The organism is Peribacillus sp. Bi134, assembly GCF_918698065.1.
Taxonomy (GTDB): domain Bacteria; phylum Bacillota; class Bacilli; order Bacillales; family DSM-1321; genus Peribacillus.
In genome coordinates this window covers 461,372-519,042 of sequence record NZ_CAKKLN010000004.1, presented here as the reverse complement: position 1 = coordinate 519,042, position 57,671 = coordinate 461,372, and the positions used below count along the sequence as shown (strand labels likewise).

Annotated in this window: 55 protein-coding genes, 1 other RNA gene and 2 other annotated features (2 of these 58 running past the window's edge); of the genes, 7 read left to right on the top strand and 49 right to left on the bottom strand. The window is 43.9% G+C overall.

All coding sequences use genetic code 11. From position 1 onward, the window contains the following. From LQ188_RS11115 to LQ188_RS11075, 9 genes are all read right to left on the bottom strand, one after another. Positions 1–580 carry the 5' portion of a branched-chain amino acid ABC transporter permease gene (locus LQ188_RS11115; protein WP_101222754.1) on the bottom strand. It extends 299 nt beyond the left edge of the window, so 580 of the gene's 879 nt are visible here — the first part of the coding sequence; its start codon is at positions 578–580; the stop codon falls past the left edge of the window. A gap of 76 nt (positions 581–656) precedes the next feature. Further along, positions 657–1,847, bottom strand: a complete 1,191-nt coding sequence (locus tag LQ188_RS11110) for an ABC transporter substrate-binding protein (RefSeq protein WP_137020398.1) — start codon at positions 1,845–1,847, stop codon at positions 657–659. Positions 1,848–2,037: 190 nt separating this feature from the next. Next, positions 2,038–2,799, bottom strand: coding sequence for a tRNA threonylcarbamoyladenosine dehydratase (locus LQ188_RS11105; protein WP_101222756.1), 762 nt, complete (start codon positions 2,797–2,799; stop codon positions 2,038–2,040). A 111-nt stretch (positions 2,800–2,910) separates the two neighbouring features. Beyond that, positions 2,911–4,059 (bottom strand): M20 family metallopeptidase, encoded by a 1,149-nt coding sequence (locus LQ188_RS11100; RefSeq protein WP_353616219.1) that lies wholly within the window; start codon positions 4,057–4,059, stop codon positions 2,911–2,913. A 196-nt stretch (positions 4,060–4,255) separates the two neighbouring features. After that, positions 4,256–5,272, bottom strand: coding sequence for an NERD domain-containing protein (locus tag LQ188_RS11095; protein WP_230176813.1), 1,017 nt, complete (start codon positions 5,270–5,272; stop codon positions 4,256–4,258). Between the two features lie 454 nt (positions 5,273–5,726). Next, positions 5,727–5,912, bottom strand: a non-coding RNA gene (ssrS, locus tag LQ188_RS11090) — 6S RNA. An 86-nt stretch (positions 5,913–5,998) separates the two neighbouring features. Next, positions 5,999–7,768, bottom strand: coding sequence for an aspartate--tRNA ligase (aspS, locus tag LQ188_RS11085; protein ID WP_230176812.1), 1,770 nt, complete (start codon positions 7,766–7,768; stop codon positions 5,999–6,001). A gap of 12 nt (positions 7,769–7,780) precedes the next feature. Continuing rightward, positions 7,781–9,052, bottom strand: coding sequence for a histidine--tRNA ligase (gene hisS / locus LQ188_RS11080; RefSeq protein ID WP_101222759.1), 1,272 nt, complete (start codon positions 9,050–9,052; stop codon positions 7,781–7,783). Between the two features lie 99 nt (positions 9,053–9,151). After that, positions 9,152–9,388 (bottom strand) — a binding site (T-box leader). A 78-nt stretch (positions 9,389–9,466) separates the two neighbouring features. After that, complete coding sequence (locus tag LQ188_RS11075) at positions 9,467–9,640, bottom strand: hypothetical protein (protein ID WP_034308777.1); 174 nt, start codon at positions 9,638–9,640, stop codon at positions 9,467–9,469. Between the two features lie 129 nt (positions 9,641–9,769). On the opposite strand from LQ188_RS11075, the gene LQ188_RS11070 reads away from it, so the two are divergent. Continuing rightward, positions 9,770–11,539: an SH3 domain-containing protein gene (locus LQ188_RS11070; RefSeq protein ID WP_230176811.1), complete on the top strand. Its 1,770-nt coding sequence runs from the start codon at positions 9,770–9,772 to the stop codon at positions 11,537–11,539. A gap of 64 nt (positions 11,540–11,603) precedes the next feature. On the opposite strand, the gene dtd is transcribed toward LQ188_RS11070, so the two are convergent. From dtd to LQ188_RS11040, 6 genes are all read right to left on the bottom strand, one after another. Next, complete coding sequence (gene dtd, locus LQ188_RS11065; protein ID WP_137020406.1) at positions 11,604–12,047, bottom strand: D-aminoacyl-tRNA deacylase; 444 nt, start codon at positions 12,045–12,047, stop codon at positions 11,604–11,606. A gap of 15 nt (positions 12,048–12,062) precedes the next feature. Next, positions 12,063–14,261 (bottom strand): bifunctional (p)ppGpp synthetase/guanosine-3',5'-bis(diphosphate) 3'-pyrophosphohydrolase, encoded by a 2,199-nt coding sequence (locus LQ188_RS11060; protein WP_101222762.1) that lies wholly within the window; start codon positions 14,259–14,261, stop codon positions 12,063–12,065. A 317-nt stretch (positions 14,262–14,578) separates the two neighbouring features. Continuing rightward, positions 14,579–15,091, bottom strand: a complete 513-nt coding sequence (locus LQ188_RS11055; protein WP_034308789.1) for an adenine phosphoribosyltransferase — start codon at positions 15,089–15,091, stop codon at positions 14,579–14,581. Beyond that, positions 15,082–17,457 (bottom strand): single-stranded-DNA-specific exonuclease RecJ, encoded by a 2,376-nt coding sequence (recJ, locus tag LQ188_RS11050; protein ID WP_101222763.1) that lies wholly within the window; start codon positions 17,455–17,457, stop codon positions 15,082–15,084. Before recJ ends, LQ188_RS11055 begins: the two co-directional genes overlap by 10 nt. Before the next feature lie 146 nt (positions 17,458–17,603). After that, positions 17,604–19,865, bottom strand: coding sequence for a protein translocase subunit SecDF (gene secDF / locus LQ188_RS11045; RefSeq protein WP_230176810.1), 2,262 nt, complete (start codon positions 19,863–19,865; stop codon positions 17,604–17,606). Between the two features lie 196 nt (positions 19,866–20,061). Further along, positions 20,062–20,367 carry a post-transcriptional regulator gene (locus tag LQ188_RS11040; RefSeq protein WP_157831013.1) on the bottom strand — a complete coding sequence of 102 codons (306 nt, stop codon included), beginning with the start codon at positions 20,365–20,367 and terminating at the stop codon, positions 20,062–20,064. A 171-nt stretch (positions 20,368–20,538) separates the two neighbouring features. Between LQ188_RS11040 and spoVB the strand changes: the two genes are divergently transcribed. Continuing rightward, entirely contained in the window at positions 20,539–22,101 is a 1,563-nt protein-coding gene (gene spoVB / locus LQ188_RS11035) for a stage V sporulation protein B (RefSeq protein ID WP_101222766.1), read from the top strand. Between the two features lie 28 nt (positions 22,102–22,129). On the opposite strand, the gene LQ188_RS11030 is transcribed toward spoVB, so the two are convergent. Then, the gene (locus LQ188_RS11030) at positions 22,130–22,810 is read right to left on the bottom strand and encodes a DUF421 domain-containing protein (RefSeq protein ID WP_230176809.1); all 681 of its coding nucleotides are present in this window, start codon (positions 22,808–22,810) and stop codon (positions 22,130–22,132) included. A gap of 169 nt (positions 22,811–22,979) precedes the next feature. On the opposite strand from LQ188_RS11030, the gene LQ188_RS11025 reads away from it, so the two are divergent. After that, on the top strand, positions 22,980–23,351 hold the full coding sequence (locus LQ188_RS11025; RefSeq protein ID WP_174524159.1) for a TIGR04086 family membrane protein: 372 nt from the start codon (positions 22,980–22,982) through the stop codon (positions 23,349–23,351). A gap of 46 nt (positions 23,352–23,397) precedes the next feature. Here LQ188_RS11025 and yajC read toward each other — a convergent pair whose 3' ends face one another. The 10 genes from yajC to safA all read right to left on the bottom strand — a co-directional run bounded on the left by yajC (position 23,398) and on the right by safA (position 32,595). Further along, entirely contained in the window at positions 23,398–23,682 is a 285-nt protein-coding gene (gene yajC / locus LQ188_RS11020) for a preprotein translocase subunit YajC (RefSeq protein ID WP_076365002.1), read from the bottom strand. Positions 23,683–23,724: 42 nt separating this feature from the next. Further along, complete coding sequence (gene tgt / locus LQ188_RS11015; protein WP_101222768.1) at positions 23,725–24,864, bottom strand: tRNA guanosine(34) transglycosylase Tgt; 1,140 nt, start codon at positions 24,862–24,864, stop codon at positions 23,725–23,727. A 36-nt stretch (positions 24,865–24,900) separates the two neighbouring features. Beyond that, positions 24,901–25,929 (bottom strand): tRNA preQ1(34) S-adenosylmethionine ribosyltransferase-isomerase QueA, encoded by a 1,029-nt coding sequence (gene queA / locus LQ188_RS11010; RefSeq protein ID WP_230176808.1) that lies wholly within the window; start codon positions 25,927–25,929, stop codon positions 24,901–24,903. Positions 25,930–25,967: 38 nt separating this feature from the next. Further along, positions 25,968–26,174 (bottom strand): DUF2905 domain-containing protein, encoded by a 207-nt coding sequence (locus LQ188_RS11005; protein WP_137020415.1) that lies wholly within the window; start codon positions 26,172–26,174, stop codon positions 25,968–25,970. Continuing rightward, entirely contained in the window at positions 26,171–27,169 is a 999-nt protein-coding gene (gene ruvB, locus LQ188_RS11000) for a Holliday junction branch migration DNA helicase RuvB (protein ID WP_230176807.1), read from the bottom strand. Before ruvB ends, LQ188_RS11005 begins: the two co-directional genes overlap by 4 nt. Positions 27,170–27,180: 11 nt before the next feature. Beyond that, the gene (gene ruvA / locus LQ188_RS10995; RefSeq protein WP_101222771.1) at positions 27,181–27,795 is read right to left on the bottom strand and encodes a Holliday junction branch migration protein RuvA; all 615 of its coding nucleotides are present in this window, start codon (positions 27,793–27,795) and stop codon (positions 27,181–27,183) included. A 343-nt stretch (positions 27,796–28,138) separates the two neighbouring features. Continuing rightward, on the bottom strand, positions 28,139–28,639 hold the full coding sequence (locus LQ188_RS10990) for an intercompartmental signaling factor BofC (RefSeq protein ID WP_230176806.1): 501 nt from the start codon (positions 28,637–28,639) through the stop codon (positions 28,139–28,141). Between the two features lie 109 nt (positions 28,640–28,748). After that, positions 28,749–29,348 (bottom strand): YhcN/YlaJ family sporulation lipoprotein, encoded by a 600-nt coding sequence (locus LQ188_RS10985; protein ID WP_157831014.1) that lies wholly within the window; start codon positions 29,346–29,348, stop codon positions 28,749–28,751. 102 nt (positions 29,349–29,450) lie between these two features. Further along, complete coding sequence (locus LQ188_RS10980) at positions 29,451–30,398, bottom strand: phosphotransferase (protein WP_230176805.1); 948 nt, start codon at positions 30,396–30,398, stop codon at positions 29,451–29,453. After that, positions 30,388–32,595 (bottom strand): SafA/ExsA family spore coat assembly protein, encoded by a 2,208-nt coding sequence (gene safA, locus LQ188_RS10975; protein ID WP_230176804.1) that lies wholly within the window; start codon positions 32,593–32,595, stop codon positions 30,388–30,390. The genes LQ188_RS10980 and safA overlap by 11 nt, the downstream gene beginning before the upstream one ends. 367 nt (positions 32,596–32,962) lie before the next feature. On the opposite strand from safA, the gene LQ188_RS10970 reads away from it, so the two are divergent. Beyond that, on the top strand, positions 32,963–33,808 hold the full coding sequence (locus LQ188_RS10970; RefSeq protein WP_230176803.1) for a neutral zinc metallopeptidase: 846 nt from the start codon (positions 32,963–32,965) through the stop codon (positions 33,806–33,808). Between the two features lie 313 nt (positions 33,809–34,121). On the opposite strand, the gene nadA is transcribed toward LQ188_RS10970, so the two are convergent. The 3 genes from nadA to nadB are packed head-to-tail and all read right to left on the bottom strand — an operon-like array spanning position 34,122 to position 37,640. Then, positions 34,122–35,228, bottom strand: coding sequence for a quinolinate synthase NadA (gene nadA, locus LQ188_RS10965; RefSeq protein ID WP_101222776.1), 1,107 nt, complete (start codon positions 35,226–35,228; stop codon positions 34,122–34,124). Further along, the gene (nadC, locus tag LQ188_RS10960; protein ID WP_230176802.1) at positions 35,225–36,076 is read right to left on the bottom strand and encodes a carboxylating nicotinate-nucleotide diphosphorylase; all 852 of its coding nucleotides are present in this window, start codon (positions 36,074–36,076) and stop codon (positions 35,225–35,227) included. Before nadC ends, nadA begins: the two co-directional genes overlap by 4 nt. Beyond that, a complete protein-coding gene (nadB, locus tag LQ188_RS10955) occupies positions 36,057–37,640 on the bottom strand; it encodes an L-aspartate oxidase (protein WP_101222778.1) in 1,584 nt (527 codons plus the stop codon). The genes nadC and nadB overlap by 20 nt, the downstream gene beginning before the upstream one ends. Positions 37,641–37,744: 104 nt before the next feature. On the opposite strand from nadB, the gene LQ188_RS10950 reads away from it, so the two are divergent. Further along, complete coding sequence (locus tag LQ188_RS10950) at positions 37,745–38,872, top strand: IscS subfamily cysteine desulfurase (RefSeq protein WP_230176801.1); 1,128 nt, start codon at positions 37,745–37,747, stop codon at positions 38,870–38,872. 49 nt (positions 38,873–38,921) lie between these two features. Continuing rightward, the gene (locus LQ188_RS10945; RefSeq protein ID WP_101222780.1) at positions 38,922–39,452 is read left to right on the top strand and encodes a transcription repressor NadR; all 531 of its coding nucleotides are present in this window, start codon (positions 38,922–38,924) and stop codon (positions 39,450–39,452) included. A gap of 57 nt (positions 39,453–39,509) precedes the next feature. On the opposite strand, the gene LQ188_RS10940 is transcribed toward LQ188_RS10945, so the two are convergent. The 11 genes from LQ188_RS10940 to LQ188_RS10890 all read right to left on the bottom strand — a co-directional run bounded on the left by LQ188_RS10940 (position 39,510) and on the right by LQ188_RS10890 (position 49,195). Continuing rightward, entirely contained in the window at positions 39,510–40,202 is a 693-nt protein-coding gene (locus tag LQ188_RS10940; protein WP_230176800.1) for a hypothetical protein, read from the bottom strand. A 333-nt stretch (positions 40,203–40,535) separates the two neighbouring features. Then, on the bottom strand, positions 40,536–41,411 hold the full coding sequence (pheA, locus tag LQ188_RS10935; protein ID WP_230176799.1) for a prephenate dehydratase: 876 nt from the start codon (positions 41,409–41,411) through the stop codon (positions 40,536–40,538). A 622-nt stretch (positions 41,412–42,033) separates the two neighbouring features. Beyond that, on the bottom strand, positions 42,034–42,483 hold the full coding sequence (locus tag LQ188_RS10930) for an ACT domain-containing protein (protein WP_034308837.1): 450 nt from the start codon (positions 42,481–42,483) through the stop codon (positions 42,034–42,036). 40 nt (positions 42,484–42,523) lie between these two features. Further along, the gene (obgE, locus tag LQ188_RS10925; RefSeq protein ID WP_101222782.1) at positions 42,524–43,813 is read right to left on the bottom strand and encodes a GTPase ObgE; all 1,290 of its coding nucleotides are present in this window, start codon (positions 43,811–43,813) and stop codon (positions 42,524–42,526) included. A gap of 48 nt (positions 43,814–43,861) precedes the next feature. Continuing rightward, on the bottom strand, positions 43,862–44,401 hold the full coding sequence (locus LQ188_RS10920) for a Spo0B domain-containing protein (protein ID WP_101222783.1): 540 nt from the start codon (positions 44,399–44,401) through the stop codon (positions 43,862–43,864). Between the two features lie 540 nt (positions 44,402–44,941). Further along, a complete protein-coding gene (gene rpmA / locus LQ188_RS10915) occupies positions 44,942–45,232 on the bottom strand; it encodes a 50S ribosomal protein L27 (protein WP_048688955.1) in 291 nt (96 codons plus the stop codon). 12 nt (positions 45,233–45,244) lie between these two features. Continuing rightward, positions 45,245–45,577: a ribosomal-processing cysteine protease Prp gene (locus LQ188_RS10910; RefSeq protein WP_101222784.1), complete on the bottom strand. Its 333-nt coding sequence runs from the start codon at positions 45,575–45,577 to the stop codon at positions 45,245–45,247. Between the two features lie 13 nt (positions 45,578–45,590). After that, entirely contained in the window at positions 45,591–45,899 is a 309-nt protein-coding gene (gene rplU, locus LQ188_RS10905) for a 50S ribosomal protein L21 (RefSeq protein WP_034308849.1), read from the bottom strand. A 13-nt stretch (positions 45,900–45,912) separates the two neighbouring features. After that, positions 45,913–45,996, bottom strand: a sequence feature (ribosomal protein L21 leader region). A 75-nt stretch (positions 45,997–46,071) separates the two neighbouring features. Further along, complete coding sequence (locus LQ188_RS10900; RefSeq protein WP_230176859.1) at positions 46,072–47,544, bottom strand: Rne/Rng family ribonuclease; 1,473 nt, start codon at positions 47,542–47,544, stop codon at positions 46,072–46,074. Positions 47,545–47,586: 42 nt separating this feature from the next. Beyond that, positions 47,587–48,453 (bottom strand): M50 family metallopeptidase, encoded by an 867-nt coding sequence (locus LQ188_RS10895; RefSeq protein WP_101222786.1) that lies wholly within the window; start codon positions 48,451–48,453, stop codon positions 47,587–47,589. Next, positions 48,446–49,195, bottom strand: coding sequence for a M23 family metallopeptidase (locus LQ188_RS10890; RefSeq protein WP_230176798.1), 750 nt, complete (start codon positions 49,193–49,195; stop codon positions 48,446–48,448). Before LQ188_RS10890 ends, LQ188_RS10895 begins: the two co-directional genes overlap by 8 nt. Positions 49,196–49,435: 240 nt before the next feature. Between LQ188_RS10890 and LQ188_RS10885 the strand changes: the two genes are divergently transcribed. Continuing rightward, positions 49,436–49,879: a S1 domain-containing RNA-binding protein gene (locus tag LQ188_RS10885; protein ID WP_034308861.1), complete on the top strand. Its 444-nt coding sequence runs from the start codon at positions 49,436–49,438 to the stop codon at positions 49,877–49,879. A 126-nt stretch (positions 49,880–50,005) separates the two neighbouring features. Here the strand turns inward: LQ188_RS10885 and minD are convergent, their stop codons facing one another. The 9 genes from minD to LQ188_RS10840 form a co-directional block, all read right to left on the bottom strand. Continuing rightward, positions 50,006–50,809 carry a septum site-determining protein MinD gene (gene minD / locus LQ188_RS10880; RefSeq protein WP_034308862.1) on the bottom strand — a complete coding sequence of 268 codons (804 nt, stop codon included), beginning with the start codon at positions 50,807–50,809 and terminating at the stop codon, positions 50,006–50,008. A gap of 2 nt (positions 50,810–50,811) precedes the next feature. Next, a complete protein-coding gene (gene minC / locus LQ188_RS10875; protein ID WP_230176797.1) occupies positions 50,812–51,495 on the bottom strand; it encodes a septum site-determining protein MinC in 684 nt (227 codons plus the stop codon). 116 nt (positions 51,496–51,611) lie between these two features. Further along, positions 51,612–52,130, bottom strand: coding sequence for a rod shape-determining protein MreD (gene mreD / locus LQ188_RS10870; RefSeq protein ID WP_101222789.1), 519 nt, complete (start codon positions 52,128–52,130; stop codon positions 51,612–51,614). Further along, positions 52,127–52,999, bottom strand: coding sequence for a rod shape-determining protein MreC (mreC, locus tag LQ188_RS10865; RefSeq protein WP_101222790.1), 873 nt, complete (start codon positions 52,997–52,999; stop codon positions 52,127–52,129). Before mreC ends, mreD begins: the two co-directional genes overlap by 4 nt. A 125-nt stretch (positions 53,000–53,124) precedes the next feature. Continuing rightward, the gene (locus tag LQ188_RS10860) at positions 53,125–54,144 is read right to left on the bottom strand and encodes a rod shape-determining protein (RefSeq protein ID WP_034308871.1); all 1,020 of its coding nucleotides are present in this window, start codon (positions 54,142–54,144) and stop codon (positions 53,125–53,127) included. A 148-nt stretch (positions 54,145–54,292) separates the two neighbouring features. Then, positions 54,293–54,967, bottom strand: coding sequence for a DNA repair protein RadC (radC, locus tag LQ188_RS10855; RefSeq protein WP_101223484.1), 675 nt, complete (start codon positions 54,965–54,967; stop codon positions 54,293–54,295). 58 nt (positions 54,968–55,025) lie between these two features. Continuing rightward, complete coding sequence (locus LQ188_RS10850) at positions 55,026–55,595, bottom strand: Maf family protein (protein WP_101222791.1); 570 nt, start codon at positions 55,593–55,595, stop codon at positions 55,026–55,028. A gap of 192 nt (positions 55,596–55,787) precedes the next feature. Further along, on the bottom strand, positions 55,788–56,762 hold the full coding sequence (locus LQ188_RS10845; protein ID WP_230176796.1) for a hypothetical protein: 975 nt from the start codon (positions 56,760–56,762) through the stop codon (positions 55,788–55,790). Positions 56,763–57,069: 307 nt separating this feature from the next. Beyond that, positions 57,070–57,671 carry the 3' portion of an A24 family peptidase gene (locus tag LQ188_RS10840; protein ID WP_230176795.1) on the bottom strand. 151 nt of this gene lie beyond the right edge of the window, so 602 of the gene's 753 nt are visible here — the last part of the coding sequence; its start codon lies beyond the right edge, outside the window; the stop codon is at positions 57,070–57,072.

Below are 57,671 nucleotides of genomic sequence, written 5' to 3'. Positions count from 1 at the left end.
CGAATGTAGCTGAAATCGTATTATTCACATTGATTCCCATCAGCTTAGCCGCTTCGGAATCGAATGAAACGGCACGCATCGCTTTGCCGATTTTGGTTTTATGGACAACGAATTGTAGGATGATCATTAATATGATGGAAACAGATAAGATCAATATCGATTGACTGCTGATGGAAACTCCCAATATATCGAGTTTATCCATCGGAAGGACGTTATTTGGATAGGCTTCCGGCTGGGCGCCCCGGATGTAAATCAGCCCGTTTTCTATCAGAAGGGAAACACCGATGGCCGTTATCAAGGCCGCGATCCGTGTTGCATTACGAAGGGGTTTATAAGCAATGCGTTCAATTAAAACGCCAAAGATGGCACATGAGACCATCGAAATCAATAAAGCTGGGATGAAGGATAAGTCCATTACGGTAATGGCGTAAAACCCTACAAATGAACCGACCATGAATACGTCTCCATGGGCGAAGTTTATAAGCTTGACGATTCCATATACCATCGTATAACCAAGCGCGATCAAAGCATAAATGCTTCCGAGTGAAATGCCATTTACCAATTGCTGAATCAGTTCCATATTGCACTCTCCCCGTTAAGGTGTTTTTTAAGTGAATATAGAATAGGGGGGACTTGCCCCCTATCCACGTAAGGTATTATGGATTGATTTTTGTTTTGAATGTTTGTTTGCCATCCACATATTCCAAGATGGTCGCCGATTTGATCGGATCATGGTTTTCATCGAGGTTCAGCGTTCCGGAAACTAATTGAAGATCTTTGACATCTTCCAACGCTTGTCGGATTTTTTCGGGAGAAGCATCACCAGATCTCTTGATGGCATCAGCCAGGTAGTAACCAGTGTCATAGCCAAGTGCTGCAAAGGCATCCGGTGTTTTATTGTATTCCTTTTTGAAGGCTGCAACGAAATCCTGGATTTTTGCATCTTCATCTTCCGGAGAATAGTGATTCGTGATATAGGTATTTTTCAAAGCCTCAGCTCCGGCAATTTCAACGACCTTCGGGGAATCCCAGCCGTCCCCGCCCATGAATGGAAGGTCTATGCCGTCTTCACGAGCCTGTTTTAAGATCAATCCGACTTCCTCATAATAACCAGGAAGGAAAACGAACTCCGGTTTTGCGGATTTGATACGTGTCAATGTAGAGCGGAAATCAGTATCTTTAGTTACATAAGCTTCTTCCGCCACGATTTTACCGCCCTTGGCAGTGAACGCTTCTTTAAAAGCTGCGGCCAATCCTTTGGAATAATCACTTGCGCTATCCACATAGATCGCAGCCGTCTTTGCCCCTATTTCGTCAGTTGCGAAATTGGCTGCCACCGTACCTTGGAATGGATCGATAAAGCACGTCCTGAACACATAATCATTTAATTTTCCAGCTTTGTTGGTGATGTCGGGATTTGTTGCAGTTGGTGTGAGTAGAGGAACTTGATTATCTTGTGCGACCTGAACCTGTGCCAATGTATTAGTGCTTGTCGCAGATCCGACTACAGCCACAACCTTGTCCTGGCTGACCAGCTTGATCGAACCGCTTGTAGCTTCTGCAGCATCTGATTTATTATCAACCTTAACGATTTCCAGTTTTTTACCGTCGATGCCCTCTTTATTAATCTCATCGATGGCCAGTTGCAAACCATCGGCAGCCGATTGGCCGAATGATGCCGTGCCTCCGGACAATTCAAGGTTGGCCCCAATTTTGATTGTGTCACCCGAGTTTGATGAACCCCCGCCTGAACTGCTAGTTTTCGAGTCGCCGCCACTACAACCTGCCAGCGCCCCTGCAACCAATGAAAGTGATAGAAACACTCCTGCTAGCTTTTTCTTCTTCATTTGAAACCCCCTTGTTTTGTATGTTCTTTTAAACAAATAGAATATCTGAATAAAAATAATATTCTGAAAACAAGTTTATCTCATTCTTTCGACCCCGTCTATATGATATGGATAAAAAAGTTATTAAAAGGGAATATCTACTATTCGACACAAAAAAACTGACCCTTTATAGAGTCAGTTAACTTTCTTATCAATCGTTTACACGGCGAACTTCAATGTCTTTTAAAATATCATTGATCACCCAGCTAGCTGCAATCAAGCCCGCTACGGATGGTACGAAAGCATTCGAAGATGGCGGCATTTGCGCTTTACGGATTTTTGCCTCATCATTGCCGACTTCTTTTCGGACATCCTCACGAATGACAATAGGGCTCTCGTCGGAAAAGACAACCGGGATTCCCTTTGTTATGCCCTCTTTACGCAATCTAGTGCGAATGACCTTGGCAAGCGGATCGGTATGCGTTTTGGAGATATCAGCAATTTGAAAACGCGTCGGGTCCATCTTATTAGCGGCACCCATGCTTGAAATCACCTTGATATTCCGTTTCAGGCATTCCTTCATCACATGAATCTTATAAATGACCGTATCCGATGCATCAATGACATAGTCCAGGCCATAACTGAAGAATTCCTCAAACGTTTCTTCTGTATAGAACATTTTAAGAGCGATCACTTCGCAGTCGGGATTGATGTCTTGAATGCGGTTTTTCATCAATTCCGCTTTCGGCTGACCGACTGTTGATAATAGAGCATGGATCTGCCTGTTTACATTTGTGATGTCGACATCGTCTTTATCCACAAGAATAATACGGCCTACCCCCGTACGTGCCAAAGCTTCGGCTGAAAAGGAACCAACGCCTCCTACACCCAGGACAGCAACGGTCGTGTTTTTCAGAATATCGATTCCTTCCTTGCCAATTGCCAATTCATTTCGTGAAAACTGATGCAGCATATATATTCAACTCCAATAAATTCTGTTCTTATTTAGCTTCCCAATAAACAATATATCATAAACATCATTTATGACAAGCGAAATATGAGCAGTCTAATCGGAATTAGTGCACTAGGTCATTTTTGATAATTTTTGAAGGACGGTAGCCAAAAGGAGCGTCCTTTCCGTCAGGCTCGGAATTTCCAAATACTCCTCTTCACTATGTGCATTTCCTCCAATGGGCCCGAGTCCATCCACTGTAGCGATTCCCAATTCAGAAGTGATGGAAGCATCCGAGCCTCCACCCGTGGCCGTATCCGTGATTTCGATGCCGATTTCCTTCCCAGCCTGACGGATCGTCTCTAAAAGCAAGTTCGATTTCTCATTCTTTTCCATGGGAGATCGGTCCATTTTTCCGCTTAATGTCGTTTTCGTTCCGGGAATATAGGTTTCTGCACAGATTTTTTTCAGCTGCTTGAGAACGGTGCCTTCCTGCTTTTTTTCCGAAATCCGCACATCGACGAAGGCAGCCGCATGGGAAGCGATCATATTGACAGCGGAGCCTCCTTCAATTTTGCCGACATTAACGCTGATTCCTTTCTTTTGATCATTCAATAGATGTAAGGCGATGATCTTATGGGCCAATTCTTCAATTGCACTTCGTCCCTTTTCCGGTTCGATCCCCGAATGGGCAGCAACTCCCATAATATCGACTTTAAACTGACCGCAGCCCCTTCTTGCCGTGACAAGCGAACCGTCCGTCCTTGCCGGTTCAAGAATTAACGCAAACTTCTTACCTGCCGCCTTTTCCGAGATGAGTGAAGCGGACGACGGAGACCCGATCTCCTCATCACTATTAAGAATGATTTGGATATGCTTATAGCCTGTCTGCCCCGTCTGTTTCAAGCAATGGATCGCATAAAATAACTCAACCAAGCTAGACTTCATATCCGCCACACCAGGACCGTATGCCCGATTTCCTTTCACCTTAAAAGGACGTTTTTGCGCTGTCCCCTCAGGAAACACCGTATCCATATGGGCAACGATCAAAATATGCGGTTGATTCGCCTCACGATGCTGGATGACCAGCTGATTGCCATAATTCTGTTGCTCAACGGTATTTACAATAAAATCCAGACTTTCAAATTTCGTTTTTAAAATCGAACCAATTTCATCAATACCCTTTTTCGTATGAGAACCACTATCTATATTCACTAGCCGCTCCACTAATTGAAGCATTTCCTTCCTCTTTGCATATAATAAATCTTTCAAAGCCCTCACTACTTTCTATCCTTGGCTGAATATTGCTCAACCTTACTATAATTTACGAATCTATATTGCCGAATGTTACTTAAATGGGAAGATTTGAAGTATATTCGAGGGTATTTGGGTTTTATTCGTTAGATTGGGGTGTTTACTCGTGAGTTTGCGCCATTTACTCGTGAATTTGGCTCGTTTACTCGTGAGTTTGCGCCATTTACTCGTGAATTAATCCATCAAGTTTATAAGCTCTATTTTTAAATTGCCCCGAATAAGGCAATTCCAGTGCAGACAGCATCCGTTGCATGATATCAATTGAATCTATTTGTAAAAAGAGCCGGGCTTGTTTATTCGTAATATTGGGTTTTATGAGGAGAGCAAAATCACGAAGAGTTTTAATGTGGGCATCTTTGGAGGCGTAAGAACAGTGACTGCAAGACCATTTGCCCCAGTGATATTGCATATGGAGAGCAGAGCATTCAGGACATTGAACGCTTTTTAGCAGATCTTGCTCATCGATCTGATACAAATCGAGTATATCAGGATTATGCGGAGTGTTTTTTTGCAGAATCGTGTTCGAAAGTCTATTGCTCTGCCTTTGGGTTAATGGCTTAGAAGAATACTTTTCATCGAGAGTATGAATTTTAGAGATCAGGGTTTCTTTTCCCGTGATTTTTTTGAAAATGGGGGTAAAACCTGGGGTAGTCCTGATGATGGTATTCGAGTTTGCATTGGCAATGAGCGTTTCAATCGGCAGCGAGGGAAATTTGTGAAAAGTAAGCCAATCATTAAATCGGGATTTTTGCACGTCAACCTGGATCAGCGGATCTAGATAAGCTTGTTCCTGTCCATCTTTTGTCCGAATCAATTGGGGATAGGTGCGGTCAAAATAGAGCGTTCCAGCAAAGTTTTTTACTTCAATGATGATGCCGTAATTCCAGGTGATTATTAGGAAATCCATTTGAAAATAACGGCTCCCGTCGTAGCCTAACCTCAAATCATGAAATACTCGATATTCTTTCGGAAGATTCTTCAGTTCTTTTCCGATACTCCGCTCCCCGTTAAATCCTGTACGGATTTTCCGGAGATCATTCCTTATTCTTTCCTGTTTTGGATGATTTGCTGATAGCCTCCTGCTTAATGCCTCCAGTTTGAGCATTTTCATAGGCCTTTCACACGGTTTTAGCATCCATTTATCAACTCCTTCTCCTTTAGCTTCTTTGTTAATGCCCATTTTTCCTGCCACATACTGAAATCAGGCATTTTACCGTGAGTTTGCTCGGTTTATTTCTTGAGATTTATAGCTCAGTCGGACGTTATCGTCATTTACTCGTGAGTTTACGCCATTTACTTGTGAGTTCGCACCTTTTACTCGTGAGTTTGCACCATTTACTCGTAAGTTTGCTCCGTTTACTCGTGAGTTCGCGCTATTTACTCGTGAATTCTCGCCATTTACTCGTGAGTTCGCGCTATTTACTCGTGAGTTTATGCTATTTACTCGTGTGTTCGCTCTATTTACTCGTGTGTTCGCTCTATTTACTCGTGAATTTACGTTTTACTCCTGAATTCGCACTATTTACTCGTGATTTACACCATTTACCCGTAAATATACACATTCTCCTGTAAATTGACTATTTTTACGCACAAAAAAACCCATGTTATGTAACATGAGTTGCTTTGTAAGGTGTAAGAGTCCCAATTGTGCCGTTTACGCCTTTGTTTTGAACCCGCTCTCCGCAGGTGGGTGCTCGGTTCCTCGCGTTTGTAAGTCCTCTTCGAGGGAGGCTTTTACGCGGCCAGGAAACTAGTGCTCCCGGTAACTATAAGTGTTCGGTCAAAACTTATAGGTTAAAGAACGAACACATCAGGACTCTTACTTATTGGAAATATCATATCATAATGCTTAGCTCAGTTTCAAGAAAAAACACCTAGGTATTTTTTCATATTTTTCCCAAATGAATTATTTTTTAAGTGCAGCAAGTCTTAGGTTAAGTTCGGCTAATTGCTTGTCACTTACAGTACTCGGTGCGTCAACGAGCAGGTCGCTTGCGCTTGCTGTTTTCGGGAACGCGATGGTGTCGCGAAGGTTCGTGCGGCCTGCGAGCAGCATGACCATGCGGTCCAATCCAAGGGCGATTCCGCCGTGTGGAGGCGTTCCGTATTCGAATGCATCCATTAGGAAGCCGAATTGTGCGTTTGCTTCTTCTTCGGAGAATCCAAGTACTTTGAACATTTTTTCCTGAACGTGACGTTCGAATATCCGCAGTGATCCACCGCCAAGTTCGTAGCCGTTCAGTACAAGGTCATATGCTTGGGCACGGACGCTTGCTGGGTCTGATTCCAATTTGTCCATGTCTTCACGGAATGGCATTGTGAATGGATGGTGTGCTGCATAGTAGCGTCCTTCTTCTTCGTCATATTCAAATAATGGCCAGTCGGTCACCCATAGGAAGTTGAATTTACTTTGATCGATCAAGCCTCTTTCTTTACCAAGCTTGATGCGTAGTGCTCCAAGTGAATCAGCGACTATGCCTTTCTTATCCGCCACGAATAAGATTAAATCGCCCACCTCGGCTTCCAATACAGATACTAATTGCTCTTGATCTTCAGCGAAGAATTTGGCGATTGGCCCTTTTACGCCGTCTTGTTCGACTTTTAGCCATGCAAGGCCTTTTGCACCGTAAATCGCTGCAAATTCAGCCAATCCATCAATGTCTTTACGGGAATAATCCGCATTTCCGTCCTTAACGACGATTGCCTTTACTTGTCCGCCGCTTGCAACAGCGCCGGTGAACACTTTGAAATCACTGTCTTTGACGATTTCGGAAACATCTTTAAGTTCCATTCCGAAGCGTGTATCCGGTTTGTCGGATCCGTAACGGCTCATCGCTTCATTGTAGGTCATTCTAGGGAATGGCAGTGTTACGTCCAATCCTTTTACGTCTTTCATCACTTTAGCCATCATGTTTTCTGCGGTCTTGATGATATCTTCTTGGCTCATGAAGCTTGTTTCGATATCGATTTGCGTGAATTCAGGCTGTCTGTCAGCACGTAAATCTTCATCACGGAAACAGCGGGCAATTTGATAATAACGTTCGAAACCTGATACCATCAATAGCTGCTTGAAGATTTGCGGTGACTGCGGAAGTGCATAGAACTCCCCTTCGTGCACACGGCTAGGCACTAAATAGTCACGTGCTCCTTCAGGTGTACTTTTTGTTAAGATAGGTGTTTCGATATCAAGGAAGCCTTCACCATCCAAGTAATCACGGATCGCTTTTGTTGTTTGGTTACGCATTTTCAGCGTTTCGAACATCGCTGGACGGCGCAGGTCCAAATAACGATATTTCAAGCGGATGTCTTCTGATACATCCGTTCTTTCATCAATGATGAATGGAGGGGTCTTTGCTTCGTTTAAAATTGTAACGTTTTCTGCTTGAACTTCGACTGTCCCTGTTGTTACGTTCGGATTGAAGTTGGCTTCATCACGTTTGATGACTGTCCCTTGGATATCAAGGACGTATTCATTACGGATTTTTTCGGCTGTAGCCAGCGCGTCTGCCGAAATGTCCGGATTGAAAACGACTTGGACGACTCCGCTTCTGTCACGTAGGTCGATAAAGATGACACCGCCCAAATCCCGGCGTTTTTGTACCCATCCTTTTAATGTTACTTTTTCACCAATAGCTGCTTCTGTCACTTCACCATTGAAGTATGTTCTGCCAAACATGGTATTTCCCCCTTAAGCCTGTAGCTTTTTAAATTGTTCAACGAATGTAGCAAGATCCATCTGGACTTGTTCACCGGTTTCCATGAACTTCACATTGATTTTATTATTTGCCAATTCATCATCCCCGAGTGTCGCCACATATCTTGCTTCAAGGCGGTCGGCTGATTTGAATTGTGCTTTCACTTTACGGTCTTGATAGTCTTTTTCGACGGTAAAACCGGCATTCCGCAATTGATGGGCAAGTTTGACGGTATAATCCTTGGCTGTTTCACCTAATGAAACAAGATAGCAGTCAATTCCCTTTTTGATCGGAAGCTCGATGTTTTCTGCTTGGAGGGCTGCAATCAGGCGTTCAATGCTAAGTGCAAAGCCGATTCCTGGTGTTTCCGGTCCGCCAAGTTCTTCAGACAGCCCGTTATAACGGCCGCCTCCGCAAAGTGTAGTGATGGCGCCAAAGCCTTCTGCATCACTCATGATTTCAAAGGCGGTATGATTATAGTAATCCAAGCCGCGCACTAGAGTCGGATCTTCTACGAAATCGATTTCCAAATCGGTTAAATGCTGTTTCACCTTTTCGAAATAAATACGGGATTCATCATTTAAATATTCAATGATGGATGGAGCCGTGTTCATCAATTCGTGACCGTGATCCTTTTTGCAATCCAGGATACGCAAAGGATTCTTTTCCAGACGGTTTTGACAATCGCCGCAAAACTCGCCGATGCGGGGTTCGAAATGTTTGATTAACGCATTGCGATGCGCTGTCCGGCTTTCCTTATCACCAAGGCTGTTGATCACAAGTTTCAGCTTTTTCAAACCAAGTTCCTTGTACAGGTTCATCGCAAGTGACAGAACCTCTGCATCGATTCCTGGATCCTTACTTCCTAAAGCTTCGATGCCGAATTGAACGAACTGGCGGAATCGGCCTGCTTGCGGACGTTCGTAGCGGAACATCGGCCCGATATAATAAAGCTTGACCGGTTGATTGGCCCACCCGAACATTTTGTTCTCGATATATGACCGTACAACAGATGCGGTGCCTTCCGGACGAAGGGTTAAGTTCCTTTCACCGCGATCTTGAAATGAATACATCTCTTTTTGTACGATATCGGTTGTATCCCCTACACCACGTAAAAATAATTCCGTGTGCTCAAAAATTGGAGTGCGGATTTCTTTATATTGATAACGGTGACAAATCTCACGCGCCGTGTTTTCGATATACTGCCAAATTTCCGTTTGGCCAGGCAATAAATCCTGAGTACCTCTAGGAATCTGAATAGACATGTGTGTTTCCTCCTTTAAAGCAAGGCGCCCTTTCTGATACGGCGCGCTATACTGATTTTTTCCAAACAAAAAACTCCCGCCCCTTGTAACTTATATGTTACAAGGGACGAGAGTTTGGATATCCCGTGGTGCCACCCTAGTTGAAGCACAAAAAAAGTGCCCCCGCTCAAAAACAGTTAACGCCTGTTTTACGTTCATCTCCTATTAAGTAAATCCGTTCGGAGTGAAGCCTACGGAGGGTTCTTTCATTAAGTCATCATGTGGAATGCTTTCAGCCTCGGCATTTCCTCTCTTTTCATGTGTTTCTTAATTACTCTTCTCCATCATTGGTTATTGCAGTAATAAGTCTGATATTTTATAATCATACGGACGTTAACATCAAATGTCAAGGCAGACTGAGGATTTTGTCGCATTTTATTGGTTCAAACGTTTTTTCAGATTTTTGATTGTCCGGACATTGACTCCGAATTCAGATGCCAATTCAACAAGGTTTGCGCTTTGTTCCTTTTGGATGAAATCGTGAAAATCGACACCCAATACTTGATTGCCTCCGCTTAAGCTCGTTTGATCTTTTTCGCTGAATTTCATGTGGTTTCCCTCCTAGAGTTATATAAGCTCTATTCTTTCCTAAAAAAAATGTTTTTTGCACAAGGAAAGAGGGAAATTTTCATTGAACGAGAATACATACATATAGACATTAAAAGGGAGAGACAACTTATGAAGAAGAAATCAGGTTTATTTGGCCTGACACTGATGCTGATATTCTCAGCGATTTTCCCCGTCAATCACGCTTTTGGAAAAGATGAAGGGGAAAATATCGTGACGACCCAAGTGGTCAATGTCCGTGAAGGTGCAGGCCTCAGTTTCCCTATCGTGAAAAAACTGGAAAAAGGGGACTCGTATCCCATTCTGAATGAGGATGGCGACTGGATCGAAATCCGGATTGGCGCCGGCAAAACGGGATGGGTTGCCAATTGGTTAGTGGAGAAACAAACGGGGTCTGAAACCAATCAGGTCAAAAAGGAATCCGGACAAGGCGTGATATCAGGCAGCTCGGTCCGCGTCCGTACAGGTCCAGGCACTACATTTCAAACGGTTGGGTCCTTGAGTAAAGGTACAGCTGTTGACATCATTGAAAAAAATGAAAATTGGATAAAGATCAAAACGGCGGATATCGAAGGTTGGGTCTCTTCTGACTACCTTAATCTCCCCGCCGCATCAGGAAATGCAGCGAAGAAAGATTCAACTAAGGAAAAAGAAACGAATCAATCCGTAAAAACCGGAGTAACTTTGGTGGACCGGCTCAATGTCCGTTCGGAACCATCGACAAGCAGTGCCTCGCTAGGAAAGCTGAATAAAAATACGTCAGTGACCGTTTACAGGGTTGAAAATGAATGGGCTGAAATAGATTTCCAAGGAGTCCGCGGTTGGGTAGCTGAACCTTACATACAAGTAAGCGAAGGTAAAGAAGACATGAAAAGTGAAACGGCAGGCGCCACTGCAAGGGTGACCGCTGCAGGTTTAAATGTCAGGAAAGAAGCCTCTCTCTCCAGCAAGGTCATCGGTTCGGTGAACAAGGATGAGACTTACGCCGTGCTGCAAACAAAGGGAAATATGACACAGATCAAGCTCTCCGGTTCAAAAAAGGGCTGGGTCGTGAGTTGGTACCTGGAAAAAGAGAATGTTGAACAAACGGCTAAGGAAAAAAAGGTTGATGTAAAAGGAAACGAGATTACCATCATTCATGATGGTACGATTCTTAGAAGCGAGCCTGATGGCAACTCGAAGATTGTCGAGCAGGCCAATGCAGGTGAAACGTTCTCCGCATCAGGTATGGAAGGCGACTGGTACTCCATTAAACTGAAGAGCGGAAAAACGGCTTATGTGGCCGGATGGATCGTGACGATCGAAGGGAATTCGGAGCAGATCCAACGACCTGGCGTTGAAAAGTACTTAAAGGATAAAACCATTGTGATCGATCCCGGCCATGGTGGCAGGGATAGCGGTACGATAGGCGTCGGTGGAACACTCGAGAAAAACCTGACGATTCGTACGGCAGAGCTGCTGCGGGACAAACTTCAGGCGGCAGGAGCTAAAGTGATCCTGACCAGAAGCGGAAATACCTATGTTCCACTCCCTTCCCGGGTCAGCACTTCTCATATACATAACGCGGATGCTTTCATCAGCCTCCATTATGATAGCACCAAGGACCAGATCACCAGCGGGATAACCACATACTACTATCATGACTACCAGCATGCATTGGCGGCTACTCTGGCCAATTCACTCGGTTCAACCATGCAGGTGCCCAATCGCGGATCACGTTACGGTAATTTTCATGTTACCCGCGAAAATAAACGGGTAGCTACACTTATTGAACTAGGTTATTTAAGCAATCCAGTGGAAGAATTGACGTTAACATCGAATGAGTATCAAGAAAAAATCACATCTGCCATCTATAATGGATTGGCGCGGTATTTTAAATAAGAATTAGAAAAGCCAGCTTCGAATCGAAGCTGGCTTTTCTACAAAAATAACCTGCCGCAGCAGGTTATTTTTTGCTTTCAAGTATTAGTGTAACGGGACCGTCATTAGTAAGCTGAACATCCATCATGGCACCAAATTGACCGGTTTCAGTATGGACGCCTTTCTTGCGGAGTTCCTCGTTAAATGCTTCATATATTTCATTCGCCTCTTCAGGACGGGCGGCGTCCATGAAGTTCGGTCGACGGCCTTTGCGGCTATCGCCGTATAAGGTGAATTGTGAAACTGATAAAATCGAACCTCCCACATCCAAGAGTGAATGGTTCATCTTTTCATTTTCATCTTCAAATATTCTGAGATTTACAATCTTATCGGCCAAATAGGCGGCGTCATCGATGGTATCCCCATGGGTGACACCAACCAACAGGACAAGCCCGCTGTCGATTTGCCCGATGACTTGGTCTGCGACAACGACTTTTGCCGCTTTGGAACGTTGTAAAACAACACGCATGGCAATAAAAACTCCTTAGTTCATTATCCTTCTAACGGAATAAACATCTGAAATTTGTTTGATACGGTCGACGACCTTTTGTAAATGGGCAATGTTATGGATATAGATCGACATGTGAATGGTCGCCACCTTATTCCTGTCCGATTTACCCGAGACCGCCGAAATGTTGGTCTTGGTTTCATTGACGGCCTGCAGCACTTCGTTTAATAAGCCGCGACGGTCATAGCCGCTGATTTCAATTTCAACGATGTATTCCTTGCGTTCATTAATGGTACTTTCCCATTCAACAGGTACAAGGCGATGGTCGGAATCCCCGCTATCCAGGTTCGGGCAGTCCTGTCTGTGAACTGAAACTCCACGGCCTTTGGTTATATAACCAACGATTTCGTCCCCTGGCACTGGGTTGCAACAGCGCGATAAACGGATAAGCAGGTTATCAATCCCCGGTACCTGTACACCTGAGTCACGTTTTTTCGATGTATTGGAGAAGGTTTTCAGGTCGGCTACAGCTTCAGAAATATCCGCTTCTTGCTCGACCATTTTCTGCTTACGCCATTTTTCGGTAAGGCGGTTAGCTACCTGAAGGGCAGTGATTCCGTTATATCCGACTGCTGCATACATATCTTCTTCATTCAGGAAGTTAAATTTATCTGCAACACGCCTGATATTCTCGGCCGTCAGGATTTCCTTCAGGTCGAACTCCATATCCTTGATTTCCTTTTCAACAAGCTCTTTGCCTTTTTCGATATTTTCTTCCCGGCGCTGCTTCTTGAAAAATTGGCGGATCTTGTTTTTCGCCTGAGATGTTTGCGTTAGTTTAAGCCAATCCTGACTTGGACCATAAGAATGCTTAGAAGTTAAGATTTCTATGATGTCGCCAGTTTTCAGTTTATAATCCAGCGGCACCATTTTCCCATTCACTTTGGCACCAATCGTTTTGTTTCCTATTTCCGAGTGAATCCGGTAAGCGAAATCTATCGGGTTGGATCCTGATGGCAGTTCGATGACATCGCCTTTTGGTGTAAAAATGAATACCATATCAGAAAAAAGATCTATTTTAAGGGATTCCATGAATTCCTCTGCATTAGTCGCATCATCCTGGAATTCAAGAATTTCCCGGAACCATGTCAATTTTTCTTCCAGTGATGGCTGTTCACCGACATCTTTTCCTTCTTTATAAGCCCAGTGCGCGGCAACCCCGAACTCGGCAATGCGATGCATATCGGAAGTACGGATCTGCACTTCCAGCGGGTCGCCTTTCGGTCCGATCACCGTCGTATGGAGCGATTGATACATATTCGGCTTCGGCATCGCAATATAATCTTTGAATCGGCCTGGCATCGGCTTCCAGCATGTATGGATGATCCCTAAAACGGCATAGCAATCCTTTATGCTATTGACGACGATACGAACGGCAAGCAAATCATAAATTTCGCTGAACTGCTTATTCTGCAAAGCCATTTTACGATAAATGCTGTATATATGTTTCGGTCTCCCGGAAAGGTCAGCCTTAATATTGACTTCCTCAACGTTTTTACGCACTTCATCAATGACTTCTTCCAGATACTGTTCACGTTCTGCACGCTTTTTCTTCATCAGGTTGACGATTCGGTAATACTGCTGAGGATTCAAATACCTTAGTGCAGTATCTTCAAGTTCCCATTTAATTGTACTGATACCAAGACGATGAGCAAGCGGTGCGAAAATTTCCAACGTCTCGTTCGATATCCTTCTCTGCTTTTCCTGCGGCAGATGCTTCAATGTCCGCATATTATGAAGTCTGTCCGCAAGCTTGATCAGGATGACCCGTATATCCTGGGCCATCGCCACGAACATTTTCCGATGGTTTTCCGCCTGTTGCTCCTGCTGTGATTTATACTTGATTTTCCCTAACTTTGTCACGCCATCCACAAGCATGGCGACTTCAGGACTGAAATTTTCTTCAATATCCTTCAGAGTGATCTCCGTGTCTTCAACAACATCATGTAAAAAACCTGCCGCAATGGTTGCAGGGTCCATTTCAAGTTCAGCAAGAATGCCCGCCACTTGAATCGGATGAATAATATATGGCTCTCCCGATTTACGAAATTGTTCTCGGTGAGCATATTCTGCATACTTAAACGCTCTATGAATAAATTCAGCTTCTTCCGGCTGAAGATATAAGCTGGCCCGTTCTACAACCTGCTCGGCAGTCAATATTTGATCATTAGCCATTTAATCACCTTTACCCCACTTTAACTGCCACCGGATATGATCCGGATTGAGTATGATTGGTAGCACTTCCCTTTATTCTGCAAAACGTGACAATTTTTGCGAAAAAAAATAAATCCGCTTAAACGGATAAAAGTGCAAATAAACTTATTAGCAGAAAAACTCTTTATTATTACTATTATCGAAAAAAAAGGCAAGGATGTAAAGAGATAAACGTGTATTTTATAAAGAATACTGCTTTTTTTCACTGGAAATTCGACAAAATCCAGAAAAAACGGGTAAAAACAGAAAGAGCACCCTGGTCAGAGTGCTCTTCTTTATTAAAAGCTCATTAATGTCAAGACATCATAGCCGTCTAATTTATCTTTACCATCCAAGTCAGTCAATTCAATGAGGAATGCAATCCCGGCTACAATTCCGCCAAGCTGTTCAACCAATTTGATCGTCGCTTCGATTGTTCCCCCGGTAGCAAGTAAATCGTCCGTAATCAATACACGCTGTCCCGGTTTAATGGCATCTTTATGGATTGTCAATACATCCTTGCCATATTCTAATCCATATTCGACTTTTATCGTTTCACGTGGAAGTTTTCCTTCTTTTCTCACTGGAGCAAAGCCCACTTCCAATGAGTATGCGACTGGACATCCGATAATGAATCCGCGCGCTTCCGGCCCGACCACCAAGTCGATATTCTTATCGCGAGCGTACTCGACGATTTGGTCTGTTGCGTATTTATAAGCTGCACCGTTATCCATTAATGTTGTAATATCTTTGAAGACAATACCCGGTTTTGGCCAGTCTTGCACAATTGTTACATATTGCTTTAAATCCATTGCTTTGTTTCCTCCTCAAGGTCTGTTGCCTCATGAACTAAATAATGATTGAACCAATCGAATAATTGCTGATAGGAAGAATAAACAAGCTCTTGTTCAAGCTCAAATTGCTCTTTCTTTCTTGTATACGATTCAGATTCACTGAGATCGCGTTTTTTCGCATTGGTTGTGAGCATAATTAACCCATTCTCTATTGTAACAAAATCAAGCTCAAAAAACACCTTAGAAATGAAATCCACAGTATCTCTTGACCAGCCGCGATATTTGGCTAGGTCATCACCATATCTTTTCACATCGAGCGGTCCCTTTTTGGCAAGGAAGGCATAAAACCATTTGAAATGATCCCTTGTTGGCATCGTACTTAGGAAATGGTCCTGTTCATGGGAAAAGTGAGCGTAGATACGCGAAGGGTGCTTATCGGCAACCACCCGTTTCAAATATTCCCTTGACGGCGGCATGTCCATGAATGCCAAATGACCTTCGAAGCAGTCGAGCTGCTCTGCATCCAGTTCATTCTTGATAATAACGAGATCCGGATGATTTTGTAAAAATGGATATCTGCTATAAATATCTTCCGAAAATATGACGATCTTCCGATTTTGTGCAGGAATGTCGGCAAGCCACTTCTCTGCCTGTCCCTTGCCGCGGTAATCGAATAACTGCCAATGGTTCACCGAGACATCCTGGACAAAGATCTGGGGCTTTTTCATATTATTCCACTCATTGATGGAAAGCTCACCAATAACCGAGACCTCAGCGTGTGGAGCTATTTCATCGACAAAATGACCAAGACCGAAGCCCACACCGTCAAGTTTGTGATTTTCACCATCTTCCAGCTGGACCTTCAAGTGATTTTGGTTGGCACCTATTTTGCGGACACTTGAAAGCTGTACGGAATCTATCAATATCTTCGGCTTGGGATTCGTTACCCCAAATGGCGCCAGCAAGCTCATTTCCTGAATCGTTTGAATGGAAACGTCAGCTAAAGTCGTAGCCCCGTCCAAGTTTGTAATCGGTGTGAAGTCCTCTTCGTTCAGTTGTTCCTTCGCAATCAAATTCATGCGGTCCCTGAGCTCCTGGACATCTTCAATTTTCAATGTCATTCCAGCAGCCATCGGGTGCCCACCGAAATGAGGCAGCAGTTCACGGCAGGCGGAAAGACTTTGAAAAAGATCGAAACCGGCAATGCTCCGAGCAGAACCTTTCGCGTATCCCTTTTCCCGGTCATAGCTCAATACAATCGTGGGCCGGTAAAAGCGTTCAACAAGTTTAGAGGCAACGATCCCCACGACTCCTGCGTTCCAGCCTTCCCTTCCGATGATGAGCACGCCATTGGACTCCGGCGGGAAGTTTTCCTCGACCTCAGCAATCGCTTCCGCCGCCATTGCAGCAACCATTTCCTGCCGCTCTTTATTGATATCATTAATTTCATTCGCAAGTTCCACCGCTTCTTCCAGGCTTTGTGACATCAATAAATCGACAGCGGGATCGGCATCTCCAAGGCGCCCGACAGCATTGATCCTCGGTGCCATCGCAAAGCCGATTGATTCTTCATTCAATGCTTCCTGCTGAACATTCGCCACTTTCATTAACGCAACAAGTCCCGGGCGGCGAGTCAAACGTAACTGCTCGATGCCTTTCGCAGCAATGAGGCGGTTTTCCCCTTGCAATGGCACTAAATCCGCTATCGTGCCGATTGCCGCTATTTCAAGCAGATCCTCAGGCAATTCCCCAAGCAGGGCGTGCGCAAGCTTAAATGCGACCCCTACTCCGGCAAGGTCTTTAAATGGATAGGAACTGTTCTCAAGTTTAGGATGGATGATTGCCAATGCCTCAGGCAGTTCCGGCCCCGGTTCGTGGTGGTCGGTCAATATATAATCCATGCCAAGCTCGCCGGCAAGTTTCGCTTCATCGATTGCAGAAATTCCGGTATCGACGGTTATTAATACCTTCACCCCTTGCTCAGCTGCAAGGCGGAACGCCATCGGATTCGGACCATACCCCTCTGTAAACCGATTCGGGATATAAAAATCAACATTGGCCCCCAATTTCATCAGCGCCGTCATCATCACTGTGGTCGATGTCACGCCATCCGCATCATAATCACCGAATATACGTATTTTTTCCCCATTTTGAATGGCTTCTCTTATTCTATATACTGCTTTATCCATATCCTTCAATAAAAATGGATCATGAAAAGTTTGATTTTTTACAAATAAAAACGATCGGGCACTTTCAATTGTATCCAGGCCTCGATTCACAAGCAGGGCTGCAACCAAAGGTGTGATATGAAGCTCTTCAGCTAGTACAGCAACTTTGTTTTCATCGGCAGATTGCAAGTTCCACCGTGTTTTTGGCTTTAACATTTATTCACCCCTCAACCTACTCATTATACAAAACGAATATACCAGTTTCAATTTTATTTTAAACTCATAAATGGCTGTAATTCCCTATCAAATAAACTTAGTTTAACAAAAAGAAGGCTGGCATCATGCCAGCCCCCTCTCACCTATTAAACTTGTCCTTCAAGACTTTGTTTCTTTTCTTTTGCGGTATTCAGCGGACCCTTCTTCTTCAATTCCTTGATTTTTAAATCAAGCCAGAATTGGGAAGCGATCAATAGCGATGAATAAACGCCGCATATCAAACCGATGAACAAGGCAATGGAGAAGTTTCGGATAGCTTCACTACCGAAGATCATCAATGCGATGACCGTAATGAGAACGGTCAGAACCGTGTTAATGGATCTCGTCAAAGTTTGCCTGATACTGATGTTAACAATGTTCTCAAGCTCTTCGGCGGTTTTGATTTTACGGCTGAAGCGTAGGTTTTCACGAATACGGTCAAAGGTTACGATCGTATCATTGATCGAATAACCGACGATCGTCAGAACCGCAGCAATGAAGGTGATATCCACTTCGAGCCGGAGTAAGCTAAAAATCGTGATGATGAAGAATGCATCATGTATAAGCGCGACAACGGCAGGAACAGCCATTCGCCATTCAAATCGTATCGATACATACAATATGATTCCGATTGATGCAATCGCTAACGCAAACATGGCATTTTTCGCAAGCTCTTTCCCTACAGTCGGTGATACGGTGCTGACATTCGGTTCTGCTCCGTAATCCTTCTTGAAATGGTCCTTCAATTCAGCAATCTCTTGTTTATCAAGGACACCGACTGTCCGAACGACAGCATTCTTATTGTCTTGTCCAGCGAGCCTGACATCCTTGATATCTTCTTCGTCGATACCGACCTTTTCCATTTCGGTTTTGACTTGCTGTGTCGTCAAGACGTCTTTGGAAGCAATCTCGATTCGAGTGCCGCTCGTGAAATCAATCCCGAGATTCAATCTAAAGACGAGCAGGAATATGATCCCGATGATGGTGACACCAATTGAAATGCCATAAAAAACTTTCCTATGTTTGACGAAATCGATTTTATCAAAGCGTGTTGGCAATGACATTAAATCCATCTTCTCGGATAAATTGTGAATGTGCTTCTTCTTCACGCCAAACCATCCTGTACGTTTGTCGAGGAACCCGCTATTCACCCACAGGCTCATGAAGAGGCGTGTACCATAAACGGCTGTAATGAAACTCATTAAAATCGAAATGATCAAAGTGGTGGCAAACCCTTTAACCGAGCTTGTTCCATAATAGAACAGTACGGCCGCAGCCAGCAGGGTCGTTAAATTCGCATCCGTGATTGTAGCAAGTGAATTCTTAGTACCTTCTTTATAAGCCGCCTTAACGGATCTACCAAGTTTCAATTCATCCCTGATTCGCTCATAGGTTATGATATTGGCATCGACAGCCATCCCGACCCCGAGTACCAATGCCGCAATACCAGGCAGCGTAAGGACCGCATTCATCCAATCAAACACTAATAGAGTCAAGAAAATGTATATGCTTAAAGTAACGACTGCAATGAATCCCGGGAAGCGGTAATACACAAGCATGAAGATAAAAACAAGTGCAATTCCGATGATTCCTGCAAAAATAGTATCATTCAGTGCACCTGCACCAAATTGGGCACCTACAGAAGTGGAGTACTTTTCTGTTAAATCCACAGGAAGGGCACCTGCATTCAGAAGGGCTGCAAGCTCTTTCGCTTCTTCAACCGTGAATTGACCGGTAATATACACCTTCTTCGTATTAAAAACTTCACTGACAGCTGGAGCTGAAATCATATTGTCCTGTGAAGAGGTATCTTTGATGGAATCTTTTCCTTCCTCAAAATCCAGCCAGATTGCAAGTACATTAGTCGGACTTTCCATCGTGGATATTTTTTGAGTGATGTCCTTAAATTTATCCACATCTTTCAATGTGACTTCAACAACCGGTTGATTATCTTGGAACGTTTGTTTCGCCCCGCCTTCTTTCAGGTCGGCCCCGGTCATCATTTCCTTATCGTTGTAATCACGGAAGGATAATTTAGCTTGTGTCGAAAGGATTTCCCGAGCGTTGTTCTGGTCTTTGACCCCAGCCAATTGAACGCGGATCCGATCTTTCCCTTCGATTTGAATGTTAGGCTCGCTAACACCCAAAACATTGACACGCCGCTCAAGCGAGCTTACTGTAGCCCGTAAAACATCCGGGGTGATTTTCTCCCCAGACAGCGGTTTTACTTCATATAACACTTCAAAACCGCCTTGAAGATCAAGACCCAGCTTGATATCCTTTAGGATTCCTTTTGAAGTCGTCCCCATCGCTGCGAAAATCAAAAGTGCGATTAGAAAAAACGCAACGATCCTGCTTCTTTTTACCATTATGTAGTAGGCCCCTTTCTATAATACGCCTGTTCCTGAAGTTAAAAAAACTGTCATTTTTTGTTCATATGATAACTGCATTCCCTTTTCATTCTTGAGAAAAAAGACACAGCTTTCCATGCTTTTCCAAAAAAAGCATGACCATATCTATTATGAGTCAAATACAAACAGCTGTCAATTTAAGTATATCTTTGCGTCATTCTTTCAAAAGTTCCTTCAGTTCATCTTCAGAAAGCGGCTCAAATAGGTTTGGTGATTTATAAGCTTCGACCATTTGGAAGGTCATGAACTGGTTGCTCGAAAATGTCACGATATCTGCGACAAGTTCATGTATGTGAATGTTTTCCTGAGGACGCTTCCATTTATTTTTGGTTAAGGTTCCCCATATGTCTTCCTCCGTTACGGCATTCAATCCGACCATTTGGAATTCCTCACGCTTGCTCTTTAAAAATGGACGCACCTTTAGATAATACCTTTGATAGGGATGATTCTTTTTTGCCATCACTTTGCCTCCAGTAAAAATGATTCTCAAATGAATGCGCATTTTCTTAGAAGGGTTTCTTATCATTTGTTAGAACGCAAACAAACACTTTTGTCATGCTTTGTCCAAGTACAAGCATATAGATAATTGTATAGCATAACCGCTTTTTTGAGAAGGCAGGGAGGGAGTTCAATGTCCAAATTTTTAAAAGGGACGCTGATTTTATTAATCGCAAGCCTGATTACACGGGTTCTTGGTTTCATTAACCGCATTGTCATCGCCCGCTTCATCGGCGAAGAAGGCGTTGGTTTATATATGATGGCTTTACCGACCCTCTTTCTCGTCGTGAACATAACCCAGTTAGGCCTGCCAATCGCCATTTCGAAATACGTGGCTGAGGCCAATGCCAGAGGTGATGAACGGAAAATCAAGAAAATCCTTGTCGTCTCTTTGGCTTGCACCTTTACTCTATCGATGATTTTCACTCCTGCGATGCTGCTTTTCGCACCGGCTCTCTCAGAATACCTATTCACTGATAAACGGACTGTATGGCCGCTCATGGCGATTGCCCCTATAGTACCGATCATCGCCATATCTTCCGTACTGCGCGGTTATTTCCAAGGCAAGCAAAATATGAAGCCATTCGCTTTCTCACAAGTTATCGAACAGGTGGCCCGAATCACTTTCATAGCTGTCCTGACAAAGGCCTTTTTGCCATATGGAATCGAATATGCTGCAGCCGGGGCGATGTTCGCATCGATTATCGGTGAGCTTGTATCTCTCATCTACTTATTGACCAGCTTTAAATTAAAGAAACATTTTAAGTTCAGAAAGGGTTTCTTCAAGAATGTCAAATCCGGAAAAGGAACGTTCACCGAATTGATGGGAATTGCCCTTCCTTCCACCGGAAGCAGGATGATTGGATCGGTTTCATGGTTTTTCGAACCGATAGTGGTCGCCCAGAGTTTGGCACTCGCCGGAGTCACCGCGGCCGCAGCCACAAGTCAATACGGGGAGCTGACAGGGTACGCCCTGCCTTTACTCATGCTTCCTTCCTTCGTTACGTCATCATTGGCGACGGCACTTGTCCCGGCAGTGAGCGAAGCCCGTACGACAGGGAACTTTTCACTCGTTGAACACAGGCTTCAGCAGGCACTGAAAATCACCTTTATCACAGGCTGTTTAGCTATCGTCATTCTGTTCATCTTTGCCGAACCGATTTTACAAGTCATGTATGGCTCTTCGCATGCTGCCGTTTTCATTAAATTCCTGGCACCCTTTTTCATCCTTTATTACTTTCAATATCCGCTGCAATCCATGCTGCAAGCACTGGATCTTGCAAAGGCAGCAATGTTCAACAGCCTGGCAGGTAACATCCTTAAAATCGGTGTGATCTGGCTGCTGGCGTCAAAGGAAAGTTTCGGGATCATGGGCGCCGCAATCGGGATAGCCGTCGGTACGATGCTCGTTACCTTCCTGCATTTTTCAACTGTACTGAAGGTCGTCCCTTTCACGCTTCATTTCCGCAGCTATATGTCAGCATTGGTCCTTGCCTTAATTTCCGGGTGGGGAGGTTATTATCTTTATCAATTCCCGCTCTCCTCACAGCCTCTTGGCATACGGCTTTTGCTTTCCGTGACGGTCGTTATCCTGCTGTTCACATTTTTCCTGCTCATGACCGGCAGCATAAAAAAGGCGGATCTGATCAGGATTCCTGTAGTGGGCGGCTTTTTATCAAAATTCGCTTGGAAATAAAATGAACCGAAGCATTAAAAGGCTTCGGTCATTTCTTCGTTTCATTTTTGTCGATGTAAAATTGGCCATCTATGTACCCACAAATCGAAATCTCTTTAATCTTCGTTTCTCCCAGCTTTTTCAACTGGTGCCGGAGCCAAAAATGATTTTTGCCAATTCTATCGAGATTCCTCTCCTGTATCTCCCCGTCGATTATAAGGGGAAAAGGTGTTTCCTTGGTTTTAGACCTTTTGTCTTTGGTATTCTTGATGATCGAAAGCTTCCCGGTAGATTCGAGGATTGCGAATTGCACCTCATTTAAATCACTAATCCCCTGTTCTCGCAGCTGGGTCAATAAATCATCGAAAGTATATCGTTGCTTACGCATCGCTTTTTCATCTATTTTCCCTTGATTGATGATGATCTGGGGCGTACCGTCCACGATGTTTCGAAATCTAATGCTTTTCAATGAAATGAAAGCCAATATTATTTGGATGAAAGCAAGAACGAACATCGGAATGATTTGCCTGAAAAATGGTCTATCCAAATCTTCAAAGGAAAGGACGGCAATGTCCCCGATCATGATGGATACCACTAAATCAAGAATGCTCAATTCCCCAACTTCCCGCTTACCCATCATTCGAAAAAGGATTAAGATGACTAGATAGATCACTGTTGTTCTAAAAATAATAGCCAGGATATCCACTTCAATACCACATCCTTCATCCATAGCATGGCTTGGGAACTGAAAAATTACTCCATATTCTTTTCTAATTTTGCGGGAAGCTTCCTAAACCTGGTCTAAAGGTTCGATATCGGGAATATGCTTGTACAAACACATAAACAGGCTATACGTATCAGCCTTTCAAAAAGGAGGAATACCCATCGAAACTAAAAAAATGAGTGTCGCCGTAATTTATGGCGTAGGCTCCATCTTTGCCATAGCGATGATTGCTAGTTTAATCGTTTCCATCCTTCTTCGTTTTACTTCACTGACGGAATCATCCCTGACATACGTGATCATGATTGTGTCCTTTTTATCGCTGTTCATTGGTGGATTCATTTCAGGAGGCAAAGGGAAAAAGCAAGGACTATTCTTGGGCGGGAGCACTGGGCTGCTTTATCTGTTGGTCGTGTTCCTTTTTCAATATTTAGGTCACGATGCACTTTTCACGATCAAGCAATGGATATACTATGGCTGTTTCGTGATTACGGCCATGATGGGCGGCGTGCTTGGGGTCAACATGAGTTCCGACTCCCGCACCGATTAAAAAAACAGCAAAAAAAACCGGGCACATGGCCCGGTTTTCGTTTGTCTTATACGGATACTTCCTTATTCGGTGCGCTTTCCGTAATTTCACGGATTGCTGCACGGTCAAAAGTCAGTTTTGTGCCGTCTGGTGATTTAATGACGATTTTCAGGTCATCGATTGCATCGATTGTTCCGTGCATACCGCCGATAGTAGCAACTTTATCACCTTTTTTCAGACTGCTTTGCATGCTTTGCGTAGCCTTTTGGCGTTTTTGCTGCGGGCGGATCAATAAGAAATAGAACAATACGAACATTAAAATCAACGGAAGTATTTGTGTTAAAGAACCCATTCTGTATATTCACTCCTTTCGCTCATTAAAATATTTATGGAATTAGAAGTTTCTCGCATTTGGTTCATTGAAACCATACTGCTCAAAAAACTCTTCCCTAAAGTCTCCAAGACGATCTTCTCGAATAGCTTGTCTGACCTGTTCCATCAAGTTTAACAGAAAATGAAGATTATGGTAAGTCGTAAGACGAATCCCAAAGGTTTCTTCACACTTAATCAAATGGCGGATATATGCCCGGCTATAATTCTTGCAAACATGGCAATCGCAATTTTCATCGATTGGACCGAAATCGCGTGCATACTTCGCATTTTTCACAACCAGCCGCCCATTGCTCGTCATGAGCGTACCATTACGCGCAATTCGCGTCGGCAGTACACAGTCAAACATATCGATACCGCGGAGTGCACCATCAATCAATGAGTCCGGCGAACCGACTCCCATCAGGTAACGAGGTTTGTTACTTGGCAGCAGCGGACTTGTAAACTCAAGGACGCGGTTCATGATATCCTTCGGTTCCCCAACGGATAACCCTCCAATAGCATAACCCGGGAAGTCAAGGGAGACAAGGTCTTTTGCACTTTGTTTGCGAAGGTTTTCAAACTCCCCGCCTTGAACGATACCAAACAGCCCTTGGTCATTAGGACGCTCATGTGCATTCAAACAGCGTTCCGCCCAGCGCGATGTCCGTTCAACCGACTTCTTCATATACTCTTCAGTCGCCGGAAATGGCGGACATTCATCGAATGCCATCATAATATCTGAGCCAAGCGCATTTTGTATTTCCATCGCTTTTTCCGGGGATAAGAATAATTTATCGCCATTCAGATGGTTCCTGAAATGCACGCCCTCTTCTTCAATTTTGCGAAACTCGCTCAAACTGAAGACTTGAAAGCCGCCTGAATCGGTCAAAATCGCCCGATCCCAGTTCATGAACTTATGCAATCCGCCAGCTTCCTTGATGATTTCATGCCCCGGACGCAGCCATAAGTGGTAAGTATTGCTCAGGATGATGCCAGCCCCCATTTGTTTCAAATCTTCCGGGGACATCGTTTTGACAGTAGCCATCGTTCCAACCGGCATAAATGCCGGAGTTTCGAAAGAACCATGCGGCGTATGGACCCGGCCTAGCCGTGCCCCTGTCTGTTTACATGTTTTGATTAACTCATATCGTATTGCAGTCAACGCAATAACTCCCTTCAAGAGCTTCTCACTCTTATATTACTTAATTAACATTGCATCTCCAAAACTAAAGAACCTGTATTTTTCTTCCACAGCCGTTTCATAGGCATGAAGGACATGCTCCCTGCCCGCAAGTGCAGAAATCAGCATGATTAAAGTCGATTTGGGCAAATGGAAGTTCGTTATCATCGCATCGATTCCTTTGAACTCATAACCAGGATAAATGAAGATGCTCGTCCAGCCATTCTCTTCCTTGAAAACCCCATCATTGCGGGACGCAATCGTTTCCAATGTCCTTGTGGACGTAGTGCCGACCGTAATGATTTTCCCGCCTTTTCCTTTCACATCATTCAGTAATCTGGCAGTGCCTTCCGTCATTTGATAAAATTCGGAATGCATTTCGTGGCTATCAATATCGTCGACACTTACTGGACGGAATGTACCAAGCCCGACATGCAGCGTGATGAATGCGATGTGGACACCCATCTCTTTAAGTTTCCCGAGCAACTCCTCCGTAAAATGCAGGCCAGCGGTAGGTGCGGCTGCAGATCCCCGTTCACGCGCATAAACCGTTTGATAGCGGTCCTGGTCGTCGAGTTGTTCCTTGATGTATGGAGGTAACGGCATTTCGCCAAGCTTCTCCAGTATTTCATAAAATATGCCTTCATATTTAAATTCAAGGATTCGGCCGCCATGCTCAAGTACACCTGTACAAACGGCACTCAGCTTACCATCGCCAAAAACGATTGTCGAGCCTTCTTTAATCCGTTTGGCCGGCTTCACAAGCGTTTCCCATACATCATCATGCTCTTGCTTAAGCAGCAAGACTTCGATTTTTGCACCCGTTCCTTCTTTACTGCCGTAAAGCCGGGCCGGAAGCACCTTCGTATCATTCAACACCAGGCAATCTCCCGGTTTGATATATTCCGTGATATGGCTGAATACATCATGCTGAAGCTTGCCGGTTTCTTTGTCCAGCACCATCAATCTACTTGCTTCCCTATCCTCCAAAGGAACTTGGGCAATCAGTTCCTCCGGTAAATGAAAATCAAACATATCCAATTTCATCTGTTCCACTTCCTTACGTGTCTATCAAGCTGTAATCATTATTTAAAACGGCCGATCAAATAAAAAATCGCGGACAATACAACACTGACGATGATTGATGTAACGATGGGAAAGTAAAACGTCGTGTTCCCCTTTTTCAGAAAAATATCTCCCGGCAGCCTGCCGAGACTGATATATTTCATCGCAAAACCAATCACGAATATAATCACACCCAGAATCATAACCATCTTTGGTATATTCATCATTCAGGCATCTCCATTCCGAAATGCTCATAAACAAGCTGTGTTGCCATCCGGCCTCTTGGGGTACGCTGAAGAAAACCGACTTGTAACAGATATGGTTCATACACATCTTCGATCGTATGTGCCTCTTCGCCAATCGTTGCAGCAATCGTTTCCAGCCCCACGGGCCCGCCACGGAATTTTTCAATAATCCCTTTAAGTAATTTATGGTCAATATGATCGAGTCCTAAACGGTCGACCTGCATTAATTCAAGCGCATAATCGGCAAGCTCGACCGTTATCGTACCATCACCGCGTACCTGGGCGAAATCCCTGACCCTCCGTAAAAGCCGATTGGCTATTCTTGGTGTGCCCCTTGATCTTCTTGCAAGCTCTGCCGCTGCTTGATCATCCATTTCCGTATCCATGATTCTTGCAGTACGGATGATGATATCAGTCAAATGGTTTTCCGTATAATATTCAAGACGGCTCAAAACGCCAAAACGGTCCCTGAGCGGTGCAGACAGTGAGCCTGCACGTGTCGTGGCCCCTACGAGGGTAAACGGCGGCAAGTCGATCCTGATCGAACGGGCTTCCGGCCCCTTACCGACTACAATATCCAGACAGAAGTCCTCCATAGCCGGGTATAGCACTTCTTCAACGACACGGGGAAGACGGTGAATCTCATCAATGAACAATACATCACCCGGTTCAAGTGCACTCAAAATGGCCGCCAGATCTCCCGGCCGCTCAATGGCGGGACCGGAAGTCGTGCGGATATTCACACCCATTTCATTGGCGATGATGACGGCAAGCGTCGTCTTTCCAAGGCCAGGCGGTCCATATAAAAGTACATGATCGAGCGTTTCTTCACGCATCCTTGCCGCTTCGATATATACACTTAAATTCGCTTTCACTTTATCCTGTCCGATATATTGCTTTAAGTTTTGCGGCCGCAGGCTTTGTTCAAAGGACAGTTCGTTCAAATCGGCTTCCTGATTGAATATTCTCTCCTCCATTGCGCCACTCCTTATCTTAACATCATTTGCAATGCTTTCTTAATATATTGCTCGGTCGTCATATCTTCAGCCTGCAATTTCTTGGCAACCTTTTGGACTTCCTTTTCAGAATAACCAAGAGCCTTCAATGCAAGAACGGCTTCATCCAATTCCTCTGTATAACCATTTGGACTTAGTGCAGCCGTGACGCCTTCGTTAAACAAGCTTGGAAACGCATCCGGAATTATATTCTCAAGTTTCCCTTTTAAATCGAGGATCATTTGCCTTGCCGTTTTCTTTCCGACTCCCGGGAATTTCACCAAAAACGATTCATCTTCATTTTCGATTGCCTGCACCACCTGATCAACCTGGCCTGATGCCAATATGGCTAGAGCACCCTTCGGCCCGATTCCGGTTACATTCAATAATTTTGTGAATAACGCCTTTTCTTGACGAGTCTGGAATCCATATAATGCTGCCATATCCTCACGAACATAATGATACAGGTAAACTTGAATTTCTTTCTGGTATTGAGCGGAAAAAATAAAAGGATTCGGCGTCATCACTTGATATCCGATCCCCCCATTTTCCACAACTATGTATTCAGGCCCAATATAATCGACCTTGCCTTTTATATAATCATACAAATTAATTCTCTCCCTGATTTTGCTGTACCTCTCATTTTATCATAAAAAGGGGGTGTTGTTCATTAAAAGTTATTTCATAGTCTGCAAAGTCCTTTCACATTACTTCCGGTGTCATTATCATCCATAAAACAATGTTAATTGGAATGGGTATGCGAGACTCCTGCCGGAAATACGCGTCCAAGCGAGACCCCACAGGCAGAAAGGCTCCGAGGACGGACCGCCCGCAGAAAGCGAGTGCCTGCAGTGGAAATCAACAGTTAAATTGTAAATATAAAAAAACTGTAGACAAACTCCATTATTATCGAGTTTATCTACAGTCTGAAGGATCGGATATCATCCCACCCTAGTTTACCGAATATGGCTCATATTCTTTAATAAGCTGTTTATATTGGTCTTTATTCATGATCGGAATCCCTTTTTGCAGTTCCTCCTGCTTGTATGCTTCTAGTTTACCAACGTCTATTTGGTAGAAAGTATGAATGATCTTGGCATGCTCAGGCCTTCCGATAAAAATGGATAACGTACCATCTTCCCTCATACCAAGGTAACCGTTCGCTTTTAAGAGCGGAGATATGTCATTTTCAATTTTCTTCATGACAATCTGCTCTTCATTTTGATCGACTACTTTCCATCCTTCATATTTTGACCAAAAGTCCTCCATCGACCAAATGGTTTCTGTCAATTTCTCTTCACTTAACTCGCCATCCAGATACATACGCTGAAGAATGACCTTCCTCTCAATTGGATCATTTTCCTTTTGAACGGTTTCTTCGGCAAAAACGGTTAAGCAAAATGGCAATATGAAAAGCGTCATGAAAAATTGGATTCTGAGTTGATTAATCAATATACTCACCTCTTAAGGCGTTTACTTTTTATGTAGTTTGACCCAAATAAGGATTATTAACCAGAAAAAAATCAAAAAGAGCTGACTCCATATCGGGTCAGCTCACTAATTATTTCAAGTGATTTTCGTGAATGTTAAGGTTATCGAACATGTCATTGGCATCTAAAATGATCATTTCCCTCGTGTCGCCATCCCGAAGATTGTTATCAAGTGTCATCGTCCTGAAATAGACACCTTCATCTGTGGTGACATATAGGGTACGGCCATTGGTAAGCGGTCCGATTTCCTTCTTGATTCTTTCTTTAACATCTTTTGCTTGGCTGTAGTCATCAAGCAGCAAGGCTACCAGCATTTCGTCTTTCATGATGATCGTCCTGGTATCGATGACCGGCTCCACTTTATTGGCGACACCATTGACTTTGTCGGCTAAAGCGCCTTCATAGGAATTATAATAAGATGATCGCGCCTTAAGCGGTTTACTCTCATGTCCATGGTAGTTACGGTCACTTTTACTGTACGCATCATCTTTATTGTATAAACCTTGCACCATATTCTCATAATTGATGTTGCGTACCAATGCATCTTTTTCATGGTATCCTGTATCATTCGTGATATTTTCATTTTCCGCTGTATCATTATTAGCACATCCAACCAAACTGACGGCGGCCAATACCGTACAAAGCGGCTGTGCCCATTTTATTTTCTGCACCAATAACCCTCCCATTGCAATTGAATGAGCTATATTCCGCTCATAATTAGCATGGGTGTCGAACGGGAAATGTACTCTGTAAGATACGGCCAAAAAACCGTTTTAATTCCTATTAAGGGAAGAAATCCTTTTTGCCAATTTTTCATTCATCGCCATCCGCTCCGAAAAACCTTCCACGGACATTTTCCAGACCGAATGAAGCTGGGAAGAACTTTTATTAAGGCGATTCCATTCACGGAAAATATCGGTAGGATAAGTTAAAGCATATAAAAAGGCCGGGTCTGACTGATACCTTTGCAATTGCGGCACTTCCCACAGATCGGTGGCCGCATCTTCCAAATGATGCGATATTCGATTTGCATACTGTAAATAATCAATGCACCTCGGGGCATTTGCCATTAAGTCAAAATCGATTAAAGTCAAAGTGCCGTCCGCTCTGCGCAAGAAATTATGGTGGGCACAATCACCATGAATGATTACTTTCTTTTCCTTATTCCATAAAGACTGATTTTTATCAAACCCCTCTAGCGCCCACTCCCCCCATCTAATCCATTCCTTGATAATATCTTCGGAAACATATTGGCGAACATAAGAAAAGTTCTTTTTAAAAAGTGATAAACGTTCTTTCCACTTTTTTGATTGATTGAATACAGGCGCGTTAATGGAGAGATGCTCCGACACATCATGAAAGCTTTCCAGTAACTTAATTCCCTCTAAACGGTCCTTATGATTGGAATATTTGAATTTTTTCTTGCTCGGCGGAAAATAGTCCATACTCCCATACCATTTCCCTTTAAATTCAAAGGGCATTAAATTCTGATGAATATAATACGTTTGATGAAAACCCTTTTGTTTTAACAATGAAGTCAATTCTCTTTGCCGATCCCACTTTTCAAAGCTGTCGAATCCTTTAAGGACCATTGGATGACCCTTTTCAAAAGTTATTAAATAGACACTGCTTTGAATATGTTGGACATTCCTTGGCTTACGATTTAAATAAGAGAGGAGACGAGTGTTAAAAACACTGTCTCCTTGATAATTAGTAGTCATCGCTTTCATCTACATATGTCGGTATCCCAAATGTTTCAGGCGCACGAACGCCCCCGAATTGGCCTGGCTGGCCACCCATTTGTCCAGGTAACATAGCTTCAGGTTGCCCCCCTAGCTGACCGCGCATCATGTCCGGCTGACCACCAAATTGTCTAGGCATCATTCCCGGCTGGCCTCCGTTTTGATCGCCCATCATCCACGGCTGACTTCCATTTTGACGGCCCATCCACGGCGGACCTCCGGTTTGACCGCCCATCATCATACCTGGCTGGCCTCCATTTTGGCCGCCCATCATCATGCCTGGCTGACTTCCGTTTTGGCCGCCCATCATCATACCTGGCTGGCCTCCGTTTTGACCGCCCATCATCATACCTGGCTGGCCTCCATTTTGACCGCCCATCATCATCCCCGGCTGGCCTATGTTTTGGCCGCCCATCATCATGCCCGGCTGGCCTCCGTTTTGACCGCCCATCATCATGCCGGGTAGGCCTCCGTTTTGACCGCCCATCATCCACGGCTGGCCTCCGTTTTCGCCGCCCATCATCAACCTGGCTGGCCTCCATTTTGACCCCCCATCATCATCTGGCTGGCCTCCATTTTGACCGCCCATCATCATATCTGGCTGGCCTCCGTTTTGACCGCCCATCATCATATCTGGCTGGCCTCCGTTTTGACCGCCCATCATCATGTCTGGCTGGCCTCCGTTTTGGCCGCCCATCATCATGAACCCTTCATATTGAGCCGATTCTACTGACTCTTCTTCATATTGTTGCATCTCTTTCTCCATTTGAGACTCTTTAGGTGACATCCCTTGGTATGGGGCCTGTTGCTGCTGTGACTGAACGGATTGATATTGGTGATAATCTGGATTGTGATGTGCATTGGCATCCATTTTTTGGTTTCCTTGATACTGCCCTTTCACATCCGGCCCATAAGTTCCAAGTAACCCCTTATTACAGCCGCAATCTTCCTCTTCCTCACCGGCAGCCTGGTTATACTGCTGAGGGAAGTTATAGTTATTGTTGTTGTATGAAGATGGCGATTCGCCTGGTGACTCATAATCTTGCTGCATATATGAACCTGCTACTTGAGCTTGTTGATTCATCCCTCCATAGTAATGGTGCGGAACCGGTGCGGAGGCTTGATATGGATATTGTTGCTGGCTTGGTATATTCATGCTCGCCCCTTGGACGAATCCTTGATCCATCATGTACATGTCAGAAGATTCTCCCCAAACATCAGAGCTCTCTTCCATCATTTGATAACCATGTACTTCCGGAGCCGCCTGATACCCTGGAACTCCTTGATATGGGGCTTGCATATGCATCTGCGCCCACGGTGGCGGCTGAATGCAATAACCGCTTCCGGGCAAAATTGGTGTTACTGGAATACAATCATCCACCGGCTCAATGTATTCCTGTGCTGGCTGTACAGCTGGCTTTTTCTTCTTTTTAGTGGCTACCGGCTCTTCTTTTTTCTTTGGTAAAGGTGGTGGTGCAGGAGGCTTTTGCACACTCATATTGGTCATGTTGACCATATAGTAATTATTGATATCGATTTCCGGAATCACCGGCATGGGCACCGGAATTTCTTTTGGAACGATTTTTTGCTTTTCTTTAATGATTGGCTTTGGCTGAATGATCTGCTGCTCTTTCTTAACTGGTTTTTCCTTCACTGGCTGTTGAACGATTGGTTGCTCTTTTATCGGCTGTTGATATTTCGGCTGTTCTTTTACCGGCTGCTGAAATTTCGGCTGCTCTTTTATCGGCTGCTGAAATTTCGGCTGCTCTTTCATCGGCTGCTGAAATTTCGGCTGCTCTTTCATCGGCTGCTGAAATTTCGGCTGTTCTTTTACCGGCTGTTGATATTTCGGCTGTTCTTTTACCGGCTGTTGAAACATCGGCTGTTCTTTAACAGCCGGTTTTTGCATAATTGGCTGTTCTTTTATAGGCGCTGGCTGAGCCTGGTACGGTTGAATTTGGGATTCTTTAATTCCCGGTTGAATATTCACGTTTGGTTTAGCCGTTTCTTTTATTACAGCTCCGGATGTCCCTGGTATTTTAATTTTCATTCCGGGCATCATCATATCCGGGTTGCTCAATTGCGCGTTAACTTTTTTAAGTTCTTCAAAACTGACGCCGTATTTTTTGGCGAGTTTCCAAAGTGTATCGCCTTTTTGGACTATATGAATTTTCACGCTGTTAACCCCTCCTGTGCATATGTCCATATATTCTATGAAGCAGTGGGTGAATTGCTATTATTTTTATCATGAAAACTTATGCTTGAAAAATGACATTTATGATTGGATCAATGATTTAGGGAAATGGAAGGTACTTTTTTGGAGAGGAACTAAATGATATAAAATCTTCAAAAAGGAAATTTAATTGGGACCATTGCCTTCATTCTAAAAAAAGGAGGCAATGGCTTTTAGGTTTGAAGCCATCATGTTATGAAACGCTTCTTTCAAACTTCTGTCTAAACTCAGGGAAATCCGGGTATAAGAAGGTAAATGACCTAAGGCTTTGTCTTCAGGTACTTATCTTACATCCCTGGGGGGAATAATAATGAAATGGAAAGGTAGACAGGGCAGCTCGAACGTCGAGGACAGAAGAGGCATGAGCGGAAAAGGCATGGCCGGAATCGGCGGAGGAATCGGATTGGTAATTGTCTTGATCGTGACGCTCCTTGGCGGTAATCCTAGCGAATTGCTAGGCAGTTTGAATTCTACTGAATCAAACAATGGCAGCACTTATGTCGAGACTGATGAAGAGAAGGAACTTGCGCAGTTCCTATCTGTCGTCCTTGCAGAAACGGAGCAGGTCTGGACAGAAGAATTCCGAAAAAATGGACTGGAATATAAGAAACCGAACCTTGTCCTGTATTCAGGCAGTGTCGAATCGGCATGCGGAATGGCAGCTTCTTCCGTAGGGCCATTTTATTGTCCGGGTGACATGAAACTATATATTGATCTCAGCTTTTATCAAGAGTTGAAGCAAGAGTTCCAGGCACCTGGTGATTTCGCCATGGCCTATGTTATTGCCCACGAAGTCGGACATCACGTTCAGACACTTTTAGGGACAACGGAAAAGGAAATGCCCGATCGTTCACAGGTCAGCGAGACTGAATATAATAGGTATTCTGTCCGTCTTGAACTACAGGCCGATTATTTGGCTGGAGTTTGGGCACATCATGTCCAAGGAGAGAATTTGCTTGAAAAAGGCGATCTTGAGGAGGCCTTGAATGCAGCAAGTGGTGTGGGGGATGACCGTATCCAAGAAAAGGCGCAGGGGTATGCGGTTCCGGACAGCTTCACACACGGTACATCCGAACAGAGAAAACGGTGGTTCAATAAAGGTTTTAAATCCGGGGATATGAATGAAGGCAATACTTTTAAAGCGAGTAACCTTTAAAAGTTCTTACCTGTTTAGATTAAAAGAAAAAAGGGGGGCTTATCCCCCCTTCAGATTGTAGACAAATTCGAAGAAAAGCGAGTTTGTCTACTTTTTTTATGTTAAAAATTGCAGTTGATTTCAGAAATCCTGTGAGGTTCAGCTAAAACAGTAAAAATACATGGATTACTCGGTCTTGTTTTAAAGTCATGGCAATAATTCTTTGATAAAATTGTAATAGGGATACGGGATAAGACCATTCCAATCCACATCAAGCGGACAAACTCAAAGGGGTATTGCCCCTCTTTTTCTTATGATCCAAGTAAGCACTGACTCAAACGCGTTCCAGCATTCTGTTTAAGGCCAGGATTGCATTATCCGCAATGTTCTTCTCCACTTTGATCGGATTGATGATTATACCTTCTTCAATGGATTCAAGCGCCCACAGCAGGTGAGGCAGATCAATTCGGTTCATCGTAAGACATGGACACATATTCGGATTTAACGAGATGATGTTCTTGTCAGGATTATTGGCGATAAGTCGCTTGACAAGGTTCATTTCCGTTCCGATTGCCCAGGAACTGCCTGGTTCGGCTCTTTCGATCATATTGATGATGTACGATGTCGAACCCGCATAATCTGAAAGGGCGACTACCTCACGGCGGCATTCGGGATGAACGATGATATTCATTTCAGGCTGCTCCGCTCGAAGCGTTTCAATATTAGTTGTGGTGAAATTTTCATGGACTGAACAATGTCCTTTCCAAAGAAGTACCTTCAGATCTTCGAGCTCCCCTTCATAAATCAATTCATCCTTATGCGGATCCCAGACAGCCATTTCAGTCAATGAGATGCCAAGGTCAAAGGCTGTATTCCTCCCAAGATGCTGATCGGGAAGAAAAAGGATCCTTTCCTTTTGCGAAAGTGCCCACGAGACCATCCCTTGTGCATTGGAAGAAGTCACTGTCGCCCCGCCATTTTTACCTACAAATGCTTTGATGGCCGCGGTGGAATTAACATAAGTTAGCGGAAGGATCGTATCGCCAAATAAATCCTGAAGCTTTGTCCAAGCCCGTTCCGTTTGTTCAATATCCGCCATATCCGCCATGGAGCAACCTGCACGCATGTCAGGAAGGATAACCGTCTGCCCTTCTTCCGTCAAAATATCAGCTGTTTCAGCCATGAAATGCACACCGCAAAACACGATATAATCCGCTTCGCGATTTTGCGCTGAAAGCTGAGCCAATTGAAGTGAATCTCCCGTTGAATCCGAAAATTGAATGACTTCCTCCCGTTGATAATGATGACCTGGGATATAAAGGCGGTTCCCCAGTCGTTCCTTAATGTCCCGGACCCGATTCTCCATCTCTTCCTTTGTCATCGTTTTATACGTTTCAGGCAATGCATTTCCTGCTGTTTTAGCCATTTCCAATATGTTCATTTCAAAATCCCCTCACATTCTTTGACCTTTGCGCTAATATCAAGTGCCCTGACACTGTGGGTCAAGCTGCCCAACGAAATATAATCTACCCCTGTTTCCCGATATGAGGCTAGATTGTCTAAATTGATCCCTCCAGAAGCTTCAGTTATGACGTGGGCGGGAACCAATTTAATCAGTTGCTTGATTTCTTCTGGGCTTCGATTATCGAACATGATGATATCTGCACCGGCTTCCACTGCTTCAAGCACCTGTTGTGGTGATTCCGTTTCCACTTCCACTTTAGTGGTATGTCCCAGTTTGGATTTTACCGTTTGAACCGCTTTCGTTATGGACCCAGCGAAAGAAATATGGTTGTCCTTTATCATGACTGCATCATACAGACCATTTCTGTGATTGTATGCCCCGCCGGAACGGACCGCATACTTTTCAAGCATCCGCAGGCCAGGTGTAGTTTTCCTCGTATCACAAGCTCTCGTCTTCGTCCCCGCTAAAATCATGGCAGCTTTATTAGCCTGTGTAGCAATGCCGGACATACGCTGCACTAAATTCAAAACGACCCGTTCCCCTTTTAAAAGAGATGCCATATCGCCGGTCATTCTTGCAAGCTGCTGTCCTTCTTCAAAGACTTCGCCATCTTGAACAAAAAGGAAAACCTCGATTTGCTCATCCAATAATGCAAATCCCGTCTTGATGACGTCCCCTCCACTAAAGACCCCGCCTTCTTTTGCGATGAATGTCAAAGACCCTTGTTCACCTTGATCGAAAATCGTATCACTCGTTACATCGCATTCCCCTATATCTTCCAATAAAAATTGTTGCAGCATCTGCTTAAGCTTCAATATATTCATATAGTCGTCTCCCTTTCACTCGGTTTTTCACATCGGTGCAAGCAAGGATAACCGAATTTTCAAGCCATTTGGCGTCATCTTCGCTTGGATAGTCACTGCGGAAATGACCGCCCCTGCTTTCCGTTCTGGTCAATGCGGATTCGGCAATCAGCCACGCCACTATCATGGCATTTATTTTCGTTATTTCTTCTATCGTTAATTCCGTTACTTCCAAATGCAGCAATTTTTCGATATCAAATGTCTCAAGATAATCCTTCAGTCGAGTTAATCCCGCTTCATCTCGAACGATTCCCGCTTCGTTCATTAATTTTTCCTGCAATGTCGTGAGATCAGGTAAAAAGGTAACTGGACTGGAACTCTTGGACTGCTCTTTTTCTTCCGGTATCGTCCTTGCCGGCACTTTAGCAAGGAAACGGCCAAGTGTATTTCCAAAAACCAGCCCTTCGAGAAGTGAATTGCTTGCCAATCGGTTTGCACCATGTACACCCGTGCACGCTACTTCACCAACAGCAAACAAAGAAGGAACTGAGGTCTGCCCGAATTCATCCACTTCAATTCCTCCCATTAGAAAATGGTTTCCAGGTGCAACGGGGATTTTCCCCGATTGAAGGTCCAGCCCGCTTTTTTCACATAATGAGCTCACTGTCGGAAAACGAATCTTAAAATCCTTAATCATCGAAATATCCAAAAATACCTTTTCACCGCGCTGCAAATAGGAAAAAATCGTTTGTGCCACAATATGCCTTGGAGCTAGATCCTTCAAGCTATGGACATCCTCCATGATCGGCCTTCCCATTTCCGTCACTAATCTCGCACCATCCCCGCGGACCGCTTCTGAAACCAGCCCTTGCGCTTTGCCATTTACAAAAAGCAGGGTCGGATGAAACTGAATGAATTCCATGTCACGAACTTTTGCCCCGGCCTTGAATGCAAGTGCAATTCCATCACCTGATACCGTTTGTGAATTTGAAGTGAAATGGTATAGGGAACCACAGCCGCCTGTAGCCAAAACCGTCTGTTCAGCATGATAGGCAGCAAGATCACCTGCCTTATCAAGTGTTTTGACCCCTATGCAGGAATCATCTTTCCCGATGATCAACTCCACTGCAGCAACATTCTCCAGCACAGTAATCGATGATTTTTTCAAGCACCCTATAAGATGTTCCATCATGTACTTCCCGGTAGCATCTCCGTGACTATGGAGAATTCTTCGTTCACTGTGGGCGCCCTCCATGCCAAGCAATAGTGTTCCGTCATGATCATGGTCAAATCGCATACCCGATTCAATAAGATCAGTTATTACCGAAGGTGCCTCTTCGACGAGTTTTTCCACTGCCTTCACCTTGTTATATCGCTGACCAGCCGCCAGCGTATCTTTTTTATGTAAGGATACTCTGTCACGATCAGATATTGCAGCAGCAATCCCGCCCTGAGCTAAATAAGAATTGCCATGACGGATATTTGATTTTGTGATGAGTATCACATGCTTATGTTCACTTGCTTCCAATGCCGTTTTCAAGGCAGCAATACCGCTGCCTATCACGATGATTTCCGCTTTTACCATTATTTCATTCCTCCTGTTTATGACAGGTGTCTTGACAACTATATTTACATATTATTAAACTATTATCAAGAAGTTTTTTAAGATTAAAGGATGGAAGTGATTTCTTGATTTATTTGGATTATGCCGCTACAACTCCGATTGATGAGGAGGCTCTAGACGTATTCAGCCAAGCATCCCGGAAGTTTTTCGGGAATGCGAGCAGTTTGCATGATATTGGCTCTGAGGCGGCACGTTTATTGGATATGTCACGACAGCAACTCGCAGAAATGCTGAACATAAAAAAGGAAGGAATCATCTTTACGAGCGGCGGATCAGAAAGCAACATGCTGGCCATAGATACATTCATCGCTTCGAAACCATCCTGGCAGAACCACTTGATCGTAAGCCGAACTGAACATGCATCTCTTGCCAATTTCGTGACGAAGCTTGAACAAGATGGCTTCGAGGTTACTTATTTACGGCATTTGGAAGATGGCCGTGTTGATATTGAACATCTCCAGGAATGTATGTCGGAGAAAACATGCTTGGTCATCGTCCAGCATGTGAATTCGGAAATCGGGGTCATTCAACCCATTGAGCAAATAAGTGAAATCGTTCGTAAACACCAGGCCTTTTTTCATGTGGATTGTGTCCAATCATTTGCTAAATTACCGCTTGGCAAGATAGCTGCCTCATGTGATGGACTATCCGTTTCCAGTCATAAGATTTATGGTCCAAAAGGGACTGGGGCCGTCATTTTCCCGGCCATCCATCAGTTGAAGGCTTCGGTCCCGAATATCACTCATGAATATGGTTTCCGACCAGGAACAGTGGACGTCCCCGGAATAGCTTCCTTTGTAACCGCTGCTAAGAAATTGGGGGATATCATGGAAGATGAACGAAAACGGATTTCCACACTTAGGATGCAATTGATCCAACGGCTAACGGATAGGAAAATCGATTTTCAAATCATCGAAGCAAAAAACGAGCAATTGCCTCACATTCTGGCGCTGACCTTCGCTGGATTGCAAGGACAGTACATCATGCTGGAATTAAACCAGAAAGGATTCGCCGTTTCGACGGGAAGCGCCTGTCAAATCGGTAAACAGGATCCTTCAAAAACGATGATGGCCATTGGGAAAAGCGAAGATGAAGCACATCAATTCGTCCGCTTTTCCTTTGGCAAATACACGACGGCCGACGACATTCAAAAGTTGGCGGACTGCATCGAAGGAATAGCTGCCATTCGATAAAATCCTCCAATCTGTGTTAGAATGTTTGTAATTAAAGAGGTGAATGTTTATGGAAAGAAAGAAATTACTCGGGGAAGAAAGACGGACGAAACTCTTACATTTATTGCAAACAAGCGCGGAGCCTGTAACAGGCAGCGAGCTTTCGCAGATAACGAATGTAAGCCGGCAGGTTATCGTTGGTGACATAACCCTCCTGAAAGCGCGGAATGAGCCTATCATTGCGACGAGCCAAGGCTATCTGTACTTACAAACGGGGAGCACGCAAAAGCCGGAACGGATCATTGCTTGCCAACATGATCCTTCCCGGACCCAAGAAGAGCTATATTTACTCGTGGATATCGGCATCACGGTGAAAGATGTCAAAATCGAGCACCCCGTATACGGTGACCTAACTGCTTCCATCATGGTCAGCAGCCGTAAGGAAGTCCAGCAATTCCTTTCAAGGGTGACGGCAACGAATGCATCTTTTTTATCGGAGCTGACGAGCGGCATCCATCTCCATACACTGAGCGCATCATCTGAAGAACTGCTCGACGAAGCGGAGTGTGCTTTGAGGGATGCCGGCATTTTAGTCGATTGAATGAACGAAAAAACCTCAAAAGCCATATCTTTTGAGGTTTTTTTATGGGCCTTATGTTCACTCATCATTGGAATTGCTTTCATTTGAGCTGCCATCCCCGGAGTTTTCATCTTCGTTACTTCTTAACTGCCCGATAAGACTAATGACGGAACCGACCGCCTGTACCCAGCCTCCCATCACTTGGATTGATTCAGCATCAGATGGCTTCTCTTCCAAATAAGGATATTGATATTTTTGCAGTTCCTGCTCCTTATCTTGTTCTTCTTGCTCTTGATCCTTATCTTGGTCTTTTTCTAGAATGCTATTTTTAAGTTCGGCAATTCCACCTATCGCTTGCATCGAATTCCCAATCGCCTGCAACAAATTTCCCGTAGCATTGAAGGCCTGCTCCGGTTCATCCGGATTTTCGTATGCCCCCGCCAAAGCGGTGCCTCCGCCCAACGCTTGAATCAGATTACCTTTGATGATTAATTCCTGTTTCGTTATTTCATCAAAATCAATGACTAGGCCTAAGATAACGGTCGAATTCCCGATTGCCTGTATTATATTACCAAATTTATCCAGTGACCAGGTTTCTTCCGCATCAGCCAATAAGGCATTACCTGTTGCTTGAAGTTCATTTCCAATCAAATCCAAGTTCGTACGAAATTCTTCGTCCAAGACTTTGGATGGTGTACCAGCAACAGCAGAAATGACGGTTCCTATCGCTTGAGTCCAAGAACCGAAAGTTTCTTTGAATTGACTATCCATCTCTGCTGACCACCACCCTCTCTCTGCATTTTTGATTAAAAAGGTGCATCCACTGAATCAGTCATCAAGGTATGTATTACTGCTCCTATTTCCACATGTGGCCTACCGGGATTTACTTATTGTATTTTCTTTCATCACAATCGGTGTTTGTTTTTCATCCAAAATCATGCTGCCTACTTTTATATATTTCATAAAATGTACGCCAAGGGAATACAAAACCTTCACAAAAAAATGCCCCGGGAAAACCCCGGGGCACTTACATATTCATTGGATAAAACTCAGCTGAGGTTGTACCATTTATCATTTCAGAAAAAAATTTTCACAAAAGAAAAATCAGCGCTGCGGTACACCTGTTTGGACTTTAAAGCATGAATAGCTTCCCATGATCGATACCGTACATCCTAAGGCCTCAAGCTCGGAAATCGCTCCTGGGATAAGGACATCGTCAAGGGGCATTTCGATGTCGATGATGAAAAAGTAATTGCCCAATCCTGTTTTCATGGGTCTTGATTCAATCTTGGAAAGGTTAAGTTTCCTCCAGGAAAAAGCGGAAAGGACTTGGTGCAGCTGCCCTGAATGGTCGGCAGGCAACTGAATCATCAAGGTCGTTTTCTTATCCCCTTCAACGGTCAAATGCCCTTCAAAGTCGACTTCACTGTTGGATACGACGATAAACTTGGTGTGATTATGTTCGTAATCGTGAATATTTTGTTTTGCAATCGTCAAACCGTACTCCTGTGCAGCCATATCATTTGCAATCGCTGCAATATTTATATCGGGATTCTCCATCACCATCTTAGCAGCCGCTGCTGTGGATGTGACATACTCATAAGGAATGCCCCTTAGCTCATTATGTAGAAATTTGCGGCATTGAGCGATGGCATGGGAATGCGAATATACCATGTCAGGTTTGAACCCAGGATATGCATGATCCGGATGCACCATATAATGCTGTTGGATTGGAATCGTCACTTCGCCTTTCATCGGCAATGTGACTTCATGGACTAAGTAATCCATCGTTATATTTACCGAACCCTCCAAAGCATTCTCGATCGGCACGAGCGCGTGATTCACTTCCCCGTCCCGAACAGCATCAAGGCAGTCCGGAATCGTGTTCATCGGTATTTTTATATCATTAGGAAATAGTCGCGATACAGCTAAATCCGTGAACGTTGCTTTTGGTCCAAGAAATGCAATTTTTGATGTCATATTATAAACTCCTTTTCACGGAAAATCTATTGTTTATGTTATGCCATTTTCTGATTTTTTACAATAGTTAATCGTTAATTTCCTCTTACAAATGAAAACAGCCTGAAGACAAACCCGATAATAAATGAGTTTGCCTTCAAGCTGTTTTAGGTTTTTAAACTTTGACTGTTGATTGGAACGGAGGGCACTCGCTTTCCGCGGGCGGACCGGGAGCCTCCTCGGCGCCATCGCGCCTGCGGGATCTCCCTTGGACGCGCTTTTCCCGCAGGAGTCTGTAACTTAAGTTCCAATCAACGAGTTCAATTTGACATGATTACTAGAGTCCGTTGGTCTTTAGGTTTCTGTTTCCATGATAAATGCCTCACTTCTCTACGTTCGGCAAAAATTATGAGCCACGCTTAAAAGATACTGACCTGTTTGAACAGATTTTCTCGGAGCTACTATCCTCCCCAACATACATCCATCTGCGCCGCATGAAACGAATAGGCAAACTGTTTTGTTCGTTCATCTTTACATAGTAGACACTCTAATGATCAGTTGGAAAAGGTTTCTTAATGAGACCAATTCGAAACCTTTTGTCTACAAACTGACAGCCTGTACATGTGAAATGTACAGGCTGTTTTCATGCGCCGTTACCAATGATTTCGACTTTTTCGACGAACTCCATTTTACGCAGTTTAGTAAGCAGTTCATTAATATCCATCGTCATCCCACCCGTATTCAGGGATAGGGTGACATTTGCACGTCCCTGCAAAGGAATCGTTTGGTGGATGGTCATGATGTTGCAACCGGATGAGGCGACGAGCCGTAAAAGCTCCGATAGAGTACCAGAACGATCTTCGAGATAGAAGAACAGTGTAATCAGCTTTTCCTTAACAACTGTATGAAACGGAAAAACCGTGTCACGGTATTTGTAAAAAGCACTCCTGCTTAGGTCCACTCGCTGTACCGCTTCCCATACTGATTCCGCTTTTCCCCGTTCAATCATTTCTTTTGCATCCAGCGTTTTTTTCATCGCTTCGGGAAGGACATCCTCTCGAACGAGGAAAAATTTCTGATCGGACTTATTCAAACTCCGCACGCCTCCTTTTGCCTGCCATCATGGTCTCCAATCAATCAACAAATTCAAATTCATATTCAAGGATACGGACGATATCGCCATTTGTCGCACCTTTTTGGCGAAGGCCTTCGTCGACTCCGAATGAACGAAGCTGTCTGGCGAAACGACGTATGGACTCTTCACGGGTGAAGTCAGTCATTTTGAATAAACGCTCGATCTTGAATCCTGATACGGCAAAGCTGCCATCGGGTTCGCGTTCAATGTTAAATTCATCCGACTGTGATGTATGTTTATATAGAACCCGGTGGATTCCAGTATTCTCTTCTTCATGTTCAAGAGGGAACTCTGGGGTCTCTTCGATTTTATCAGCAATAGCATAAAGAAGCTCACGGATCCCTTCACGCGTCACGGCAGAAATCGGGAAGACAGGATAGTCTTCTTCCAGCTTTTCTTTGAAAGCCGCTAAGTTATCTTCTGAGTCCGGCATATCCATTTTACTTGCTACAATGATTTGCGGACGTTCAGTCAAGCGCAGGTTATACTCTTCCAACTCTTTATTGATTGTTTGGTAGTCTTCATATGGATCCCGGCCTTCAAGACCCGACATATCGATTACATGAACGATTACCCTCGTTCTTTCAATATGGCGCAGGAATTGATGTCCAAGGCCCACACCTTCTGATGCTCCTTCGATCAGACCAGGTAAATCGGCCATGACGAAGCTGCGGTGATCTTCCGTTTCCACCATTCCGAGGTTCGGGACGATCGTCGTAAAATGGTATTCGGCAATTTTAGGTCTTGCTGCGGATACGACGGAAAGCAAAGTGGATTTCCCTACACTTGGGAAACCAACCAAACCGACATCAGCCAACAGTTTCAATTCCATGACTATATCACGTTCTTGGCCCGGTTCGCCGTTCTCCGCGATTTCAGGTGCAGGATTGGCAGGTGTGGCGAAACGGGAATTTCCCCGGCCTCCGCGGCCACCTTTGGCAATAATGGCGCGTTGTCCGTGCTCAACTAAATCAGCAATGACTTCCTTTGTCTTATCATCAATGACAACGGTGCCTGGTGGAACCTTGATAACCATATCCTTTGCAGCCGCACCGTGCATGTTTTTGGACATGCCATGTTCTCCGCGAGGTGCCTTAAAGTGACGTTGGTAACGGAAATCCATTAATGTACGCAAGCCCTCTTCCACTTCAAAAACGACATTGGCCCCATTTCCGCCATCTCCGCCGGCAGGTCCGCCTTTAGGTATGAATTTCTCACGACGATAAGCAACTATCCCGTTACCACCGTCTCCGCCTTTTACATAGACTTTCGTTTGATCGACAAACATGCTATCACTTCCTTGTTTTCTGCAAGTCATTTCTTGCTGTATACTTCTCTAAAAGTTAATATCCATCTTAAAAAATATTTCATCCTCATTACATTCAAGAATTTCAATTGATTGCTCGGCCGTCAATGAACTTTCCAAAAACTCGATCACTGGGGATTGATCAATGAACCTGCCTTGCATATGAAATGAACAGCGCATATCGCTCACTTCTTTTTTACACATGGAAACAGCCAGTATATTTTCAAAAAACGGATCGAGATTCTTATCGAGAATTTTAAAGAAATCATTTGTCCAGCGATACATCAGCCCGTCCATCTCAGTTGAGCCTTCAAAAACATCAATGATTTCATATTCGCAATAAAATGATCCATTATTCCAATTCGACGTCAACAACATCTCGGTGAACTTAGGTAAATTCAAACTGGAGAGGCGTGCTTCATTCTGGGTTTCAACAATGATTTCATCAATGATGCCCTTGACACGATCAATTCTGTTCAACTCCAGATTCCCTTTGATGATTTGAATTTTATTCAGCCAGTCATGCCTGGTTTGACGCAGAGTTTCAATAGTCGTCCAATTTTTGTCCATTATTAACACCTTCAATTATGATAAAGAAACTTTTTTTTCAGCTCTATCATGTTGAATACTTCCATTTGTACAGTATATCAAAAAAACAACAAACAGGAAATGAAGCTCGATTCACATGCCTTCACATGAAAGCCCCCGTCCAAAAAATACAGCCACACACCCTGAGTTCTTTGGACGATGGTAGAGCCATTTGAACTAAAAAAGAGAATGGGCCTTTTATGCACCAATTGGAGATATTATAGTTGAATTGGAGTGTCTATTTGGTTTAAACCAAATCGGATGGATGAGTAATCTTGGATTTCCCCCCTGAAAGTTTAAGAAAGCCCGCCGATTGGCGAGCCTTTTGTAAGTCAGAGGTTGTTTTCCTTATACTAATGACTAAAGTCTCCTGCAAACTGCTGGTTCATTTCCTATAGTATAAATAAAGGGCCGGACCCCTTCATCACTATATAGCATACCATTATTAAAAATGACGCGGTATATAGTGTCTTGTAGAAGGAATCAGACCCTTTTGAGTCAGCCTCTGTTCAAAGATGCCAATTATGCTTCTTGTGCAACTGGATATACGCTTACTTTTTTACGGTCACGTCCGAAACGTTCGAATTTAACAACACCGTCTACTTTAGCGTATAGAGTATCGTCTCCACCACGGCCTACGTTCTCACCAGGATAGATTTTTGTTCCGCGTTGACGGTAAAGGATAGAACCACCAGATACGAATTGACCATCTGCACGTTTAGCACCAAGGCGCTTGGAGATTGAGTCACGTCCGTTCTTTGTAGAACCTACTCCTTTTTTCGAAGCGAAGAACTGAAGATCTAATCTTAACATTTGTTCCACCTCCTACTGGTTGAGGATAATTTTCATGTATTTACCATAATCACGTTCGATGGTTTGCAGCGATATGAGCATGCCGTTCAAAAGCAGCTGAACCTTCTCTTCCGATTCCGGCGAAAGATTCCCCGGAATGACGCAGCGAAGATAGCCGCCTTCTCTCCCTTGCTCAATCTCAGGCTCTACGTCCGTTAAGGACATGATTGCATTGACTGCCCCGAAGGAAACAGCCGATACACCTGCACAAACGATATCAGAACCTTTTTTAGCAAAATTAGCATGTCCGCTTAAGGTGAACGAAGCAATCCGTTCCTGCGGAGCATCAAATACAACTTTGATCATCTAGAATCAGCCCTTACGCGTTGATTGCTTCGATAACAACTTTAGTGTATGGTTGACGATGACCTTGTTTTTTACGATTGTTTTTCTTCGCTTTGTATTTGAAAACAGTGATTTTCTTTTGCTTACCTTGTTTTTCGACAGTACCTGTTACAGTAGCGCCTTCAACTAATGGAGCACCGACTTTCACGTCTTCGCCACCTACGAATAAAACTTTGTCAAATGTAACAGTTTCGCCTGCTTCTGCGTTTAATTTTTCAATGTAAACCGCTTCGCCAGCTGCTACTTTAATTTGTTTACCGCCAGTTTCGATAATTGCGTACATACTTGCACCTCCTTAAATGTCTCAGACTCGCCAATCACAGGCGTTTTACCAGAAAGGCAAAAGCTTAAAACCTGATGTTGAGCGGTTGTAGCACGGGTGCTACAAACATAACATTAAAATCCTAACATGAAACAGGAAAGGCTGTCAATATATTTATAACAATTCCCGCCCTTCACTCGAAAGCCTTCCCGATTTCCTGAATGCTCCCGAAGCGCTTGATGGAGTAAGCATTCCTCGAACCTGGGATAAAAGACAGGAATACCTTTTTACCGATCAATTCCTCCAATGTCGGCCGATATGATTCCTTTTCACCAAGCAGCACGTCCGCCACCGCTTTACTGGCCTCCACCCAGACCGCTTCATCATCTGTCTTCCTGTGTTCCAGCAGTTCACGTTCCAACCGGAAGGCAACCGTTTCAGGGCTCTCGATTTTACCGCTTCCACTGCACACTGGGCAAGGCACCGTCGTCATCTCACTTAAAGACGGGGAGGTTCGCTTTCTCGTCATTTGTAAAATGCCCAGTTCCGTAAAACCGATGACCTGGGTTCGCTTCTCATCCCTCACCGCTTCCTTTTTAACGATTTCGATGATTTCCTGCTTATGCCGGGACTGCTCCATATTGATGAAATCTATCAGGATGATTCCGCTGATATTCCTCAATCTCAGTTGACGGGCGACCTCTTTCGCCGCAGCCTGATTAACGGCAAACAATGTTGCTTCCTTCGCCACCTTGCCGGTGAACTTACCTGAATTGACATCGATTACGGTGAAAGCTTCCGTTTCTTCAAAAATTAAATATCCGCCATTCTCAAGCCAAACGATTTTCTTGGCCATTTTCTCAACTTGCGCTTCCACATTCCATTCGGAAAAAATATTCTTTGTACCCGATACATGGGATATTTCCCACTCCTTACGGTTTTCCTGTATCCATTTTTTCAACTCGAGATAGGCCTCGAAGTCATCGATGGCAAGTTCCCCGGTCGCCGTTCCCGACATTTCGGAAATGATCATATCAAGGTATTCATCCCTATCATAGAGAAGGGAAGGGGCCTTGAGGGACGCAGCCTTAAGTTCAAGCCCTTTAAAGAGCTCCCGCAATCCACTTAACCTGTCAAGGAAGACCGATTCACTTTCGTTCTCCATCGAGGTGCGGACAATCAATCCCTCATCAGGATTTTTATGCTGCAAGGCAGTTTCCCGCCATTGCTTCTGAAGATCATTGTTTTTGAATTTCTTTGAAACACCAACATAATCTATTCCATGTATGTATACGAGGGAATCTGTCGAAAACTCGATCAGCCCAGTCAATTTAGCTCCTTTGGTGCCCGTTTCATCCCGCGTCACCTGAACTAGCAGCTTTTCTCCCTGACGGACAAATTGACCGATCGATGCATTCCCATCACTTTTTTTTATCAGCTGGAAAGAGGGAATCTCGTCACGGTGTAAAAAACCATTTTTCTCTGCTCCATAATCAATGAAGACGGCATCCATGCCCGGTAACACCTTCGTCACCTTCCCAAGATAAATATTACCGACCGTACTGCGCTTTTGAGGCGGAATGATTTCAAGTTTACGTAAAACACCATTCTCAAGTACAGCCACTCTTTTTTCGCGTGAAGCCAGGTTCGCGATCATTTTTTTCATCAAAAAAAATCCTCTCCTCAATTTGAAGAAAGGATAACATATTTAATAAGAATATAATAGGTCGCCGATTTTCCCGTTTGTCATTTTCTCGGAAAAATAGGCATGAAGGATTTCCGTTTCATCCAACGAGCCGCTCTCTTTCCCGTTTTTCATGATGATCACGGGGTGTTTACAGCCGCGTTGAAACATTTCCAGCACTTTATAAATCGGTTCTTGTGAATCCACCGAGATCGGCTTCAGTTTCGCCAAATCATTCGTATGCCCGTAATGGCGCTGCAGAAGAAAGCGGATGAACGCATAATACCTCTGCCGCCATTCCATGACGAGTGACAGACTTATGAAAAAGATGATGAGCCAGATGTTCAAATTGAGCGGATCCAGAATGAGCCAGGTCAAAAAAGCAAGGAAAGCGAATACTGCAGAAAAGTGAAGTGTATGCTTCTGCGCTTCCAGAAAGGTGCAGTATAGGGAAACACCGATGAATAGCAGCCTTCCCCCGTCCAGGGGCCAAATTGGCAGCAGATTAAAAATCAGCAGCATAAGATTCATATACAAAAATGGCTGGTACAGCTCATATGGGATAATGGTAAAGAAATAGAGCAGAAAAGCTGCGCCAATGAGCCAAACGTGTTGAAGCGGACCGGCAAGCACCACCGCCAAATCCTCCTTCAAACTCTTGTTTCCATATTCCTCAGTCTCGACAGCCCCGCCAAAAGGAAGAAGCTGGATTGACTTTATCCGCCATTTGAAGTGCTGCGCACAGACGGCATGCCCCATCTCATGTATGAAGACGATGAGCAACAGCATCATCACTTCAACGAAATGGGCTGTGAGGATGGCGATGCCAATGACAAACCACAATGTCGGATGCACCCTGATTTTAAACAGCAACTTCCCATATTCACTCAAAGGAAATCACCTTTTTAGGATCGACGAAAGCATCATTTTCCTTTATCGCTAAATAAAACCTGCCCATGGATCCATCTTCACTTAGTGTAACCTGTCCGACTTCATTGCCCTTTTTAACGAACTCATACAATTTCACATCAATTTCTTTCAGCTGCCCATACCAAGATTCAGTTTTATTGGCATGCTGAATGACTACCGTCTTTCCGATCCCCTCCTTTTCACCGGCAAAAATGACTACCCCTTCATTAACGGCCTCGACCTTTGAGCCTTTGCTCGTTTCCAATATGATTCCCTCACCGTTCGTCTCGAAGTTTTGGGTAATCTTCGCAGAAGCTGGCATTGCATATTCTTCATTCGAATCAACAGTTTCCGTATTGGCTTCATTCGGTAAAAAAGCGATTGGTTTACCAAACGCACTTTCGTACCAATTGGAGATTGAAGCGAACTGAAATTCCTTGTTCATGTTCTCCGTGACAAAACTCCTGGCAGGGTCAAGCCGCACAGAAGGGTGTTTGAACATCACCGCGACAATCAGGAATAGGCATACACTGGCAAGGATTTTAAAGAAAAAATATTCTTTCTTGAAGAGCGGATGGTCTTTTTCGGAATACCCGTTATATGAATCAATCCCATATGGTTCCTCATTGTTAATCTCCGTCCAACTACTGCTTCCTGCAGGTTTATCATTAAACTTGCGTCTCTTGGCGATACGATTGCGGATATCTTTCCTGCGATCATCCATTCCAGACTTCCCCCCCCTGCTCATGTCAAAGCGCTATATTACAACGTATGAGCAACTTGTCCAGACTATTCTGCACTTCCCTTAAAAAATTTTTTCCGATGAAAAATTCACTGAAACTTATGAATTTCCAAGGTGGTTCGGGCAATCGGTTCAGAAAATCGAATAATTGAGATTGATATTGTTCCCCGGAATTTGTTATAATAAAGTGGTTTTAACATTATTGAGGGGGAACATTTTTTTATGTCAATCGAAATAGGCAGCAAAGTACAAGGTAAAGTAACAGGTATCACTAATTTTGGAGCATTCGTAGAATTACCAGGAGGCTCAACAGGTCTTGTGCATATCAGTGAGGTAGCAGATAGCTATGTAAAAGACGTAAATGACCATCTTAAAGTAGGCGACCAAATTGAAGTAAAAGTGATTAGTGAGAAAGACGGAAAAACTGCCTTGTCCATCAAAAAGGCTATAGATAGACCCGAAGGGCAAACCTCTTCTTATACCAAACGCCCACCACGCCAAGGGGATAGCCGTTCTAAAGATTTTCGTTCAAAAGGTAATTTCCAACCAAAGGAAAATTTCGAAGATAAAATGGTGCGCTTTTTAAAGACTAGTGAAGAAAATTTATCGACACTTAAACGCAGCACCGAATCAAAACGCGGCGGCAGAGGCGGAAGACGCGGATAACCCGCTGCATTTTTAGCATATAGATCAGGCAAGCCAGTATATGGCTTGCCTTTTTTATTTCACAAGAAGCATAAAAAAAAGCGAGGGCATCAAATGCTCCCCGCTTCTTGACAAAAGAATATAGATTTACCGCACGCTGAAGAATTTTTTCAATTTGGACATGAAGCCCTTTGGTTCGCTGCCAATTGGAGTCAAGGGCACAGATTCACCAAGGATCCTTCTGGCGATGTTCCGATAGGCAAGCGAAACTCTATTATCCGGATTATAGGCAATGGGTTCCTTTTTATTCGCTGCCACAATGACCTGGTCATCATCAGGAATGACGCCGATCAAATCAATCTTAAGAAAATCGGCAACTCCATCGATATCCATTTCTTCATCCTCATGAAGCAAATGGCCGCGGATCCGGTTGATGATCAATTGGGGCGGTTCAATATGCTCTTCTTTTTCAAGCAGGCCAATAATACGGTCAGCATCCCTGACAGCCGGTCTCTCTGCAGTCGTAACGATGATAGCCTTGTCTGCCCCAGCTATGGCATTCCTGAAGCCCTGTTCAATGCCTGCAGGGCAATCAATGATGACATAATCATAGTCAGGCTTCATATCGCTGATGAGTTTCCTCATCTGCTCTTCATTCACCACTGTTTTGTCACTATTTTGCGGAGCGGGAAGCAGATAAAGCAAATCCTCGAAATGTTTATCTTTGATAAGCGCCTGGTGTATCTTACAGCGCCCTTCGACCACATCGACCAAATCATAGATGATGCGATTCTCCAATCCCATGATCACATCCAAATTCCGAAGACCAATATCCGTATCAATCAAGCAAACCTTTTTGCCTAGAAGAGCTAAAGATGTTCCTAAATTGGCGGAGGTGGTCGTTTTCCCGACACCACCCTTACCGGATGTTATAACTATTGCCTCTCCCACGATTAGAGACCCCCTTCTAATCTATTTAAATTAGGTCTATATTTCTTTAAGACTTGCAATTTTTCTATTATGATATTTTGTTCTTCATCCATGAAGGCACATTCCAAGTCATGTCCCCATTTCGTATATTGGTCAGGAGATAAATTCACTTTTCCGGCAATACGCAGTTGGGCAGGCTTCATGACAGAGGCAGCTATAATGGCCTCGTTATTCCCTTTATATCCGGCATGGGCTATTCCCTTTAACTGTCCCATGATATATATGTTGCCACCCGCACGAACCGTTCCGTCGGGATTGACATCCCCTATCAGCAGTAAGTCCCCGGGAACTTCAAAAACCTGTCCCGACCTTATCACCTTGGTCACTGTCGTCACTTGGTTTTCATCTTTCCATCGTTTCGCTTCATCCTTCGTCAGGACATTCGAAATCATCTCATCCACGAAAAGCTTCTTCTTTTTATGGATGACCTCTTTAATCTGTTCTTCTTGTTGTTCATCAAGATAGCGGTTCCCTGTATGTACTTTTACGGAAATGGACGGGTCATTTTCTTGAAACTGATAGTTTGCCGAAAGCTTCACTTCTAACTCTTTCAATAATTCGGAAAATGAGCAAGAATCATCGAGATGAAGCATAAACCCGTCTTTTGTTCCCTTAATCATGACATTTTGCTGAATTCTTTTATTCATGACGTTTGTTTCACCTCAATGAAATATAATTCGACATAGGAAAACAAATTTCCTTTTTCTACGTACACGGAAATGAGAAAATACATTTCCCACCTGCTTCTTAAGACACAGGAACGTTATTCCGTTTCTCCTTGCAAATCAAGCTTTTCAATCATTCTCTTTAAAGGGTAGCAGCTAATAATAATGAATGCGAGATTCAATAATAATGTAGGAATCAATCTCCGTTCCGCAAATTCAGCAAACCCCATATCTGCAAAAGAGAGTATGATATTCATCTGAAAGATGACAACCTCTAAAACTGCCGTGAATAAAAGCGCAGTAAGACAGGCAATCAATATATTATTTTGCAGGATTTTCATGCATTTCGATATCAAATAGGCAAGAAAAGGCAGCAGGAACATGTAAGTCCCAAGGATTTCCGTATATACGACATCATAAGTCAACCCAAGAATCGCACCATAAAGCATACCCATTTTCCTTGAGCCGAACATGGTCAGGAAAAAAACGAAAACCATCATGAAATGGGGCACGAGGATTTTATCGGCCCCGAATGCATCTCCAGCGAACATCTGGGCGAAGATGCTTTCAAAAACAAAAAAAACCAAGGCTATAAAAGAAAGGATGAAATATCTCACTCAGCTTCATCCTCCCCTTCACTTTCTTTCGGTACACCGTCCACTTCGCGCTGAACGACCATGACATTATTAATATCATAAAAATCCGTCGAAGGTTCAATATATGCAGTCTGGTTCAATCCATATTGATCCACTTTAACATCGACAACTTTCCCGATCAGCAGACCTTTCGGAAAGATCCCTCCATAACCGGATGTGATGACCAATGAATTTTTCTTGATCTTTTTATCATATGGGATCCGTTTCATCAGCAAAAGGTTCTTCTTATCATCGAATCCTTCAATCAAGCCATATGCTTTATCATCACCTTGGACGATCGATGAGACACGATTGGCTTTATCGATCGAGCTTAAAAGTTGAACCGAGGCCGTGAAATCCGTCGCTGATTTCACCTTACCGACTAACCCATTGGACGTGATGACAGCCATATTTTTTTCTACCCCATTGCGCTTCCCTTTATTAATCGTCAGCATTTCATGCCAGCGGTCGGGATTGCGTCCAATGACCGTCGCCTGAGTGGGCGAATACTTGCGCAGGTCATCTTCTTTTTTGAGGTTATCGCGAAGTTCTTCATTTTCTTCCTTTAAATCTTGGACTTGCGTTTTCAATAATACATATTCATCCAAGCGGGCTTTCAATTTTTTGTTTTCATCGTATGTATGTTGTAGGTCTTTTAAGCCCCCTACAAAACCTGTTATACCCGATACTGGCTTATTAAACACATTTCCGACCCAGCCTGTCGTATCTTTCAGGAATTGCTCCGGCCAAGTCAACTCTTCTCTCTCCCTTAATGAAAAACCGATCAATGCCACGAGAACGATAATACTAACGAGCAAGAGAAGGAGCTTTTTATTAAAAAACTGTGGCATGGTGATTACACCTCTATCTAAAATTTCTTAAAAATACACTATGGATTTAATTAAACAGCAAAACATAAGAAAACCGGCTCAAAATTGCACCTTTTGTTGAGCCGGCCCTATTTGAGAAGTAATGCTTATCGCGAATCTCTTGATTTAGTCTTGAATAAGTGAATGTGGTCCAGCGCTTTTCCCGTTCCGATTGCAACACAATCCAGCGGGTTTTCAGCGATGATCACCGGCATTTGCGTTTCTTCACTGATGACTTTATCCAAATTGCGCAGCAAAGCGCCCCCGCCTGTCAGCACAATGCCTCTGTCCATGATGTCAGCCGCTAATTCAGGTGGTGTTTTCTCTAAAGTGTTTTTCACGGAATCCACAATTGCAGAAACTGTGTCGCTTAATGCTTTGGATATTTCCTCAGCTGTAATTTCGATCGTTTTTGGTAATCCAGTCAATAGGTCACGGCCGCGAATTTCCATGTTTTCTACGCCTTCCGTATCCCCAGCAGAACCAATTTCCATTTTGATCGCTTCAGCAGTACGCTCACCGATCATCAAATTGTAGTTCTTACGGATGTAAACGATAATGGCGTCGTCCATTTCGTCACCTGCGATACGGATCGATTGGCTTGTAACGATTCCGCCAAGGGAAATGATTGCCACTTCCGTCGTTCCTCCGCCGATATCAACGACCATGCTTCCTGTAGGCTCCCAAACAGGAAGGTCCGCACCGATCGCTGCTGCAAACGGTTCTTCGATTGGATATGCGTCACGGGCTCCAGCTTGTCTTGCTGCATCGATGACTGCACGCTGCTCAACTGCAGTAATCCCAGAAGGCACACAAATCATGACATATGGCTTGTTGCCAAATACGCCCTTCTTTTGAGCTTCCTTCATATAGTACTTCATCATGGTAGCCGTCGTTTCATAATCGGCAATTACTCCATCCTTCATCGGGCGGAGGGCAACCACGTTACCAGGTGTACGGCCGATCATGTTTTTCGCGTCGTTTCCGACTGCAACGATTTGCTTTGTATCTGTTTGCACAGCTACAACCGATGGTTCACGTACTGCGATGCCTTTTCCTTTCACATAGACAAGCGTATTCGCCGTTCCTAAATCAATCCCTATATCTCTAGCGCCAATTCCAAACATTATGGTATCTCCCTTTCGTAAACAAAAATGCCTTTTTATAAGTTCAAATAATAATTTGTCGTTTTTTGACAATAAGAGTTTTGAAAAAGTTTCCTCTTTTAAAAATCATAAACAATATTATATCGCATCGTCAAAAATTTTGATAGTGTCATAAATAACCTTTTTCCTTCAAACTAACATATTTATGCTCCCCGATGATGATATGGTCCAATACTTCAATCCCGATTATTTTACCACATTCTACTAACCTTTTCGTCACTTCAATATCTTCTCTGCTGGGAGAGGGGTCTCCGGAGGGGTGGTTATGAAGACAGATGATAGAGGCAGCGGACCTTTTGAAAGCCTCTTTGAAGACCTCGCGCGGATGCACGATCGAGGCATTGAGGCTGCCGATGAATACCGTAGTTTTTTGAAGCACCTGATTTTTCGTATTTAAATAAAGACAGACGAAATGTTCCTGTGATAAAAACCGCATTTCTTCCATGCAATAATTGGCTCCATCTTCTGGAGATCTAATCACATAACGGTCTTGATCATTCAAATTGTTAATTCTCCTGCCAAGTTCGACAGAGGCCAGGATTTGAATCGCTTTCGCTTCACCAATCCCTTTAATCACGGTCAGTTCTTCCACTGAGGCTTCTTTTAGCAGGCGAAGGCCCTTGAAGGAATTGATGAGCCTGCCGGATAGCTGCAGGACGGATTCTTCCCTTGATCCCGTCCTCAATAGCAGAGCGAGCAATTCCTGATTGGAGAGACCCTGCGGTCCGTCTTGCAGAAACCTTTCGCGCGGCCTCTCCTCTTTCGGGTAATCCCGTATTAACATTTTTTCGCTCAAAAAATCAACCCTTCCTTAGAAAAGGGAAGATGCCAGAGGAAATCGATCATTCTAACTCTTGCTGCATCGCTTTAAGTTCCCGGGCCAGTCTTGAGACCGGAAGCCCGACGACTGAGAAATAGTCCCCTTTGATTCGTTCGACAAGAAGAGATCCGTATCCTTGAATCCCATAGCCGCCAGCTTTGTCAAAAGGTTCCCCGCTATCCAGATAACGTTCGATTTCAGCTTCTGGCAGCTCCCAAAATGTCACTTCCGTTTTTTCTGCGAATACTCTGCGATGCTTGCCGAATAGAATGGCGACACCTGTGTATACCTCATGTGTCCGTCCCGATAACATTTCCAGCATTCTTTTTCCATCCGCACGGCTTGTCGGCTTACCCAATATCTCTCCATCAAGGACAACAACGGTATCCGAGCCGATTACCCAGCTTTCCTGAAATTTTGCTGCGATGGCTTCCGCTTTACGGGATGCCAGTTCTTTCACCGCTGCATCAGGACACATGTTTTCATCAATACTTTCATCGACATTGGAATTCATGCTTTCAAAGGGGATTTGAAGAAATTGTAGAAGTTCTTTACGACGTGGTGATGAAGAAGCTAAAATCAATGGCTGCATAATATAAAAGTCACCTTTCTTTACATAGGGAGATACATAACTATCCTATCAAATTATGGTGCAATCCACAATTATTGTTTACTAGGAATCGACAAATACCTGTAAGTATTTCCCGGAAAATAAAAAAGGTGTCACAGATGGTTTCATATTGGGGAGCTTATCCATTTGGCAGCCCCCCCTTCTTTTCTTTACTTAACTCGATTTGTTTTGGTAATTCAATAAAAAACCAAGAAGACTTTCTTGAGCCTGGAATAGCTTTTCTTCGTTTTTGGAAGTCTCATATTCATCAATCGACTTTGCGGCAGCAGTCAGGTCATCATTCATATTCGAAAACTCCGGCGATAATTTCCCCGCCTTCAGTTCATCCAAGTTTTTTTTCAGGGTTTCTTTGTTTACCGTCCCTTCCTTTCCGCGAAGCTTGGTTGCGGATGTTTCTGCCAAGGAAGTATATACTTCCTTCATCTTGTCGAGGGTTTTCTCATCTTCCTGGCTTGTCCCAGCCGCTTCAAAATTGATTTCCTTCCAATATACGTCCACATCATAGGACTTTAAGAATAAGGCCAGCTCCTTACTTGAAGCTAGACTCTCTGCCGACCCCAAGAATAGATAATAGCTGTCTTCCAATTTGAAAATTTCAGCAGGAACCTGCTTTTCAATGATTTTCTTTTGTATTTGCCTTGCCGCATCCTCGCTGCTGAATACTCCTCCCTGTACAAGGAATGTCTTCAGCTGGTTTCCTGGTTCAGTCACTGCCGCTTTTTTATCCTCAACAGTGGCTTCCGTTGGAACCGGGGTCTCGACCGAAGATACTTCGGCTTTTTCCTTTGTAATCGTTTTAACGGCGATCAAGCCAAGAATCGACCCAAAAAAAACAGCACAAATGACAGCGATCATGAATGTCTTGATCGGTCTTTTATCAGAACTTTTCAGCGAACTGGTACCAAAACCGATGAGCTTCGGCATTTTTTTCTTTGGCGGTGAGGGTACCAATACGATTTTGTTTTCGTTTGAATCCTCAGGGAGTATCCATTCGAAACTCTCGTCTGTGTGTCCCTGTTCCTGCTCCTTACTCGCCGCCTCTTGACTTTCAGCCTTTTTATCGGCAAATACTTTTTCTTCCCCATTTATTTTAATCGTTACACCCTTGCTTTGTTCCGGCTTGCCCAATTTTTTTCCTCCCCTCCAGATCATTTTTTTCATCCTAACATAGAGGTAAAAAAAAATAACAAGACTTTTGTCGTCTTGTCATTAATAGGTTTCGTCAAATTTCCCTATTCATATATGGGTGACGAAAATAGAATTCCAGGTACTGGTACTTCTGGTTCACAAACCATTCAATATCGCCTCTCACCAATTACATACATCACTCTTTCATGCCAGCTTCACTTGCAGCCAATTGGGGATAGTTCCCTACTGAGCTATTGTTCAGGTGATTTTTGACAAATTCCTCTTGGATCAGGTTGGTTCTTTAAGCTCATCTTAAAAAAGTTACATACCAATGTAGAAGGGAATCGCCCCAAAAATAAGCAGTCAATGTCCCAAAAACGATATACGGACCGAAAGGAATAAGTGTTTTCTTTTTTAGGATTCCGCTCAGCAATCCGATGAAGCCCAGGAATGCCCCATAAAAGCACGCAAAAAGAAACGATAACAGCACCATCTTCAGTCCCAGTACAAAGCCAATCACTGCAAATAGCTTGATATCACCGCCACCCATGCCACCCTGACTCACGACTGCGATTAATAACAGCAGGCTAAAGCCCACCACTGCCCCGACAATTGAATCCCACCAGGGCGACAGCGGAAATGAGACTCTTAAAACGATAAAAATCACCGTAAAGAAAAGCAGTATTTTATCAGGTATGAGCATATAGGCGACATCAGTCACGAAGATGATCATAAATAATGAAATCAATGCCAAGCCAACCAAGAGTTCGCTCGACCAGCCAAGGAATATGGGAGCAAAGGCAAACAAAACACCGGTCAGCATTTCCACTATCGGATAAAGTGGGGAAATCCTTGCTTTACAGCCCCGGCATTTTCCGTCTTGCAACATATAGGAAATAACCGGCATCA

What these genes read in the sequence shown, in the direction of transcription:
- rpmA (WP_048688955.1), bottom strand. Translation starts at nt 45,232, where the DNA reads ATGTTAAGATTAGATCTTCAGTTCTTCGCTTCGAAAAAAGGAGTAGGT.
- ruvB (WP_230176807.1), bottom strand. Translation starts at nt 27,169, where the DNA reads ATGGAGGAGAGAATATTCAATCAGGAAGCCGATTTGAACGAACTGTCC.
- LQ188_RS10900 (WP_230176859.1), bottom strand. Translation starts at nt 47,544, where the DNA reads ATGAAAAAAATGATCGCGAACCTGGCTTCACGCGAAAAAAGAGTGGCT.
- LQ188_RS11070 (WP_230176811.1), top strand. Translation starts at nt 9,770, where the DNA reads ATGAAGAAGAAATCAGGTTTATTTGGCCTGACACTGATGCTGATATTC.
- pheA (WP_230176799.1), bottom strand. Translation starts at nt 41,411, where the DNA reads ATGACATCAAAAATTGCATTTCTTGGACCAAAAGCAACGTTCACGGAT.
- LQ188_RS10945 (WP_101222780.1), top strand. Translation starts at nt 38,922, where the DNA reads ATGGAAAGAAAGAAATTACTCGGGGAAGAAAGACGGACGAAACTCTTA.
- obgE (WP_101222782.1), bottom strand. Translation starts at nt 43,813, where the DNA reads ATGTTTGTCGATCAAACGAAAGTCTATGTAAAAGGCGGAGACGGTGGT.
- aspS (WP_230176812.1), bottom strand. Translation starts at nt 7,768, where the DNA reads ATGTTTGGCAGAACATACTTCAATGGTGAAGTGACAGAAGCAGCTATT.
- dtd (WP_137020406.1), bottom strand. Translation starts at nt 12,047, where the DNA reads ATGCGTGTTGTTTTACAACGTTCCAAAGCGGCAAAAGTCGTTGTCGCA.
- spoVB (WP_101222766.1), top strand. Translation starts at nt 20,539, where the DNA reads ATGTCCAAATTTTTAAAAGGGACGCTGATTTTATTAATCGCAAGCCTG.
- radC (WP_101223484.1), bottom strand. Translation starts at nt 54,967, where the DNA reads ATGTTAATACGGGATTACCCGAAAGAGGAGAGGCCGCGCGAAAGGTTT.
- LQ188_RS11075 (WP_034308777.1), bottom strand. Translation starts at nt 9,640, where the DNA reads ATGAAATTCAGCGAAAAAGATCAAACGAGCTTAAGCGGAGGCAATCAA.
- yajC (WP_076365002.1), bottom strand. Translation starts at nt 23,682, where the DNA reads ATGGGTTCTTTAACACAAATACTTCCGTTGATTTTAATGTTCGTATTG.
- LQ188_RS11030 (WP_230176809.1), bottom strand. Translation starts at nt 22,810, where the DNA reads ATGGATGAAGGATGTGGTATTGAAGTGGATATCCTGGCTATTATTTTT.
- secDF (WP_230176810.1), bottom strand. Translation starts at nt 19,865, where the DNA reads ATGGTAAAAAGAAGCAGGATCGTTGCGTTTTTTCTAATCGCACTTTTG.
- mreC (WP_101222790.1), bottom strand. Translation starts at nt 52,999, where the DNA reads ATGCCACAGTTTTTTAATAAAAAGCTCCTTCTCTTGCTCGTTAGTATT.
- LQ188_RS11005 (WP_137020415.1), bottom strand. Translation starts at nt 26,174, where the DNA reads ATGATGAATATACCAAAGATGGTTATGATTCTGGGTGTGATTATATTC.
- LQ188_RS11055 (WP_034308789.1), bottom strand. Translation starts at nt 15,091, where the DNA reads ATGGATTTAAAGCAATATGTAACAATTGTGCAAGACTGGCCAAAACCG.
- LQ188_RS10970 (WP_230176803.1), top strand. Translation starts at nt 32,963, where the DNA reads ATGAAATGGAAAGGTAGACAGGGCAGCTCGAACGTCGAGGACAGAAGA.
- LQ188_RS11025 (WP_174524159.1), top strand. Translation starts at nt 22,980, where the DNA reads ATGAGTGTCGCCGTAATTTATGGCGTAGGCTCCATCTTTGCCATAGCG.
- minC (WP_230176797.1), bottom strand. Translation starts at nt 51,495, where the DNA reads ATGAATAAAAGAATTCAGCAAAATGTCATGATTAAGGGAACAAAAGAC.
- LQ188_RS10980 (WP_230176805.1), bottom strand. Translation starts at nt 30,398, where the DNA reads ATGACTACTAATTATCAAGGAGACAGTGTTTTTAACACTCGTCTCCTC.
- nadB (WP_101222778.1), bottom strand. Translation starts at nt 37,640, where the DNA reads ATGGTAAAAGCGGAAATCATCGTGATAGGCAGCGGTATTGCTGCCTTG.
- nadA (WP_101222776.1), bottom strand. Translation starts at nt 35,228, where the DNA reads ATGAACATATTGGAAATGGCTAAAACAGCAGGAAATGCATTGCCTGAA.
- LQ188_RS11040 (WP_157831013.1), bottom strand. Translation starts at nt 20,367, where the DNA reads ATGGCAAAAAAGAATCATCCCTATCAAAGGTATTATCTAAAGGTGCGT.
- LQ188_RS10850 (WP_101222791.1), bottom strand. Translation starts at nt 55,595, where the DNA reads ATGCAGCCATTGATTTTAGCTTCTTCATCACCACGTCGTAAAGAACTT.
- LQ188_RS10885 (WP_034308861.1), top strand. Translation starts at nt 49,436, where the DNA reads ATGTCAATCGAAATAGGCAGCAAAGTACAAGGTAAAGTAACAGGTATC.
- queA (WP_230176808.1), bottom strand. Translation starts at nt 25,929, where the DNA reads ATGAAATTGGATATGTTTGATTTTCATTTACCGGAGGAACTGATTGCC.
- LQ188_RS10940 (WP_230176800.1), bottom strand. Translation starts at nt 40,202, where the DNA reads ATGGATAGTCAATTCAAAGAAACTTTCGGTTCTTGGACTCAAGCGATA.
- LQ188_RS11105 (WP_101222756.1), bottom strand. Translation starts at nt 2,799, where the DNA reads ATGCTGCATCAGTTTTCACGAAATGAATTGGCAATTGGCAAGGAAGGA.
- nadC (WP_230176802.1), bottom strand. Translation starts at nt 36,076, where the DNA reads ATGAATATATTGAAGCTTAAGCAGATGCTGCAACAATTTTTATTGGAA.
- LQ188_RS10920 (WP_101222783.1), bottom strand. Translation starts at nt 44,401, where the DNA reads ATGGACAAAAATTGGACGACTATTGAAACTCTGCGTCAAACCAGGCAT.
- rplU (WP_034308849.1), bottom strand. Translation starts at nt 45,899, where the DNA reads ATGTACGCAATTATCGAAACTGGCGGTAAACAAATTAAAGTAGCAGCT.
- LQ188_RS11060 (WP_101222762.1), bottom strand. Translation starts at nt 14,261, where the DNA reads ATGGCTAATGATCAAATATTGACTGCCGAGCAGGTTGTAGAACGGGCC.
- LQ188_RS10860 (WP_034308871.1), bottom strand. Translation starts at nt 54,144, where the DNA reads ATGTTTGGAATTGGCGCTAGAGATATAGGGATTGATTTAGGAACGGCG.
- hisS (WP_101222759.1), bottom strand. Translation starts at nt 9,052, where the DNA reads ATGTCTATTCAGATTCCTAGAGGTACTCAGGATTTATTGCCTGGCCAA.
- LQ188_RS11110 (WP_137020398.1), bottom strand. Translation starts at nt 1,847, where the DNA reads ATGAAGAAGAAAAAGCTAGCAGGAGTGTTTCTATCACTTTCATTGGTT.
- recJ (WP_101222763.1), bottom strand. Translation starts at nt 17,457, where the DNA reads ATGTTAAAGCCAAAAACACGGTGGAACTTGCAATCTGCCGATGAAAAC.
- LQ188_RS11095 (WP_230176813.1), bottom strand. Translation starts at nt 5,272, where the DNA reads ATGGGCATTAACAAAGAAGCTAAAGGAGAAGGAGTTGATAAATGGATG.
- LQ188_RS10890 (WP_230176798.1), bottom strand. Translation starts at nt 49,195, where the DNA reads ATGGATGATCGCAGGAAAGATATCCGCAATCGTATCGCCAAGAGACGC.
- LQ188_RS10910 (WP_101222784.1), bottom strand. Translation starts at nt 45,577, where the DNA reads ATGATCAAAGTTGTATTTGATGCTCCGCAGGAACGGATTGCTTCGTTC.